Genomic DNA, 57,671 nt, shown 5'->3' with positions numbered 1-57,671 from the left:
GCTGAAATCATGGCGCGCACACAGCGCGCTGCAGGTGGCCGCTCTGAGACAGAAGCCTCACCGGCACCTACCAGTAAAGTGTGACATCCGGGTGACACTGAGCAGTGTCGCCGGGGTGTTTACATGCGTAGAGTTGCTTTTTTCCTTCCCTTTCCAAGGGGAGTGTGGGAGAGGTACGCACATCACCATTCTGGTTTGTTGTCCTCACGCTCCGCCGTGAAGACGCGGCGGCAAAAGAGCATAACGATAAATGAAGTCGCTGCGAAGGGAATTGGTTGGGGTATCAAGTTTTGCACGCTCGCAATTGCACATCCCGTCATCACACGGAGCATGATGACTACACTCAAAACATCAACCAACTATCAACTGAATCACCTTAACGAGGAGGACATCCGCCAGCAGGATCAGCAGCGTGGCCCGCACCACGCCTTGCGTCGCTGCCCGGCCTACTGCCACTGCACCGCCGCTGGCTCGTAGGCCTGCATAACACCCGGCACATGCGATCAGGTAGCCGAACACGCAGGTCTTGAGAACTGAAAGAATACTGTCGAGCAGGTTCAGATACATCAGGCTGGCCCGGGCGAACTCCATCCAGGTCATCGTTCCTGCCAGCGCTTCCGCGGTGAAACTCGATGCCAATGCCAGGTAATCGACAAACACCGTCAGGATAGGCATGGCGAGAATGCAACCGAGCACACGCGGGGCAACCAACCTGGGGATGATGCGAATGCCCAGCACCTGGGCAGCATCGATCTGTTCACTTTCCTTGAGTGCGGCCAACTCTGCAGCCAACCCGGCACCGAGTCGGCCTGCTGCGACAAACGCCACCGCTATCGGTCCAAACTCCCAAACGACGGTCAGCAGCAACACGCGAGGCAACGCTTCCACACTGCCATAGGGCGCCAACAGTCCACGCAGTTGCAACCAGGCAATGACACCCATGGCAAGCCCAGCCGCTGCTGCTAAAGGCAATACTCCCAACAGGGCACTGGCCCAATGAGGCACCCACCAGCCTGGTTTTAGCAACACCCCAGGGATATGCCACGCGGTGCGAAGGAAGAAGACGATAGCGTGACCGAGGTTGGACATGCGGGTATTATAAGTGAGCAACAATATCAACAACAAAGCCTCATTGCACTTGCAATGAGGCTTCATGAACAGTGCCCCCTGTAGGGCTCGAACCTACGACCCGCTGATTAAGAGTCAGCTGCTCTACCAACTGAGCTAAGAGGGCTTCTTTCTCGGACTATTTTTCTAGTCATACCATCACTATCGGCAATGGTATGCTCAGGTTTCTCGTCCTTTCAGGCTACTTCCCGTCACCATACTTGCAGTAACCCGTGCGAATTACGGCATTTTCTGAACGATACAATCCACCCACTCGATGCTTGCGGTCTGTTTTTCTTCACGCTACACTTGGACTATCCCACCCGATGGTAACACGGCCAGAGCCTTCGGCCGATACTTACGGGTAGACATCGACAACTTGACCCACCAGCTGCCTGTATGGTTCGCCTGCCTGGTTTTTTGATCCTGCTATCGCTCAACGTTTTGTTGTGCGCGATTCCATGTTGCGCCGAAGACATTACCTTTGAACAGCACGTTCGGCCCATCCTGAAGGCACATTGCTACCTGTGTCATGGCGAGGAAGAGAAACCCAAAGGGAAGCTTGATCTGCGTTTGCCTTCATACATCAAGAAAGGTGGCAAGTCGGGAGCTGCATTACAACCCGGGAAAGCTGATCAGAGTTTACTTTGGCAACGTATCGAATCGGACGAGATGCCGGAAGGGCTCAAGAAACTGAATGCGGCACAGAAAGCCATTATCAGGAAGTGGATCGAGCAGGGAGGTAAAACCCTTCGCCCTGAACCTGCTGACCCCGCTGCTCTGCAAATCACCGAAGAGGATCGCCAGCACTGGGCATTTCAGCCGATCAAGAAACCTGCAGTACCCATGGTGCCTGCACGGTATCAGGCACGCACGCATATTGATGCATTCATCGCGAACAGACTGAATACACAGTCGATTCCTTTTTCGCCCGAAGCAGATCGCAGAACCTGGCTGAGACGGGTGTCATTCGATCTGATTGGTTTGCCTCCTTCGCTTGAAGAGATCAGAACATTTCTCGATGATGCATCGCCCCAGGCTTATGACAAGGTGGTGCATCGGCTGTTGCAGTCCCCTCATTATGGCGAGCGCTGGGGCAGACATTGGCTTGATGTCGCTGGCTACAGTGAAAGCGAAGGCACGCCAGGCAACGAAGGCGTCAGGCCTTATGCCTGGAAGTATCGAGATTATGTCATCAAAAGTTTCCATGACGACAAACCGTTCGATCTCTTTATTCAGGAACAGCTTGCAGGCGACGAGATGGTGGCACGACCGTTCAAACTCAGCGACGCAAATGTTCAGGAAAAGCTGATTGCAACCGGGTTCCTTCGCATGGGGCCTGATGCCACGCAAATGGACAATTCGCCTGCTGAACGTAACCAGGCTATTGCAGAAACGATCAAGATTGTCAGCAGTTCACTGTTTGGGTTAACGGTAGGTTGTGCTCAGTGTCACGATCATCGGTACGATCCTATTTCGCACAAAGATTATTATCGCTTTCGGGCTGTGTTCGATCCGGCCCTCGATTGGCAGAAATGGCAACAGCCCAATAGCCGGGTGGTCGATGCAACCGATGAACAGGCCAAGAAGAAAGCTGATGAGATAGAGGCTGAGGCCAAAAAGAAAGACAAAGCCATTGATGACGACAAGGTGAAACTGGCTCAGGAGATTTTTGATCGCGAGCTCAAGAAGTTGCCTGAAGCAGATCGGCCTCCTGCCAAGGCAGCTATTGAAACACCGGCAGACAAGCGCTCTGCTGAGCAGATAGCACTGCTCAAGAAATATCCCAACGTGAAAGAGTTGAGTTTTATCAAAGGTTTCTTTGTAGAGTACGATCCGCCTTCGCACAAGAAGTTTGTCGCCAGACAGGAAGAGGTGACGAAGTTCCGAGCGACCAAACCACCGCGTGATGGCATCCATTGCCTGGTGGAGCCTGCGTCTCATCAGCCCAAAAGTGTGCTGTTCCATCGAGGTGATCATGCCCAGCCTCGCGGCGAAGTGACTCCAGGCGATCTGACAATCCTGGCTTTGCATCGAACCAATTCCGACCTGCCCATCAAAGACAAATCCAAACTGACAACAGGTCGCAGGCTGACGCTGGCTAAACAACTGACCGATGGAACACATCCCCTTGTTGCCCGTGTCATTGTCAATCGTGTCTGGCTACATCATTTCGGGACAGGTCTGGTCAACACCCCAGGCGATTTTGGCGTTTTGGGTGAGAAACCCAGCCATCCCGAATTGCTTGATTGGTTAGCCAACGATTTCATGGAACATGGTTGGAAGCTGAAACGGCTGCATGAAATGATTGTGCTTTCTACGACTTATCGACAGCAATCTAAACGGTTGCCTGAACTGGAAAAACTGGATCCCGATAATCGTCTGCTTGCTCGCATGAGTGTACGCAGGCTGGAAGCGGAAGCTGTGCGTGATGCTTTGCTGAGTGCCAGCGGACAATTGAACACGGATATCTATGGCCCATCGGTGCCGGTGACCGAAGATTACAACGGCAAGGCGGTGCTGGGCGAACGCATGGTCGGCTCGGATGGTTTGTTTACGGGTTCATTGAAAGCCGTAGGCCAACAGGATAAACGCCGAAGTATCTATTTGCAGGCACGCAGGCGGCTGCCTTACAGCATGCTCGATACGTTTGATTTCCCCATGATGACACCGAACTGCGATGCACGCCGGTGCTCAACTGTTCCAACGCAAGCCTTGTTCTTCCTGAACGATTCCATGATTCAGCAGCAGGCGGAACAGCTCGCAGACCGACTGCTTAAGGAATTACCAGACGATAAAAGTCGAATTGCACGAGCCTTTGAACTGCTGTTTGCTCAAAGTGCTTCAGCGGGTGAAATAGAACAAGGAGAACGCTGGATAGCTGAACAGTCTGCCTGGTTCGCCAAGCCAGGCAACTCGCAATGGATACAGTTGCTCAAAAAGCAGACAAACGATTCAGCAAAGAAAGCATGGGCAGCATATTGCCAGGTGCTGATGAGCACCAATCGGTTTTTGTATGTCGAATAGGTTTAACGTACCACGCCATGCAGCGGCATCTTCCAGTCTGGAGTTTGTGGGGAGCCACCAAAGCCAAAGCCTTTCGGTACTGCTCCTGTGAATCCACCACCGGTGAATCCAAAACCGCTGGCTGATCCGCTGTTCTGATTACCAGTGCGGAAGCCTGTCCCACCACCTACTCCGCCACCACCACCAAACAAGCCGCCAAGAATGGTGCCGCCGGTATTCTGCCCAATCTGATTTCCAGTATTTCCCTGAAAGCCCATGCTGCCTGCCGCCTGCACGCCGGTGTTGCCATTGTTGCCTGCCACTCCACCAGCAGCGCCACCCGCTCCACCTGCCATGGCTGCACCAAGTTCGATGGCATCACCCAGTTGTTTGGGGTAGCCATTCTTGGGGTAGAAATCGGTCGATTCGAGCCCAACCGAGTTAGGCGCAGGCCGCGTACGACTGTTAGGCTGACCCTGTTGAGGCAGTTGACCTGCCAGGAATGGCCGCACGCCAGGCAATTGCCGCATGGGTTGAGCGGTAGCATCTTCGGGAATTGCCAGCCACAAAGCCATGATGACCAAATACTTACAGTTAACGCGATGCTGAAACATGTTACACCTCGAATGTTGGCTGGCCATCTCCTAATCCCATTAGACGTTACAATCGCTACCTTGTGCGCTGTATCCACCTATTTTGTTGCAACTTTTTGCAATGTGCGTTTTAATAATTGAAGCCTTCTTCAGATAGATGGAGTATTACCGAACCCGACAAACTGGTGGGTAATCTTCTATACTGTAAATGCTCCTTTTGCGCCTGTAGCTCAGCTGGATAGAGCAGCGGATTTCTAATCCGCCGGTCAGGGGTTCGAATCCCTTCAGGCGTATTGTCCTTCTCTCGAGTTGAACTGAGCAGTGCCTCATGCGTGTTCTGCTCGTGAATCCTCCGATCTATGATTTCGCAGCCTACGATTACTGGCTGAAGCCTTACGGCTTGTTGAAGGTTGCCGGGGCGATTCGTCATGCTGCGGAGTTGAAACTGTTCGACTACCTGGATCGTGAACATCCACTTTCCTTGGCTGCAGAACCAAGGCGTGATGCATGGAATCGAGGCACCTTTCTATCAGAAAAGATTGAGAAGCCTGAGCAGTTTGCATCCATTCCCAGGCACTATCACCGTTTTGGTTTGCCTCGCTCGCTGTTTCGGGAATATCTGCAGCGGGAAGGACCGTTTGATGCAGTACTGATTCAAACGGTAATGACCTACTGGTATCCAGGTGTACGTGAAGTTCTAAAGGATCTCAAACAATACTGCCCTTCTGCGAAAACCATACTCGGCGGAGTCTATGCCACGCTCTGTTCTGCACATGCTCAATCTCTGGGTGTTGATTTAGTTGTTAAAGGAAGCGAACTGCAACCTCTTTGGCAGTTTCTTGAAGTGGAGCCGCAGATACAGGCATTGCCTTTCTGGGAAGGGTATCCAACGCAGAAAACCGGCGTGCTCAAACTTTCGCAAGGCTGTCCATTTCGTTGCAGTTATTGTTCTGTTCCTCTCGTCGATCCCCGTTTCTATCGTCATTCGCAGGAAAAGTCCCTGATGGAGTTGGATTGGTTACTGCAGCGAGGTGTTACGGATGTAGCTTTCTATGACGATGCCCTGCTCTATCAACCTGAGCGGATACTGATTCGGTTTCTAAAGGAAGTGCTGCAGCGTGGATATCGGGTGAACTTTCACACCCCCAACGCGCTGAATGCTCGGTTCATCACGGAAGAGCTGGCAGATTTGCTGATCGAAGCCGGGTTCAAGACATTTCATCTCGGCTTTGAAAGCAGTGCATATGAATGGCATAGGCATACGGATCGCAAGGTGTACTCGCATGAACTGGTGCGTGCGGTGGAACGATTGGTTTCTGCTGGAGCGAAACGACAGAATATCACCGCGTATCTGATTTTGGGGCACCCTCAATCGGAACTGCAGGATGTGGAAGCATCGATTCATTTTGCACGTGACACTGGCATCCGGTCCATGTTAGCAGAGTTCTCACCCATTCCCGGAACGCCGGATGGTGAAGCCTGCAGGAAGTGGGTCAACCTCGATGAACCGCTCTGGCATAACAAAACGGTATTCCCGATCATTCGGCTGGGATGGGAAGAAGTGCAACGATTGAAAGGTATTGCCCATTTAGCGAACCGCAACATCATGCAGGAATCTCTGGTTTCCATATAAGGATTCTGATTGAGTACCTTCTTGCAATTCTCAGCAGAGATGCGATGATGATTACTGTTAAGATTTGATATGCCGTTAGCCCGAAATGTGAAAACATCACATCGTGCTAGCCTGGTTGTTACTCATTCATATTCAAGCATTCTGGACGGAACGCCATGCCTGATGATAAAAATCAGCCGATGGGATGGAGAGGTGGTAAGAAGCCTGCACGCCAGCCAAAATATGGCTGGAAACCCGCTTCGCAAGGCCCTTCTACCTCCTGGTGGATGCGACGCACGACACAGTTATCGCTGTTGCTCGGAATCTTCATGTGTGTGGCAGTCATTGTTGTTCTGATACTCAAACTTGGAAGACAGGATGCTGCAACCATCATTCTAGTGGGTGTTAATCCTGCGGAGGTAGCCAGGAATCTGGAAACGCCTCTAGATCTGCATGGCTGGCTGGGTGGTTTGAAACTGGCAAACTGGATTAACTCACAAAATGCCGAACAAGAGCAGAAGTCGAGTTCTTTCCTGGCTAAATGGTGGGGCCGAAAAAATCTGGAAGTAAAACTAGACGGCAAATCCGGCAAACCCTACTCGCTCAACAACAATACATTACGCGATGTTTTCGACCAAATTGAAGTAACCCCGGGAGTGGTAATCGTTTACTTTGGCATGCTGGGGCTGACAGAAAACAGTGAACCCATGCTCTTTGGCGCAGATGACAAAATTCCTGTTAATGAGATTCTAAACCGACTTGAGAAAGTTGCTAACCAAAGAAAAGAGAAAGACCCCATCATTCTGCTGTTTGATGCAGCAAGAATAGATTTTCATCCTGAAACCGGAATGATGCATAATGGTTTCGTACGTGCGTTACAAAATAAAAATATGAAGGAGAGAATCGAAAAGATTCCTCATTGTGCCATCATCTGCAGCAGCAGTCCGGGGGAAACCGCCTGGAACAGTGATGAATTTGGCAGCAGTGTGTTCCTGGCACAAGTTCTGGAAGCACTACAGGGAAATACCAGGAACTCCAATCAAGAACCCAGTCTAACTCTTGCCGGTTTTTTTGAAGACGTGAAAAAGCAGACCTCTGACTGGACCAGTAAACGATTTGTGAATGGGCAAACCCCCATCATGTTGTCCGGTAACGGTGTGGATAGCAGCAAAGTAGTTCTGGTTGAACACGGAGAGAACACCACAAAAGCAGAAGGCAAACCAAACGAGGATTCTTCTCCAATCGACTGGAAAGTGAAAGTGCTGGAGCAGCTGGAGCATTATCACCAGAAAGAACAAGACTTGGTTAAGAAGAGCCCCAGACAGAGCCCCAGGCCAGAGGTTTATACCCCTGTTCATTGGCAGCGATACCGTGCGCTGGTTCAACGGTTGCAGCAATGCCTGCGCCTCAGTAACCAGGATGCCAAAGATGAAAGTTATACCAAAGCGGTACAGATTATCAGTGACGAACTGAATACCCTTATCACTGCGATGGAAAAAGCCCGCGAGCGAATTCCAAAAAATGTGGAAAAAACCAGCTTGGTCTGGAATAATTACTATGAGAAGCCAGAAAGTCGAAAGATCGCAGCCAATACGATTCTGGAGAATGTCGAAAAACTCGGCGCGCCACCTGCCACTGTGGAAGAACATCTGGCCTGGATGCTGAATAAACATGGGGTCAAAAATGAAAACGATAAACAACGATCATTATCTCTCCGGGCACTCGCGGTAGAGACGAGATATCTGGCAGAACGTGCCACCTTCGGCGTTTCTGAATTTCCAGGCTTTTTATATTCGGAACGCATCTGGCCGCTGATCAGCATGAAAGTTCGGAAGGCTGATGAACTGCGAAGACAGGGCGAAGATCTTCTGTTTACCCACGATTATGAAAAAGCCGAACAACAGTTAAAAGATGCCAAGGATTCATATCAAAAGGTTTTGAAAGTACTTCCCAGACTCCAGAAAGCACTCTCTGTCTACCATCGTGCCGTAAGTGAAGCAACCTGTTTAACACAATTTCATATGGCGTGGATGGCAGATTCCACCAACAGTTACAAAGACGAAGTGCAAAATATCAAAGATCTCTGGAAACAGATTCACAATTTGAACAGCGAACTCAACACAATCCTGTACCGACAACCGAACGATATCAAGAGTATCGATGCAACAGAAGAAAAATGGAAATCGCTCGATGCAAACGTCTTAACCATCGAGAAGCAACTCAAAGAACAATATGAGCTTTTTGCCAAGGCTTTCAAGGATCTGGATCTCCAACAAAAAGGAAGGTATCGGCGAGAACTGCTGCTCAGTTTTCCCTGGCCGCTTGATGATGATGCCAAAAAATGGACTCATCTACGAAATACGGAGTTAAAGGAATTATTGAACATCAGCCAGAAATTGCATAAAGCTAATAACGAACCGTATAAAGGAGGAGAAAGCAAAAACTCCATTCAGGAAATCGTGAAACAGCGTTTTTCGATGCAATTTGCAAGATTGGGAGGCGATAAGGATACAGAGCTGAGAAAATTGCAGCAAACTAGCAACTGGGAATCGATAGCCGATGCACTTGCCAGCAGCCTTGCTAGTGAATTCCAGCAACAACGCGATAAAGTTTTCAGCAAGAATGAAAATAAAGATGCTGTCAGCAAGCAGGTAAATTCTGCAGGATCTGTACCGACCTCTGAAAATTTGGAAGACTTCAGCCGCTTTACCTTGAGGCTTCGTCCTCTAGATCAGGACTGGAAGGAACCTGCCTTGGCAAACAGGGAACGGTTGTGGACAGATCTGCTGCACGCCCAGGCTTACCGCATTTGTCTCGATCACTGGTACAACGATAATAAACCGTATTTTCAGACGATTGCTCAGATATGCCTTGATGATGCACCCGTTAAGCGCGATCCTGAAAAAGAAATCCAGGAGATGATGAAGAATTCAGGCAAGTCGCTCAGTTTTACTAATCATGAAGAATCTATCCTCTGGACTAGTGAACTGACACAGGACCGGTCTATCGAAGTAAAAAAAGAGTTGCCAGATAAAATTCAAGGGAAAGCTGCGTTATGGGTGGATGAACCAATAAAAGATGAAAAGAATTCGGCTAAATCATCCATTTCCCTGGAGGGAGGCGTTAAGCGAAGAGCCATTGACTTGAATAAGCTAAAACTTGATTTCAAATTAAAAGGCGATCCAATAAACCTGGATGACAAAACGCAGACGTTGCCGTTGACCTTCAATCCTAGGCTGTTCTTCCGAGGATGGCAAGAGAAGAGTGATCTGACGGTTGTGGTGAATCGTCAACCGAAATTGATTGTGTCGGAGTTGCCAAAGGAACAGAGAGCGTCGTTCAGTGTAATCTCAGATACGGATCTGAAAATAGGCCTCGGGCATTTAGCGATTGTGATGGATTATTCAGGCAGCATGGATCTAAGTCCCGACGACAAGGAAAAGGCTAAAAGGGCAGGTCTTACGGAGAGACAATTTGATTCTCGGAAAAACAAAGCTGTGCATGGATTGGCTGCACTGCTCAATAACCTGCCCGAAGGGGTCAACATTTCGATACGCATTTTTAGTGATAGTAGATCTGCTCCGTGGACAAAAACTGACTTCATAAATAAATATGGAGAGAATTACGAAAAGAAGTATGGTGAGATTACTCAAACTATTCCAAGCTGGCTGTTCTGCAGGGGTAGCATTAAACGTCGAGAAGATGATAAAAGATATTTCTCGGGAGAAGTTAACGAAAAGAAGAGCCAGGATGACAATGAATATAAATCAAAAAGCGATATTCCTATCTCGGATTTAATTGATTACCTGCTTGATCTTCCGCCCCGCAGTTTTACTCCACTCATCAAGTCCATGGAGACGTGTCTCGAAGAGGATATCAGAAAATCAGCGAAAGGTACCGAAGATGTTACTATGCTGGTGCTCACCGACGGTGCGGATAGTTCCAGCGGTCTAATTCCGGATAAAATGAATGCAGAAGAAGAGGAAAAAATTGTAGAGAAAATCAGCGAAAAGATTAAGCGTATTTTTAAAGAACATAATGTCTGTCTACGTATTGTGTATTTCAACGATGCTTCTGCCGTGACCACATCACGTGAATGGAAAGTCGCAGAGAAACAGTTTGAATGCATCAGGAAGTTCAAGAATCCCGGTGATATCGTGCTTGTGTCAGACCCGGCTAATTTAATCAAATCACTCAATGAAACGCTTTGTCCCAAGATCCTGCTTACAAAAAATAACGATGGTGGTAATGGAAAGCCATTTAATCCAAAGTCCTATTCTGCTCCACGACTTGGCAAGTTTGATGACTTGATCCACGAATTATCGCCTGGCAATTATGAGTCGAGCGTTTGGACCGGACATGAGCAGGCTATTACATTCTCTTCTGGCGACCACCTGTTTATCAAACTGCTGAATGATCAGAATAATAAAGTAAAATATTCTCGCGAGTTGTTTGCGCATTACTGGAAAGATCAACCTAGATTCAACAAGGATCAGTACGAGATGAATCCCCTTTGGCATCTGATGTTAACAGATATCAGCCAAACAAACGAAGCAAATTCCTACACTCGCAGACGTATGACTACTACCTTGGAAAAAACTTTCGATCAACCAATTGACGGTTCCAGAGCACTCAGGCAGCATAAGCCGTTTTTTGTCTGGTGGGATGTCAAAGCCATTAATAATGGCAAGGAAGAAGCAGCAGCGGGAACAGTGCATATTTCCAACAAAGGCTATTACCTAGCTCCTGCCTGGGATATTGATCAATGCCCGAAAGAAGACAAAATATTGAAGCTCAATGCATGGGTTTTCGATGACAATCTGAAGAACCGTGAACCGTTAAGTTTCAAGATAAGCGATCTGAATCCACGTTCACCTTATGAACTAAGAAAAGGCAAGCCTGAGCTGCTACTTTCCAGGGAACATCACTACCTCATCGATAAGTGTCAAACTCGCTCCGCATCCAAAGTAGATTGTCTGGTGTTGCGAGTAATGCATGATGAAGGGAAACGGTATTATTTCAAAGTCATATCAGGTATCGATGCAAAGCGTGTCGATCACCATTATTTTGACAAGGCGACGACGGTTTATTTCTCTCCGCTTTTAGAAAGTCTGCTTGAAGAAAAGTCAAGAATAATCCATCTGGAAATGATGGATATCAGTGCCGCGATGCAGGATAAAAAAGAACCGACCATCGGAATCACTGTCCCGAAGGATATTACGTATTGGAGAGGCCCCGAGTTGCCAGCGCCCCAGAATGCGGAAGGTAGCCGCTAAGGTGCTGATTCCTTTGCCAGAACAGGAGCTTGGCTTGCATGTCTGATTCCCCCACATCTGCTGCCGGTTCATCCGGGTTCTCGCGACAATGGCGAACGGCAGATACCGTCAGTTATAAAAAACTGGATAAGCAAAGCCGGCTGATTCTCTTATTACTGGCGGTAGTTCTGACTGGATCATTGATCGGTGGAACATATTTCCTCTTTGGAACTGCGAAAAAACCAAAGTTATTCTGCATTCCGGTCTTTGAATATCAGCAGCCCTGGCCATCGCCTTTCTGGTTTTATTATGACGACAAGGCACTCCAGGAAACAGTCAAGCAGAAATATCAGAACCCTCATCCAATACAGGAAAAGAAACAAATTCTGGGATTTCTCAATGGATTGTCCGATCAGAAGGAAACTACCACGATCATTTATCTGGCAGGACTGGGCGCTAGACGAGGTAACACGGTTTACCTGCTTCCTGCCGACGCCCGTCCGGATGACCCTGGCAGTTGGCTGAGTATGGAAGATATCTTTGATAAAATTAAAGAATTACGCAGTGAACACGTGCTGCTACTGATTGATATCGCATCGCCGATGACCGATCTGTACCGAGGCCCATTAATCAATGATGTTGCCGAGGCTTTGGATAGCTGGCTGAATAAACACGTGACCTTCGAAAAAAACCGGTTGCTGGTCTTGACCTCATGTTCGAAGGGCGAGATCAGCCACACGATGCCATCTCAGGGGAAAAGCGCGTTTGGCTACTACCTGCAAAAAGGCTTATCGGGAGAAGCCAACGGGTTTGGAGCTCAAGAAAAAAATAAATCAACGTATGTCACCGCCAAGGAACTTGCCTCATTTGTCAGAAACAGAGTGAGTCGGTGGTCAATGGAAAATCGAGGGCAACCTCAGAATCCAAGACTGTACGGTACTGGAGACTTCGATCTGGTTTTTGTTGAAACAGATAAGCCAGTCGCATCAAAAAATGATGCGGCATCACCCGCCAGTGCAACAAAACCTGAAAGCAAGGAAGAGAAGGAAAATCTGGTGAAAAAGCAACTGGAAGCGGAGAACCGGTTCATTGATACTGTTTTTGGACCAGTTCTGAAAAACTGGGAACTGCGTGACCAACAGCTGAATATGAAATATCTGTTGTCAACATCACCGGAAATCAAATACAGCAGGTTGGAACATCCCGAACCTGAATTGCAATTCACGAACATGTGGAAACTGGAGAAAACTCTGCACCTTTACGAAAACACTTCGCTCATTTGTACAGCAGAAATGCTGAAAGATGATGCGATCAAAAGATCTATTGATCTATTACTTAACAAGGCAGAGATCGATCCGAAAAAACACATGGATGATAATGCAAAAGAGTTACTCGGATCGCGATCCTTGATTGAAAACAACAGCTTGTCTGCACTCTTCCCTCGGCAAGATCCACAACGATTTGACGATTTGGAAAACGTTTATGAGACACTGTTTGGAGCGTTGAACACTAATTTCAATTCGGGCAGCAAATCTGAAAAGCCCGCTGCATCGTTCCCCCCTGATGTAGTATTGAAAGCAGTTAAGGAAGATACTGAGAACAAGCGTCCAGGTCGGCACCGCGACATGCTGTACCTCTGTTGGAAGAAACTCTGTCAAAGCAATAATCCCACTCTGGAAAAATGTATACTCACACAACAGGTCATGAAAGCAGTTATTAATGATTGGGGCAAACGACCTTTAACTACCAACTATATCGAATTGCAGATTCTTGATTATCTCATCAGACAACAGCAACCGATGGGCAAGTGGAAGTTTGATCATCCACAAATGAATGCCTTGTTCATTGAAACATTGCATGCCTGGCTGCAGCTTGAATTTCTTGTTATGCAATTAAACACAGTATTTCTGCCAAATGGTCTGGGATTTAAAAGAGATGAGTCGAGATTACGAGAGGTTAGGCAAAAACACTCTGAACTATTCGTCAAATTGCTGGAAGCCCATCATCCAAGACATTTTAGAACTTTGAAGACTGATATCGAAAAACTAGTCCAAGAGTATGGGGAGGTTTTGAAGACAGTTGACTTCGAACATCAGGCATATACCGCATGGTGGAAAAGCCTGGCTATCTTACAGTTAACAGCGGAGATGATGATTACACATCCCGATGAAGAGATGTTTAAATACTGGAATAACCTGGTAACGGAATCGATCAAACTGGCTGATATTATTGATCAGGGACAGTTCAATGAGGATAATGGTGTTCAAACTCGCGCAGTAGAAACAGCGAGACAGAAATTGCTGAAGAGTAATCAGCGATTTGAGAGTGAGATTCTCGAAAACCTGGACAATCTTCCAGTCGATGCCACAGCGTGCAATAAGCTGGAATGTGTACTTCAGGGTGGAATGCTCTCCTCGGAAAATCGCAGGAAAGTCTATCCTCGACTGATCAAAAAACATCAACTTCTGCATGAACGAACAACTGGAATCGAAGCCAGCGACACGACTGGTGTTGGAAATCCCCCAACCTCTGCATCCCCGGTTAGTTCGCAATTACAACATGCATCAAGGCGACGTGACATCTCGATCGCGCTTTTAAAACTTGCTGGCGTCAAAGATATTCAAATAAATGATACTCAAATAACAATGGATGATTGGGAAAACTGTGCTAACGCCCTTCGCCATGCCTGGATTCAGAAGGCACCTGAACAGTTGAAACAGCTGCGGGAAAACAAGCAGTGGTTCAAGGCAGCCAGGCTGGAAGCGGTTCTACCTGAACCTAAAACACAGGATGCCATTTTTCAATTACACAAAGAGAACGCTAAGCCCTATTTAGAATGGCTCCAAGATCAGCAGAATAATTCATCGGCACGGTGGAAATAGAATTGACACCAGTACTTTACTGGATCAAAATAATGACTCACAAATATCTTAAATGATTGTCTGGAAGGTTATCTCAAATGAATTATCCAAGAGTTTACGCCACCTTAACTCTGCTCTTGTTTATGTGGATTCCAGCAGCATGGGCTCAGGAGAGAATTACTCTATTGATTGGCACTGAAGCGAACGCGAACAGGGCACAGGATCGTTTTGAGACACTTCCACTCAGACCAAACACAGAATTACCACTATACCTTTTCCTCAGAAATGATGAAATTATCGATGAAAAACTGGCATTGAAGATCTTCTGCCGGAGCAATGATGGTGAAGTGTTGTTGAAACAACTGGATGACATTACTCTTATGAGTAAGAACATTCAGGAAATACTGATCAAACTGGAGAAACCACTTCAGGTACCAAATGGAAACGAATTAATATTCAGCGTTCTGGATAAAAAAGATAAAGATAAAGAGATCCTTCGCAAGTCAGTCAAGCTCAAAATCATGAAACCTGAAGAATATCTCAAGTTTACGCCGGAACTTGACAAAAATGGTAATTTAAAAGTGGACATTAAACGCGAAAACAACTTTCGCGGTCCTGAATGCAGGTTGGAACTCGACTGTTCTGCCTTGCGTAATCTTCTGCCGGGCCAGGAGTTCGCAGGGAGCCTGCTTGATTCCATTAACGCAACTGACAAGGAAAATGCTGTTCTTGCACTCCAGCAACTCAAGTTTAAGAAAAATGCAGTTGATGATGGTTTCATTTCCATCAAAGTAGACGGCGTACCTCGTGCAAAAGTTTATGTGACCAATATGGTGCCTGGCACGGGCTTGAAAAGCCTGCCTGATCGAAATGTGATTCGTTTTAATGGCCCAACCTACTGGAAACCAGATCCGGAAAATAAGTATAAAGCTCGAATCGAGGTGGATAATCTGGAAGTGGAAGATGCCAAAATCAATGTTTATTTCGATCGTGCTAATATTGGAAGCATGAATCTTCTTAGATCTTATCCCAGCACTCGACAAATTGACTTGGCGTTCAGCAGTTCTGATAAAGGAGTTTTCTCCATTAAACCGATCGTCCAGGATTGGCCACTGGAGATAGTATCTGAAGGATTGAATGGAGAACGTAAATTTGAAGCGGAGTTAGTCAAAAAAGATGATTCGCCACTAGGTGAAAGAGCAAAATGGACGGTTGTCTTCAGTAAAGAACGCCCCAAGAATATCAGGATATCCCTGAATGAAAGTAAGCAGAAGTTTCAGCTTGGCGAAAAGGTATTGGCAACTGCCACTGCTGAAAGTCCAACAGGGATCAGCAAAGCATTTTTCTTCTTAGGAGATGTTGCTCCTAAAGAACCTGAGAAACTGATCCCGGCCACGGAATCTGATAAAAGTAATAGCTGGCAGGCAAACGTGACATTGCCTGATCAAAAAGGCCGAGCCAAGCTAGGCGTTGTCATGGAAAATGGAGTTGGCCTGACTTCCACACATATCATGGATGTGTTGATTGAAGACCCTGCGATGAGTTCTTCAAAAGAAAAACTGGCGACCATTAAGGGGAACGTGGTTCAGGGTGATCGTCCGCAACGAGGACTTACAGTAGCGCTGTTCGATGACAAAAAGATGCCGGTGAAGACCACCAAGACAGACGATAGTGGAAACTTTACCTTCACCGATCTCAATGCTGGAAGTTATATCCTCGTTTGCCAACGCGAAGATAATGCTCAAGCCAGGGAAGTGGTAACGGTAGAAAAAGGTGGGGAAAAAACCGTAACTTTATCATTAGAACGATGAGGCCCGCTGAATAATCTCCATTTAACTTGAATAAATCAGCAGATTTATTGTGGTGGTTGTTTATAGGATTTCTCCCATCATAACAAATTTGCAACATCGAGAACAATCTGAAGAATCCCCCTGAAAGTGAAAGCTGTTGAGATAGCCAAAACTATCACCATCATAAAAATTTACCTATTCTTTAAGCCTTACCTGTCATGCAGACGATGTAGATGGCGATGGTACTCATGTGTGCCGAAGGTCAGGTCAATTCACAACTGCTGGTATTGGCAGTTTAGCTGGATGACAAAGGGGCATCAGTCATGCAAATGCGACATGTATGGTGTTGGGCAAGTCTGGTGACAGCTTCTGTGTTATCAACACATGCTCAGGCACAGCAGAGTGCAACGACCGCAGCCATCAACCAGGCGCCTGCGGTAGCATCTGCAGTTGGACCTGTAGCTCCCCAGCGAACGCTCTGGTCATTTCTTGGTTGCAGTTGGGAACAGAAGGAGGCCTGCCGTCGTGAAATCTGCAAAATGCCGATCGGACAGATGCTGAACAACGCCAGCGCTCCGTTAGGCGCCATGACGGGCGGCTTGATTCCATCATTCTGTCCACAAACACCCACGGCAGAGCAACTGGCAGATAAAGGCGCTGTCGGTGCCGCTGCCAAAATCCAGGCCGATGAAGCTGCTGCCAAGGAACGACGGGCTGCTGTTCGTTATCTGGGAACGGTCGATTGCCATTACTGGCCGGAAGCTGGGAAAGCCCTCGTTACGGCCTTGCGATCTGACCGTAATGAATGCGTTCGCTACGAAGCTGCACTCGCGCTGGCCAACGGATGCTGCTGCAACAAAACAACTATCGAAACCCTGATTATCGTTCTCAGTTGCAGTGATCGCGATAATTTCCCCAAAGAGACCTCGGCGAGAGTGCACGCCGCTTCACGCATCGCACTGGAAAAGTGTCTGAGCTGCTTTGAAGATGTTACACCTGTCAAGCAGAACATAGAAAACCCCGAAAAACCAGGCGACAACAAGAAACAGGACAATCCCGAAAAGGCTGGACAACCTGCATCCAAAGCCAGCTCCAATACACCACGCCAGATCAACGACACTCGTTTAAAAGGCGAAGATTATTACGCCTTTATTGAGAAACAGCCGATGGAAGCCATCGTTCGGGAAGGACGCCGCGTCCTGGCTGCTACAGCCTCTCGCGCGATCCCGGTATCGAGTGGAAACTCGCTGGCCCGCCTCTTTGATCGTGCGTCGGGAACCCCGCAGACCCAGGGATATATCGTACATGGCGGTTTACCCGGCCAGGCAGAAGTGGTAGCATCCAAGCCGAAGAATCTGTGGGAAATGATGACAGGGCGTAATCAGCCAGTGGTGGTTTCCAGCTACCCAGCCAGGTCAACCGTGGTTGCCAGCGAAACACCTCGGGTGGTGCCACAACCCGCTGCAACTCCATTGACAACCAGTACTGCAGCACCACTTCCGCTGGCTGTATCAGCTGGGACCTCTACACAACCTGTAGTTACTGTCCCGGAGACCAGAGTTCCTCCAGTTGTTCAAGTTCCAGCCAGCGCACCAGCACTACCGGCTGTACAACCGCCTCCTGTCATGAAATCTACACCGGTTTCAGTACAGACGGTTACACCAATTCCCACACCCAGGCAAGCAGCTCCTCAGCTAATGCAACCAAAAGTCACAGTAGCTGCTCAACCAGTTTCAACCGTAGTTCCCGTCACCCAGTCTGCAACGGTGGCCAAGACACCTGCAGTTAACAAGCCCGCGGTTGAGACAAAGCCGGTTGCCAAGCCTGTTGTTCAGCCAGTACAAGTGGTGACACAATCTGTGGCAGCACCATCAACGACCAGGACTGATCCAATGCAGGCCACGATTCAGAAAATCTCCATGGGCCAGGTTCATGAACGCATCGTGGCGATCGAGAGCCTGACGACATTTGACAAGGCAACGCCTGAACTAGCCAGCCAATTGATCAAGACCGCAGAGCAGGATAGCCAGGATACCGTTCGCTGTGCTGCTATCAGGGCTATGGTTCGCACAGGAGTTCGTGCTGAGCAGGCCATTCCGGTTCTGGCTCAGTTGGGAATTCAGGCGGATACTGCTGTCGGCAAAGAAGCAAACCAGGCCTTGGCGCAAATCAACCTGCGACTGGTCAATGGTAACTAATAGCGGTGAAGAATCGCTGTACGAACCAACAGACAGAAGTTTTGAAACAATGGATATTTGATTGCCGAACCACCTCACTGAATTCAACACTCATGTGAGTACCGGCTGCGAAGCGAAGGAGAACCACGGTATGCGACTGTTCGCCATCATCACCGTTGCCTGCCTCGGCTTGCCTTTATCAAGCAAGGTGTCTGCACAATCAGGAGATAACCTGCCTGATTATGCACGGGCAGCCTTAACGGGCACCGTCGTCTCTGAAGCACCTGTCAGCGACATCCTGCAGGTACAATGCAGTTCCTGCGGAACACTGCGACCATCAGCCATGGTTCATACTGGTTGTTCCAGTTGTGGATCTGCTGGCACACTGTGTGGCGACACCTGCCAGAGTGGCCTGTGTAAGCCTGGCAGTAAATGCCGATACACTGCCAATTGTGGCAGCGGATTCTGCGACACCTTCTTTGGCGGCCTGGCTGAATGCCTGTGCTGCCCTGACCCCTGTTATGAACCAATATGGGTGCACACTGCCAACGCTGCTTTCTTCCAGGATACGGTTCGACCCAAGACTTACACCCGCTATCGCTTCGATACGATTCAAAACATGAGTGCTTCCCGCATTGGCACATACTTCATGTCGCAAAACGGCCCTGCCAGCAATGCACTCGATTCCTTTGAAGTTACCATGTATCAGGAAGTGGCGAGCGACAAAGCAGCGTTCTTTATCGAAATGCCATATCGTTCACTGGACTATACTGAAGGACACAACGCAGGCTTCGTCGATATGAACCTGGGTACCAAATCATTGCTGCTCGATTGCGAATTACTGCAACTGACCTTCCAGTTCAAGACGTTTCTGCCAACGGGAGCCTCTTCGAGCGGACTGGGCACAGGACACGTTTCACTGGAACCCTCCTTTCTGGCTAGCCTGAAACTCTTCGATGCAACCTACCTTCAGCAACAGGTTGCCTACTGGATTCCCATCAGTGGCGATCCAGCATGGAGTGGTGCAGTATTACATTACCACTGGAGTATCAATCATCTGTTCGCAGAACGTGGACCCTGGCAGATCATCGGTACCGCCGAATTCAACGGCTGGAGCTTCACGACCGGATTGGTGGATGGAGTGGCGCCCGCTGGTGGAAAGACCTATTGCAACATCGGACCTGGCTTGCGATTTGTCTACTGCGATAATTACGACTTCGGTCTGGGCTATGCTCACGCCTTGTCAGAACAGTACCTGGGACAGAGTCAGTGGCGAGCGGAATTCCGCATCCGGTTCTAAGAAGTACTGAACTTTCAAGCAGCAAGCCGGGGTTCATCACCCCGGCTTGTTGGCATTTAGAATCTTCCAATTATCCAATCATGACTTGGGGAAAGCCGACCACAATCGAACCACCATGCACCGTGGGGTCACCCAGTCTGGCAGCCATCATATTACCTATTAACACGGTCGGGCTACCCATGGCAATTGCATCGGGTGGCCCAACACACGTCGCCATATCACCCTGACGTGCTGGAGGCATGAAGCCAATCAATACTGTTGGGCAGCCAGGCGGCAGGATAGGGCCACCGACATGCGGAACCACACCGGTAACCATGGGACAAACATGCATATCGCCTACGCGTGCTGCCGGTGGCATGACATTACCCTCTGCTACGTTAGCCTGCACAGGATTTCTGACCCGATTTCGAATCATCTGCCAACTTGGGTGCTACTGGTTCGGCTTTCTTTGCTTCTTCTGCGTCCGGACCTTTCTTGAGAGTGCCAGAAGCAGCCGCCCCGCCGCTGTTGATTAACACCATTGTGCCGTTGATGGCAACTCCGGCGGCGCTGACATCAACAAAATTACCACCTACTTTCAGGCTGATTTGCGTGCCAGCCTCCAGAATGATATTCATGCCCGCTTTGATGTAAATTTCCTGAGCAGCATTGAGCAGAATACCCGATCCTGCATCGGTGAGAATACTGCTGGCAGCATTAATCACTTTGTCCTTACCAATCTTCTCCAAACTCGATTCTTTAACTACGAGGTGATCGTTACCGTCGACCGCCATCTTGTGGTCTTTCTCGATTTTTACATCCATGTTGCCCGAACCAGCTTCATTGTACCCGACCGTCAACAAATAGTTTCCACCAATGTTCTCGTTCTGATGCCTGCCGATCTTGGTGTGTTGATCGCGGTTTATCTCCTCGATCCGATCATACTTTTTGCCATTTTTATTATCACCAACGATCAGATGCTGGTTGCCCAGCACTGTTTCAAAATCATCATTTTTCACTCGCGTGTCACAATTCCGTGCAGCGTGTAAGAAAATCTGTTCTTTGCCCTTCGTGTCATCGAAACGAATTTCGTTGAATCCGTCTCCTCCTGGAGTAGTGTTGCTCTTGAGATAACTTTTATTCTGATCGTCGGGCAGCTTGTAATGAGGCATCTGCTCAGCATTCCAGACACTGCCAACGATAATGGGTTGATCGGGATCGCCTTCGAGGAAATCGACCACAACTTCCTGCCCGATGCGTGGAATATGGAGCATACCCCAGCCTTTACCAGCCCAGGAGGTGGCAACCCGCACCCAGCAGGAACTGTCTGCATCTTTAGTTCCCTGACGATCCCAGTGAAACTGAACCTTCACCCGCCCGTACTTATCAGTGAATATTTCCTGGCCAGGCGGCCCGACCACCACCGCTGTTTGTGAACCCGGAATAACGGGTTTGGGTGTTGCCCTCTGGGGACGAAACGGTAAGGCAAGCGGAATGCAGTGGAACGAATTCCGATACAGGGAATCTCCTTGATTACTGCGATAGTTATCCGAACGGCAATGGTGTGAAATTTGCGTTATCACATATTGGCCATCAGCCTGCATGATCTTCCCAATTTTTGCATCAGGAATGGACTCGAAAGTTGCTTTGTGTCCGGGTACCAGACGACGACAGGTACTGGCGCCCGTCAGACTGATGCCCCTGGCCATTTCCTGCTGGGAACGAATTCCGACAGTTCGTGTATTATCTGTAAATATTTTCTGCAGTTCGCTGGCTTGCTCGCCACCACCTTTGTTTATTCCATCGAAACGTTGAGCGTAGGCACCGGGATAATCATATTGTTCGAGATTCGTGCTTTTTGCCTGCACCAGTTTCATTGATTTTGCGCCGACAGTAATAGTTGCCTGATTCGCTTTGGTAGCCTCCAGATTTCTATGAGGCAACTCGAAACAATGATCCCAGAGCGTTATTTTTCCCGAAATTACCTCCTGAGTTTTGGCTAATTCAAGAATGTGTTCACGATTCTGGTCGATGCCGAACCCGCTATCTACCAGAGTGACTTTTTCATTATGGGGGATTGGATCATGCGCGGATGGTGAATTTCCCAACACCATCTTGGCGCCACTCTCATCATGCTTGAAATAATAAAAGATGCCTTCTTCCTCCATGAGCCGACTGGCAAAAGCAAAATCTGTTTCGCGATATTGGACACAGTAATCGCGAGGCTCAAACGTACCCTGGAGGCTCAGTTGAAAAGAAAATCCCTGCAAGACTTCCTTGAGAATGTCGGGTACACTCTTATGCTGGAAAATGCGGGACTGTCGTTTTTTGGTCAGGAACCATAAAGCTGGTACAACCTCGAGGGAATAGTGTGTAAATTCACTGTCACTCGATCCCTGGCTGATACGCGAGCAGATGCCACTGAAGAAGCGATACTTCTTACCGGGCACTTCGAGCCTGACACTGATGCTCTCGCCCAGCAACTTGTCAAAATCAATGGCATCTTCCAGATGCGCGTAGCATTCAAGACGAAAATGATAGAGTTGTGAAATGGCTTCGGATCCACTGAGATCAAATGCCAGTAGCTTGTCTGTGCCCAGGGGTGTGGTGACCTGCAAAGGGTGATTCTGCTGTGAGAAACGAGGCATATGTCCTCCCTGATTTCCTGGGAGATATCAACAAATAATAAATGGCCGCTCCAACAGGAATCTTTCTATTTTAGAGAGAAATCTAGAGCGAACGCAAGCATCGAATTTCAGGGATGACAAGATTATCACCCCGAGGCGTTATTACTGATATCGTGTGAATCATGTCAGCAGAGCGGATACTATCGAAGCACCATCGCGATAACGAGTGAATAATCGATCGCTAAGTACCTGCTCAGTGCTATTGAGGCCGGGATCTGTATCGTTAAAGAATTCAAAATAATTGGTAGGAGCTGTATTACTATTTGTATACCTGAGGAGTTGTGTGCGTAATCCTCGAGGAGAACCCACTACGATTGTATTCTCTTCGGAGGGTAATCTGGAGAACGCCACACTGGATACGCCTTGAGTCAGGTGCCAGGTTCTAGGACGAAGACCGCTGCTTTCCGGAGTAAAGAATACGGTCTGATTGAACAAGTACATAGGATTGTTGACTCCGGGAGCAGGGGGAGTCTCTGGTGCGGAGTCCTTAATGAGTGCGCCGGAGAAGACAAAAACCCGAGGACCAGAAGTGCTGAGAATGGACCGTCCAATACCAGGCCCCGTCAGGATGTCATCATACACATCGTTGTCGTATTTACCCACGGCCACCTGGATGCCACCGCGGAAGGACGGAGTGTACGGACTGAACGTGCGGCGCAGCGCGAAGGTATCGCCGCCAGTAATGATCGCGACGCGGTTAGTAACACCAGGCCCGCTGCCAACCACAATATCTGCATTTTCACTGCCTGTCACCTTACCTACCGCTACGCGTGCCCCTTTGGTTCCAAACGAGGCAGGCAGAAGGGTGCTGATATCAGTACCTGGTAGATTCATTTTCTTGGAAAACGTATCGAATGAGAAAACTTTGACAGTAGCTCGCGGGCCAATGTCAGAGCCGATGATGATTTCATCCTTTCCATCCAGTCCATCCCCCTGAACATCGCCTGCAGCTACAAAAAGCCCGCCTGCGTATCGGGATCGAGGATCGAATGCAAAAAACTGAGCAAGAATGTCGTTCTTGGTGAGCCGTGTTACTTTTGTAGGATCAGGATCAGAAATAATTCCAAACAGTTTCTCACCTTTAACCACTGTTACAACTGGGCTCGCATTTGATCCATTCGCAATAATCAAATCAGGCTGGTTATTTCCATCTATATCACCCACTGTGACTCGTGGCGCTCCAAATGGTGCACGTGGATTTACAATCCGAGGGGATACTACAAACAGATTTTCAGGTGCAAGGAACTCAACATTATTTACCAGCTTTGCAAAAGGTTGTGTGACGTTTAACGTAATACTAAACTGATTGTAAGTAGTTTGGAAAACAACAGCCTGAATCTTAAGCTGGTCCAACCCTTCCATACTGAAGAAATTGACATCGCGGAAAATAGAACCATCACCAAATTTATAGGTGCCGTCAAAACTGTTGGTTCCAATGATAGGTGTAGTTGTCACGCTTACTGGAATTTCGGGGTGATCCCCAAACAGAGGCTGAATCTTGTCTCCAGGCGTTGTTAACGGAAGAGTTTCAGGCTGGTTGCCTTCCACCTGGATGGCTACAAACGTGCTAGGCCTGATTCGGAAGATATCATCAAGAATATTATCCGAATTGAATGTTGATGAACCAAGAATAGCAGAACTTGCACGGATGTTGGTATTGAATACAGTGAGAGAAGGGGATGCCAATCCTGGAATCGCCTGGAAAGCACCAGCACCCACATCAATCAGAGTAACTGCAATATTGTCTGCAGTAAAGTTTCTTCCTGCACGCAACAGCACTGCGTCGTCACTGGTAAACAATCCTGCTGGAATACTGTCAGTTGCTGGGCGAATCACCAGGTCGTTGGCATCAGCTAAATTCAATGGACCATTGATATTGGCAGACAGAAAGAATGCAACATCATTGCCAGGCTGTAAAAGGTTGAAAGCGCCAGTGCCTTCAAGCCTAAGGTTTCCAACTAACAAGTTGCCTGCCGTTTGATTGACGCCAACCCCCAGGGGAATGAACCGGGCATCCAGACTATCGGCCGTTACATTTGCATTGAGAACCACATTGGCGTTCGAAACATCCAGTTCATAGACTCCTGCAAAGGGACAACTGGCTGTTACCGTGGTGTCTCCATTAAACTGTGTAGTTCCTGTTCCGGTCAACTGAACCAGTGCAGAAACTGTCATAGAAGCATTGATTGTCACATTCTCTGCATTGTTGATAGTCAATGTCCCCAATCCACTGACTATGTCATCAAAAACAATATCTCCACCACTGCCAAGATCGTCAAAGGTAACATTCGTGCAGGGTGGGCTGCTCAAGGTGCTGAAGAAGCGAATGGTGCCACCAGTTGTAGTGATGAAACTGGCTACCGAACCGACTGTGACTGGATCTTGATAAGACTGATTCCCCGTGGTACGCACCAAGCCGCCATTGATTGCAGTGGTGCCACCGGGATTTGTCGTCAAAAAAGCAAGTGCTGTTCCATTGCCAATACTATCAACCAAGATGAAATCACCAAAGATGGTATCACCCGTGGTATCGACTGTTAATCCACCAGGGCCATCTATTGTGTTATTGAACCGAATAGTTTGATTATTTGTCGAGGTGAGAGTAGAAGTAACCAACAACAAAACAGCATCATCGTAGGTCTGAGCATTGGCCGTGGTGACGGTTGCTGTGTTGATGCGTGTATTGCCTCCGCCATTGGTCAGTAATGAACCAACACTTACAGGCTGGTTGAAAATGGTGTCACCAGAGGTGGTGACTGTTAATCCAAATAAGCCATTTACCGTGTTATTAAACTGAATCGTTTGATTATTGGTCGAAGTGAGAGTAGTGGTGACCAGCAGCACAACTGCGTCATCGTAGGTCTGTCCGTTGACCGTGGTGACAGTGGCAGTGTTGATGCGCGTGTTGCCACCACCATTGGTCACCAGGGAACCGACACTGACTGCCTGGATGAAATTGGTGTTACCTGAGGTGGTGACTATGACTGCTGAAGATGTACCGGTTAATGTCCCATTGAATGTGATGGGACCATTGTGTGGTGTACCATCAAATGTTACAGTTCCGGCTGAGACAGTTGTTTCACCATTGAAAATTTGAGTACCTGCTCGATAGGCTTTTTCAGGAGGATCGTCTATTCCCGAAAGAATATTTGTCCCGGTTACCGTTGTCAAAGTCAACGTATTAAGGCTGACAGTGTTGCCAACACTGTTCAATGCAATATTGCCTGAATTGGAGTTGGCCAGCAGAGTCTGAGCATTGGCGGCGGTACCTTGCACAGGAGCAGCCAGACTGATGTTACCGATGGTTGTATTCAGAGTGGTAGTAATTCCGTTCAGCACGTTGTTGCCATCACCCAACTGAGCAATACCCGTCGGAGCATTAATGGTGATACCCTGGAAAGTAACCGTATTGTCGCCTGTTCCGACATCGATCGTGAGGCTTCCTGCCAGATTTACCGTACCAGTCACATTTACGGTATCAACGAGCGTACCCGTGATAATTTGCAGGTTGGCTACATTGTGAGCCGCTGCTGCGCCTGTTGCTGCAAGAGTAATCGTGTCTGTACCTGCCACGGTTGTGGTATCAATGATGAGATTAGTAACATTCCAAACTGCTAATGGTTCAAAAGGAGTGGCGAAGGAACTTCCAGAAATAACAAGTGCATTCTGCAGTGGATTGGTAAAAGCGGTGCCTGCAGCAATGTCGATGACATCATGGCTGTCGGGCATCAGTACGGTGAAGGTTGCGAAACCAGTAATGTCTACTGGTGCGAGATTGGCAAATCGAATGTTTCCACCGCTAACTGAAATTGTTCCATCACCAAAATTGGCACCGGGCAAGTAACTGCCGGTTCGAGCATCCGCTAGAGGTGAAGTAACAGCCAGGATATCATTGTTTCCGCCACCATCGTAATCGATGCCACCCGAACGAACCGGGTTGCCGAAAACATAATCTACCGTCATCAGATCATTGCCGGCCAAACCATTAAAGTCGAATGATTCCACGTTGATAAGTCCGTGGAACGGACCGCCGTTCAGACTGAACTCGGAAGTATCAGGCGAGCCACTACGAGTTCGAAAGAGCAAAGAATCATCAACATTGGTACCTTGCACAGTCAAGGAATCTGAACCACCAAGTCCATCATAAATGAATGAATTGCTATTAATTATGTAATTCGTGGTATCCACCTGCAGTGTCCCTGCAACTGGATCGTAAACAGCAGTATTATCGCCATCATCACCTTCGATCAAAAATATGGCGTTGATCACGAAAACATTCTCAACACTGGTCAGCGTGATATTCTGTCGTGTATTAACTCTGATTAATCCGTTTGATGCGGTAACTACTTGACCTTCCCCATCGACCTGGATCGTATCGACGCCTCCTGTACCCGCAACCCGGATAACTGTGTTTGCAGAAGCCGTCGTCACGAAGGTATCACCCTGTGACCCTCCAGCGTAATCAGTTATCGTTGCAGTATTGTAGATTACTCCGATTGCTGTGAGCGTATTGCCTTGCGGATCTGCGCTACCGAAATCAACCGTCAAATTGATCTCACCTGTCCCCGATGTCGTAAGCGAAGCACCAGTGGCAATAGTCAGATTATCACCAGCTCTCAGAATGAGATCGCCAGTGCCTGACTGTATCGTTACGGTACCGTTCACTTGAATATTCTGACCAACTGCTGCAGCGTCGACGGTCGTTAATGTGATGTCGTTATTGCTTGTCGTTGTAACATTAGCAGCAACCAATAACGAACCACTCACCACAACATCAATGTTACCCCCAGAACTAATACCGCTGGCTGTATCCACATTGCCTACAGTGAGATTCGCGTTATTTGTAATGCTAACCGATCCACTGGTTGAACCCGCAACCGTGCTGAAACCACCATCCAGGGCAACATTTCCTGTTGCGCTAAATCGCAAATTGGTGACAGTCAGAGAACCAGAATCAACAATGGCGGCACCGGTGATGAGCGTGACTGTTGAAACATTAGCGGGGGTAAGTGCTGCCGAGACAGTTATCACACCAGCATTGGCATTTCCGATCTGGAGAACTCCTGCAGTAATGAAATCGAGTTCAGTGGCATTCAGACCCAGACGAGTGGCATTGTCAGCAGCACCTAGATTAATGTCATGATCATTGGTTCGTGTATGTACTGTGACACGATTAGCGCCGGCAGAGATGGGCTGAGAGATGATCATGGCATCCGCGCCCAGGGTGATATTTCCGGCTGCAGTCAACGACTGGCCGATAGTCATATCGTCGAATCCAATCAGCGTGACAGTGCCGGTTGAGGTCAACCCGGTACCAGTAAGTGTTACATCGGAGTTAGGATTGCTGCCACCATTGATGTTCAGTGCAGCGATAGGAGCATCAAAGCCACCCAGAAAGACATCGTTGGCGCTGCCTGAATCAAAGCTGAAATTGAGTTGAGAGATTCCAATGGCGGAGAAAGTGGCGGTGCGATTCCCGTTGCTGTAAGTTACTCCCGGTACACCGGTGACAATCGTATGATTGTTGTTTGAAATAACGTATTCGTCAGCCAGGCGAGTGAATGAGAAGTCGTTGGCTCCCGTATCGCCGGTGTAAGTTACGACACCACCAAGAATACTGAGAGCAGCATCAGGAACGAGTCGATCTTCCAGAACATCCATGACCGGACGATAGCACTTCACCGTTCGTTTTCGTGTATTGCTATTCTCAAAAAAACGAGACTGAAACCAGCGTGTTCTTCGAGACAGAGTCATATTACCACCATGAAAGGTAAACGAGCGACAACCAGGAGTAAAGGTGGCCTGGGCAAACCACTACCAACCAAACGTACATTCCATTAGAGCAACTTGGACTTCAGTCGCAAGCATGATTTCTTTTTGTAACCCGAATAGTCTTCCCGTTTTCTTAGCATAGCCCATATTATCCGTTTTTCATGTCATGCATAATCGTTGTAACAGCTATAAACATCAGGGTTTACAACGTAATTAATCGAAGCATGGCATTTCGGGGAGTTCAATTGGTTTGTTTCAATCAAGTAAGTTAGGCAAAGTCTCCGATAACGAAGGTATCTACTTGTCGTTATGATTGAGCGGAATGTGTGTTTGATTCCAGGTTAGATGACGAGGACTTTGTCATGTTGCGAAAATCCGTGTTTGCGACGTTATCTTGCCTGGGCTTGACTTCTGCGACCTATGCGCAACAGGAAGTCATTCCCACAACACCCGTTCCCAGTACCACCCCATCGGCAGCCAGCGTGCATCCTACGGATTGGAATCCCTGCGAACCGATTTGTGAGAAACGTGGTCCTTGGCAACAGGTCTGGTTGAGTGCAGGCTATGCACGCTGGTGGATGAGCGACGCACCTTTTGCCACGCCGTTAGCCACAACCGGTGCAGGCGATTTTGCCGGTGCACTGGGTGATCCTGATACTCGTATACTTTTTGGCGATCAATCGCTTGATTTTGGCGACTTCAATGGGCTTCGAATAGATGCAGGCATCTGGCTGAATCAGCAGCACACCTGGGGGCTGGGCTTCGGGTTTACCGGCTTCAATAAGCGGACATTCACTACCATATTCGATTCACAGACTACTGGGCCGGCCCTGATTACCCGCCCGATCTTTGATGCTCAGGCATTCCAGCAAGTAGGTAATATTGTCAGTGATCCTGCTTCCGGCGTCAGTGGCAGTCTGCTCATTGAAAATAGTGCTCGGTTTGGTGGTTTTGATGTCCATGTTCGCAATAACTTCTGGAACAGCGAAACTCTGACGATTGATGGAACGATTGGTTATCGCTACTTCAAAATCAGTGAGAAGCTCTATCTGACACAAAACAGCGCGTTCAATGGTGGACAAACCCCAAACCCTCTGGGGATCGCTCAACCTAATACGAATCCTGATATCCCGGATGAATTCGTATTCGTGCCAGTCAATTCACTGTTGATCAGGGATTCCTTCGAGACACGCAACCAGATTAATGGTTTGCAGTTGGGTACTCGCGCCGAAGCCCGCTTGGGTGCATTTTTTGTTAATGCTGCAGGTAAAGTGACGCTGGGAGTTAATCAGCAGCGTTTGAATATCCAGGGATCTACATCTGGAATAATTGATGGTAATGGCACTACTCTCAACGCTACCGGTGGTCTTCTGGCAGTGGGAGGACAATCACCTCCAGTAGATGGCAACACGACATTTGTCGGGAACCTGGGTGAACAGAGCTACAACCAGTTCATCGTCATGCCTGAGCTAGGCGTGCAGTTTGGTGTTCAGGTTACCAGCCATGCTCGCGTTTATCTCGGCTACGAATGGCTATATATCAATGATGTGATTCGTCCTGGGGCTCAAATCGACCAGACTATCAATCCCCGTTATGTGCCTAGCAATCCTGCGTTTGGCACACTGGCCGGGCCTAACGCACCTAACTTGCCTCGCGTACGCAATGATTTTGTTGCTCAGGGGATCAGTGCGGGTCTGGAAATTCAGTATTAATTCACAATAGACGCAGCGAGCAAGGTACGATCATCCGCCTGGAACACGGCATCTTCCACCACTTCAGGCATTTCCGTCGATGGTAGCCAGGTGTTCCAACCAAGCCTGGCTCCCAGTGTACTGCCACCGGGATTACTCAACTCACAGGCAGGCACTTCATCTCCTTTTAGTCGCAACTGCACTTCAAAATCAAATTCCGGTCCGACGTAGAATCGCGTCATCTGACAAAGAAGATAAAAAGTTTTTCGTACTTTGACATGGCTCTCGTCCGGCAAGAGTTCTACGAACCTATCATAGGATAAAGGCCCCAGTGAAATCCGAAACATGCTGTTGAAATCCCAGATACGTTCACCGGCAATCACATCTTCTCCCAGTGAACAATGCCCATCTTCGCTCATTTGTGACTGGCTTGATGCATCGAGTTGCAGCCATTGTCCTTTCAACACCTGAACCTTGACCCGCAGGTTAAAGTAATCGCTGAGGAGAGCCTGGAGACCGCTGGCATGACGAGGACGATGAGCGAGGTTACCAGCGTAATGCAAAAGTGCTTCATCGGGAACGATCGCCAATAACTGGGTGGAAGAGGAAGTATTGTCAACAGATTCCACGCGCAATCTGTTGCGCAAACCGGGGACACCCAGACCAATGAGTGAAAACAGCGCCTGCGTGAAGTCGTCTGTCTGGCTTAGAATCTTTCCAGCCGTTTTTTCCTGATGAATGCCAAGGCGGTTGGAATGGAAGTAGGCGACGGGAAAACGGTACTTCTCCCATGCTCGATAAAAAAGTGTCAGGAATCGATGATTGAAGAGATCCAGCCACTCCTGCAGTGGCGATGTAGACAGACCATCTTCCTTTACCAGTTTGCTGGCAGCAAGCACTTTCAGGGTATAGTGCAAGGGCAATGCACCCTGAGGCCCGATCAGCCCTAGAAAATTGACATAGATGTGAGGCTTATTGACCAGGTGCAGTTTCTTCCGCAGAAATTTCACCGAACTGGATGGAAATACCAGAGAGGGAAACGTTTTCAGCCGGAACTGCTCTTCGATTTCAATACGTGAACTGTGCTGGCCCCGATGCAATACTTCGAGGATGAAAACCGTTTGGAAAAAATCAAACGAAGTTGGCTGTTCAAAAAGTTTCTGTTCCAGAGTCATACTAGTGTTCATTAAAGGAGTTCACGTGTTCCGCTGCGGATCGGCCAGCGTTTGACTACCGCGCCACTTTGTCTGGTGCCATGGATCAGTCGTGTAAAAGAGTTAATGGAAGCATACAGGGCGAAGAACTGATCCAGGATGCTGGCAAACAGGTAAGAACCCAGGCCAACCAGTCTTTCTTCGTCGAGTTCGATAGTGATCTCCATGCCTCGTGCAAATCCGACCATGCCGTCTGCACGGATCAATTCGACGCTACGCCGCGTTCGGAGATCAAGAACACTTTCAATCACCTGTTGATTAATCTTGGCAATCTGGCTGTTGGTTTCCGGGTCAGCAAAATCGTAGAGAGTCAGATATTCCAGAAACACCTGCTTGCCCAACTGTGAATCCGACAGGGATAAATGATTGAGATTCAGATGCGAAATCAACCGCCAGTATGATCCCCGTCCAGGCAAGGGTCGAAGTGTGGGCGTCACCGGCCTCAGGCAGGTGATCGAGACTGGTAAAGCAGTCATCGGCTCAAAAGCCAGGGCTTCACCAGCTTCCCTGAGTACCGAAGGAAGATCACGATTGCAGCATAACGTGGTTACCACCACGGTGGGATCAGAGGGAATCTGCGGATCGAAATCAAGGTTGACGAAATGCAGATCGACTTCGGTGCCCGAATAAGTTGAAGGTTCATCCCGCGTGGATCGGCGACGCGCCTGCCAATACGCACGATGTCGCTCCCGGTCGTTATGCCGGTAAGAATAAAACGGTGCGTAATTCGTTTCGTTCCCTTGAATAGGATCGACATGCCGAACGTCCGTTATGGATATCACTTCATGAGCAGAAGGATAATGTACATCCGGTATGACGGGATAGTCATATTTCTCAAACGTAAGCGGTATCGCTTCGGTCTTTTTCTCAAACAGGTTAATGACTGGAGTTGCACCAAGTCGGAAATTTAACGAAGTTACTTCACGTTCTAAGGCAGTTGGCAGGGATCGATCAAGATAGATCAGCAACTCGATCTTGTTCCCCTGAATAGCTTTCTGTTCTTTGGCACGCGTCCATCCACCGAAGTCAAGAAACAGAAACTTTTCCCGATAGACAAAAAATTCAGTGAGCAGGCGATATCCCTGAAAGGACTGTGCCGGATAGGGGAGAATGCCTTCCTCCAAGCTGAATCCCACCGGTTTAATTGATTCCTCTGCAGAGAATGCGACCGGTCGCGACTGGGGCAAGGTCTCATCACGGAATGAAACCGCCATCACATGATTGAGCAGCAGTTCATGGAGCAAAGCAGTTAATACGTTGTCACCCCACAGGTACAAGCGTAACTGCTCGAGCGAAAGGCTGTCAAAGACAGCTGTTCCGGTTGTTTGAAAGGCTAACCGCAATACTGACTTGGGTCGCAACGATTCCTGAGTTGCAGTGTGCTGGGCCAGTTTCCAGGTTGAAGGATAGGGTGGCGATTGCAGTCTGGCTTCCAACAACTTGACAGGCCAGAGAGTTACCGGATAGGAGGTTCGGTATTGACACGCACAGGGAAGCCCTGGCACATCCCTGGTAGCCAGCATGGAATTCGCAGGTATCGTCAACCCTTTTTCCAGACCTGACACACCCGGAATCGGATCGAACTGCACGATGCTCATCGAGGGAATGGGGGACAGCAGATGAGGATAGAGGACCCCCAACATCCCATCAATGAGTTCAGGAAAATCATCATCGAGTTTGGTGCGAACTCTGGCGGTAAGCAGAGCAAAAGCTTCGATCATCCGCTCAACATGTGGATCAGTCGAACGATCAACTCCCAGTCCGAGTGCGGTTGCTTCCAGCTTGTAGCGCGATGAAAACTCCTGGGCATGTTTCCAGAAACGTCTCAGTTCCTGGTCATAGTGGACCCAGGTAATATCTTTCTTCACGCTCATGACAATTCCTTCTTGACGGTGTGTGACCCCTTTGACAGTTCAAGGATGGTTTCAAATGACACTTCAGGTCCTGGGTTGCCAGCCAGCCTGGCCTTGATTTGAAAAAATAAAGCACCTTTGCGAAAATCGCCTTTGGCCATTTTTTCTACATCATCCTGCTTACGTTCAACAACTTCCACATCGTGCAATCGAGGTTCGTAGGTTTCGATGAGTGTTTTGATATGATCCAGAATCTGCATTCTGTCATCACGCGACTGAATTTCCAAATGGGAAAAATCCATCAGGCCATAGTTGGCCACCGTTTTAGCAGCATCAGGCAAATTGGCAAATTGATCTCGTGGAGGGCTTCGAGTATTGAGCAGATCCTGCAGATCGCTCAGTATGGATTCTTCCAGTTGCAGGAGTGTTTGGCCATAACGCACTTCGTTTGCATCGAGCAGACGATCGAGTAAAGAGGGTTTGAACACGTTGGTATTTGGTTCGTACGACACGGGTACCCTGTGAAAATTTCAGACCGTCCAACGGTAATGGAACGATAAAGGCTTCCGCAAGCCTGCGGAAGCCTTACGATGACTCAAGAGAATCACGGTTACTTCTTGGTTTGCGTCTTTAAATTGTAACCGGCTTTCCCTGTTGGTCCGACAGTACCATCAGCCTTTTGTCCAAATGTCTCCATCAGCATTTCGGTATAATTGAACGAAATGGAATCAAAAGGTACTTCACCACCAGCACTTCCACCAGTTTGATAACTACTGATCAACAGATTGTTGAAAGTAATTTTCAAATAGGTTTCTTGCTTTCCACCTGCTTTACGGCAAGTCAAAATGGCTGTAGGAATATGTTTTCCTGTTGCACAATGTTGCATAAGGACCGGCGAGGCCTTGCTGTTTTTCATGGTGAAATGAAAATCCTGCATCTGTACCTTTCCAGCACCCAGTCCTTCACCTTCAGTAAAACCTGAAGTTGGATTCGATGCGCCCCAACTCCATGATTCCACTTGAATCTCCCCTTTATGACCTTCAGTCTGCGAATCAGCTGGTGCACCATCGATTTTCAAGAAATAGTCAGCTGCCATGGTTATGCTCCCTGTAACGACGGATGATGATTGAGCAGAATGAAAAGCATCTGGTCCGTCGAACCCAAACACTTTTCATGCAAAAAGATGTTACTTCTTGGCTTGCGGCAGTTCCGCCACCAAGCGCATCGAAGCATCGATGCCTTCCAGTTGATAGTGGGGCCGCAAGTGTGCGGTAGCTTGATACCAACCCGGCTTGCCCTTTACTTCCGTTACGGCTATGCGAGCTTCCCGTAATGGATGTTTGGCCTTCATTTCCTGACCGGAAATCTCGGGATTTGGATCAATAAAGTTATTGATCCAACCCTGTAACCAGTTTTGAACATCGTGGGACTCCATCATGGCACCAACTTTATCACGTGCCATCACCTTCAGGTAATGGGCAAATCGGGAGACGCACATCAGGTAATTAAACTTGGTGGACATCTCGGCGTTGGCATTGGCACCAGTATCAAAATACGTCTTGGGTTTCTGGCAACTCTGTGCTCCCAGGAAGGCTGCAAAATCAGTGTTTTTGCAATGCAGTAAGGGCAGAAAACCCAGTTCAGACAATTCGTTTTCCCGGCGATCAGGGATAAGCACTTCGGTGGGACATTTCATGGTTCTGCCACCATCTTCGGAGAAGGTGTGTACTGGCAAACCTTCGACTTTGCCACCACCTTCCACGCCGCGAGTACGCATGAACCAGCCATCATTAGAAAACGCAGTAGTTGCCCTTACAGCATAAGCCCAGGCTGCGTTCATCCATAAGTACTTGTTGTGATCCTTGTCAACCACTTCTTCGAAGTTGAACTCCTCGATAGGTTTGGTCTCGGCTCCATAGGGCAGTCGCGACAGTACTCGGGGCAAAGCAAGTGCAACATACCGGGAATCTTCTGATTCGCGAAAACTCTTCCAAGATGCATAATCCACACTGGAAAAGATTTTAGCCAGATCGCGAGGCTGATTTAATTCGGTGTAATCATCCAGCCCGAACATACTGGCAGAGGCCGCCGAGACAAAGGGAGCATGTGCGGATGCAGCCACTCCCGAAATCTTCTTCAGCATTTCTACATCTTCGGGATGTTTGCCGAATTCATAGTCTCCGACAATCAGTCCATATGGATGTCCACCCAGAACACCGTATTCCGATTCATAAATTTTCTTGAAGAATGCACTTTGGTCAAACTCGACAGCATTTTCGAGATCTTTGGCCAGTGTCTTCTTGGAAACATTCAATACACGAATCTTGAGCGTATCACCCGTTTCAGATTGCTTGACAAGATAATCAAGGCCGCGCCAGGTTCCTTCGACCTTCTGAAAGTCAGGATGATGCATGACTTCGTTCAACTGGGCTGAGAGTTTACGATCGATCTCAGCTTGCCAGAGCTTTATCGTGCGTTCCAGGTCTCCTGAGACCACCGAGCCAGGCTTGGCGTTCAATGCCTGTTTCACCAGCTCGCCGATGAAGCCCTGATTGCGCTCACGTTCGGTTTTTGATGCAGGTTTGGTATTGTCGAGAATGGTATCGAGCAGGCTTTTCTCTTCCTGTACTGCCTCTGCTCCACCTGCTGCTGCACTTTGCGACTTAGCCATGGCTTATTTTTCCTCCGTGGGTGCTGCAGGGGCATCCGCTGCAATTCCCATTTGCTTTGCGAGTTCTTCCACCTTGGCGGTATTCTGCAATACCTCCTGCAGCAGGCCTTCCAGTTTGGCATTTACGCCAATTTTGCTGAGCACCTCATCGAGGCGCTGTCGCATGTCGAGTAATTCTTTCAAGGCAGGAATCTGTTCTGCTACCCTGGCAGGATGAAAGTCTTCCATGCTGCGGAATTTCAAGGGCACGGATAGCTGTGAGCCATCTTCAGAAAGTTTGTTGTCTACCCGTATATTGATTTCCGGAGCTGCATCGGCCATAACACTGTTGAGATTATCACGATCAACCTCGACAAATTTCCGATCTTTCAGTGGTGGCAGGGGTTCGGTTCGCTGAGCTGACAAATCTGCTACGACACCCACCACAAAAGGAAGTTCCTTCTTCTGTAAAGCACCGTTGGTTTCCACATCATAGGTGATTTGGACACGAGGCGGTCGGACTCGGCCAATCTTCTTTTGATTACTTGCAGACATACTTAAAACTCCACTCAAGACGTGGAATAAACCACGCTTACTACCTGTTTTCTGTTTCGAGTCTCGTCCCGCATCTTACTTTGCCAAAAACAGTCGATCAAGCAGATACTTATGAAATTCAGCGAATTTACTTCCCTGAACAAAATCTAGATGGAGCGCAACTGGCTAATCTTTCACGCTTTTCCGATTATTTTTGGGTTCATCAACGAACCCGCGGTGGGAAGATTGCACCCGCTGGGGAGAGCTTCACTTCTTCTGTTTTCAAGCGAGGCTTTTTACCATAGGGCCTGTAGAGTGGATCTCCAATAATCATCATCTGCCAACTGGTGAAATGGTTACTGAGCCAGTAGCTTTCCACAACCGTATGCCCGGCAAGAAGAAACCCGAAGAACGTTGCAGGCTTCGGGAAGGCAATCAAATAAGGTTCCCATACGGGGCCAATGGAAACACAGGCTCCATCCTGAAGCAGGTTGGGGACCCAGCGTTTATTGTTAGCTTCTCGCAATGACACCGCTTCAAAGCTGGCAATGTGGTAAGCAATGGAACCCTTCATCAATTCAAATGCCGGTGTGTAATTCTGTAATGCATACCAGCCACAATAGAGAGCAGTGCGCGGACAGGTTCCAACACGAAATACATCTTCCGTATTGTTGAGAGTAGTTCGAAAAAGCGATTTTTTGAAGAGTTCAGCGAGTTCACGCAGCGACTCATCGTAACCGCCATAGGTGCCTCCAGCAGCATCACCCTCTTTTTTCCAGTTGATGCCTCGTGCATCGACGTAAGCGAACCCCGCAGGGCCGCCCGCTTCCTCCGTCTGGATGGCATCCTCGATGATGCGTTTGGCTACTGCTGGTGTTGGACCGTCCACCCTGCAGGTCATCACGATCCGGGGCATTTTGGATCGTGCAGATTCTGTGATAGTGAAGAATCGTGTATTCAACTGCCAGCGAGACAAGGGATACGGAGGATACCACATGAGAGCGAGTTCATTATCCACTGCAGCGTTGCTCTCCCGCTGATCGTGCATCATCGACTGCTGTTCCAATGTCACAATCGCTTGTTTCAGCCTGGCAACGTCACCTTCGTATAACTTTGCTTTTGCTTTCTCATTTGCTTCGTTCAATTTGCGTACTTGATCGTTCGCTTCACTCAGTTCATCATAGTTCTTCTTGAGTTCTTTCTTGATTAACTCGATCCGGGTAGTATCTTCCGCCTTAGGTGTTGCGTTGCCTACTCGAATGGGTACACCGTAAGTAGTCAGCAGAATAATATCCTGATGCTGAAAAGACCTGAGCTTGTCTCTAATAGGAGCCAGCAGCCTGGTTTCATAATCTTCACGAGACATTTCTTCGGTATCGGGCAGATCGAGTCGCAGAAGATGATCCATCGGCACCTTTCGCTGCTGGCAGTAGAACTCTCCGAGAGCGACGGAAGTTATCATGTTTCGGTTAACCACCACCCAGACACTGTCAGGACTAAAAAGTGTCGGGCTGTTGATTTGTCCAAAACTGATAGTGCTGCTGCACAACACAAAAAGAAAAGAAATGTACCGCATGGTGTATCTCGTCTGGAGCCGTTCTTTCACCTTTTCTATTATGGGATTGCCCATCTGGAAGTATAAGACACATGTATCGAAGTTTTCTGGCAACCTTCACTTAATTCGATTAGACTAAAGTGATGCACTCCCTCCAGCAATTGCTTCAATCTTCCTCACGACGATCTTTCCTCAGTACCACCGGGATGGGTCTGGGTGCAACGGCATTGTTTAAGTTAATGGGTGCGAAGGTACTGGCTGATGACAAATCCCCGGGGCCACTCAAAGGCATACTGGATAAACCTCATCATCCACCCAAAGCGAAACGCATCATTTATCTGTTCATGAGTGGTGGCCCTTCGCAACTTGATCTGTTCGACTATAAGCCTCTGCTCAACAAAAAGAATGGGGAAGACCTGCCTGACAGTGTGCGGCAGGGGCAGCGCTTGACGGGTATGTCGGCACATCAGGCAAGATTGCCACTAGCTGGTTCCATATTTGAATTCAAACAGCACGGCCAATCGGGGGCCTGGTTCAGCAACCTGTTGCCTCACACAGCCAGGCTGGCTGATGATCTGTGTCTGGTGAAATCGCTCCACACGGAGGCAATCAACCACGATCCCGCAATTACTTTTTTTCAAACAGGTTCTCAATTAGCCGGTCGCCCCTCGATAGGTTCCTGGCTCAGCTATGGTCTCGGTAGTCTGAATGAAAATCTCCCTGCGTTTGTAGTATTAATTTCCAAGGATCGCATTGATCAGCCTCTCTATGCCCGGCTCTGGGGCAACGGTTTCCTGGCGAGTACGCATCAGGGAGTTCAGTTCCGAGGTGGCAAAGACCCAGTTCTGTATTTAGCCAATCCAGATGGCATCAGTCCAGCTGCGCGAAGGAATATGTTGGATCGATTGAAGGAACTGCATGAACTGCAACAGGAACAAACGGGGGATACTGAAATAGCCAGTCGCGTTGCTCAGTATGAAATGGCGTATCGCATGCAGACCAGCGTGCCCGAAGTGATGAATCTTGCGAGCGAGCCGGAAAGTGTCTGGAAACTCTATGGGCCAGAAGCCAGGAAACCTGGGACCTTTGCTGCCAATTGTCTTTTAGCCAGACGTTTAGCTCAACAGAACGTCCGTTTCATTCAGTTGTACCATCCGGGCTGGGATCATCATGGCGGATTGCCTGGCGGCATCCGTCGCCAATGTGCAGACATCGATCAGGCAACTTATGCTCTGCTAACTGATCTCAAACAACAAGGAATGATGAACGATACGCTGGTGGTCTGGGGTGGTGAGTTCGGTCGAACGAATTACAGCCAGGGGAAATTGACCGCAACTGATTATGGCCGCGATCATCATCCACGTTGCTTTACCATGTGGCTTGCTGGTGCAGGCATCAAAACGGGAACCAGTTTTGGATCAACCGATGAGTTTGGCTACAGTGTGGCAGAAAACGGAGTGCATGTTCACGACATGCAGGCTACTATCCTGCATTTACTGGGCATTGATCATGAACGGCTCACCTACCAGCATCAGGGGCGGTATTATCGCCTGACAGATGTGCATGGCCATGTCGTGCATGATATACTCTCGTAACATGCTGCCCTGAATGCATGGTTATTTCAGGAATTGCAATATCCCGGAATTGCAGATTTCGATTACAATACTTCCGTTTTCTTCCCCCTCAGAGGGTTGTGCCATGTTTTCATCGTTTAGCCGCAGTTGGGAAATCATTTCACAAAGCTACGCGGTACTCAAAAAACAGAAGACGCTAGTGGTCTTCCCTATTCTCAGTGGAATAGCCTGCCTGATTGTTGCGATATCATTTATTGCACCTGTTATTGCAATGCCTGACCTGTTTGTGAAAGTGGCACGCAAGGGTGGTGACCCTGAAGCCAGGAATTGGATTATTGCTATCGGTGGCTTCCTGTTTTATTTCATCAACTACTTCATCATCATTTTCTTCAATGCAGCACTGGCAGCCTGTGCGGTGATGCATTTCAAGGGAATTGATCCCACTCTGGGTGATGGATTATCCGCAGCAGGTCGTCGCTTCCCTCAAATCCTCGGCTGGGCCTTTGTCGCAGCCACCGTCGGCATGATTCTGAAAGCCATACAAGACCGTTCCGAATGGGTAGGCAAACTGATTGTGGGGTTCCTTGGTTTGATGTGGACTGCGGTGACCTATCTGGTGGTGCCGGTGCTGGCCGTGGAAGGCAAAGGGCCGATTGACGCACTGAAACGCTCCAGTGAATTATTACGTCGTACCTGGGGTGAAGGGTTGGCAGGTGGCCTGACGATGGGACTGGTTGGTTTTCTGCTAACCTTACCTGGCTTGTTATTGATCTTTGCAGGAGCAATGGGTGGAGCCGCCATGCAAAATATGATGCTGGGCGGCATCGCCATCGGTCTGGGTGTGATTTATCTGGTGGTCATCAGCATTATTCTTTCAACGCTGAAACAGATTTATATTGCCGGGCTGTATCTGTATGCTGCTGAAGGCGTGATGCCGAACGGCTTCTCGCCTGATCTGGTGCAGGAAGCCTTCCACAAAAAGTAAACTTGGGCCCCATCAAGATCCCTGGTGACAGAATGATGTCATCAGGGCAACAAGTTGCGTACCTGCCTTAGCCGATATAGTGGTCATGAACCAGTTTTGTTCAACACGTCGACATTTCGTGCAATCCAGCGGCTTCGGATTATCGTCGCTGGCATTAAGCTGGTTGTTCCAGAATGAGCAAGTCCACGCACAACCTCCCAAGAAACCTGATTTAACCAAAACCACCTACAACCTGCTGCCTAAGCCTACACACCACGAACCTAAAGCGAAGGCGATGATCTCCCTGTTCATGGTGGGTGGCCCGAGTCAGATGGATTTGTTCGATCCCAAGCCGAAGTTGAATGAACTCGATGGCCAACAGTTTCCCGGTGATGTGAAGTACGATAATCCGGCACAAGCGAGCAGCAAAGTGCTGGGGTCACCATGGAAGTTCAGCAAGCACGGCCAGTGTGGCATGGAACTTTCCGAACTGTTGCCTCACCTGGGCAAGATTGCGGACGACATCACATTGATTCGTTCGATGCAGACCAATGTGAACAATCACGGCCAATCGGTTTATGCTCTGAACAGTGGACGCCCGCTGGCAGGTCGTCCCACACTAGGCAGTTGGCTTACCTATGGATTGGGCAGCGTATCACAGGAGTTACCAGCGTATGTGGCTCTTACTGATCCGCGAGGCTTCCCACTGCTTGGCGGAGAAAACTGGTCGAACGGCTGGCTACCTTCCCTGTATCAGGGTACGGTGGTTCGACCCAAGGAACCTCGCATTCTGAACCTGGATGCTCCCACTCACTTGCAAGGTACGGTGCAGACGAAACAACTCGATTTGTTACGTCAACTCAACGAAGAACATCTGCAACAACATCCTGGTGAACAGGAACTGGCAGCGCGTATTGCTAATTACGAATTAGCTGCAAAGATGCAGCTCGCTGCACGGGATGCGTTTGACCTTGCCAAAGAAACCGAAGCAACCAAGAAACTTTACGGCATCGATAATCCGGTAACCCGAGACTACGGCGAACGCTGCCTGATTGCCCGAAGACTGGTGGAACGAGGCGTGCGGTTTGTTCAGATCTGGAACCATGGGCAGTCATGGGATCATCATGGAAGCATCCTTGGCGAACTTCCCAAGCGCTGTAGGGAAGTGGATCAGCCCGCAGCAGCATTGGTGACGGATTTGAAATCCCGTGGATTACTGAACAGCACCCTTGTGCACTTTGGCGGCGAAATGGGCCGCCTGCCTGTGCGACAAAATGATCTTGGCAAAGAGAAAGTTGGACGCGACCACAACACCTATGGGTTTTCCCACTGGATGGCTGGTGGTGGCATTAAAGCTGGTTATGTTCATGGCGAAACAGATGAATTTGGTCACAAAGCCATCAAGGATATTGTTCACCATTACGACTGGCATGCCACGTTATTACATCTGTTTGGCATGGATCACGAAAAACTGACTTATTTGCGTAACGGTTCTGAAATGAAATTGACCGACAACCAGGGTGGCAAAATTATTCAATCACTCTTCAGTTGAGGCAATTCGCCTCTTGCTGACCAATAGTTGCCATTAAGAGTTCGGCTTGAGGCATTTATCGCTTCCGTGTATAAAACGGTCGTATTTTCGTGCACGGAGGCACTTTCATGACTTTGAAGATGACTGCATTTTCGTTGGTGACTTATACTGCCTTATGCTGTCCACTCCATGCACAGACAGCAACCCCTGCTGATAAAGACGTTGTTGCAACAGTAAAAGGGGTGAATATCACGCGTCAGCAACTGGCTGATGAACTGATTGCCCGCAAAGGCCGTGCTCAGTTGGAAGCGATGGTCTACCGGACTTTGATCGAACTGAATTGCAAGGAGAAAGGCATCACTGTCACTGACCGTGAAGTGCAGGAAGAACTGATTGGCGAAATGAAGGCTGCTGCCTCAGCCAACCTGGCAGATTTCGAGAAATCGATGCTCAGCCCGCGAAAGACCAGCTTGTTTGAATATCGGGAAGATGTGATTCGCCCACGCATCATGCTTCAGAAGTTAGCGACGGCACGTCTGTCGCTGACTGAAGAAGACCTGCGCCGGGAATTTGCCAGCAAGTATGGCGTGCAGGCACAGATACGCATGATCCAGGTCAGGGACGAACGCATGGCCAGAAAAATCTGGACTGAAATAGGCAACAATCCTGATCAGTTTATCCGCTATGCCACCATTCAGGAAAATGGAGACCTTGCGGCTGTCGCTGGTTTGTTGAACCCCTTTGGGCGACACACCACGCACGATGCCATTGAAGAACGTGCATTCAAACTCAAAGATAGCGAAATCAGCGAAGTACTTCAGACTCCTGAAAAGGGGTTCGTCATCATCATGAAGGTTAAGGAAATCCCTGCCCGGACGGATGTTACCTTCGAACAGAAGGCAGAAGAGCTCAAGCAGACTGCGCTGGAAAAGAAACGTCAGGTGGAAGTGCCCAGAATTATCAAAGAGATGCGCGATCAAGCCTCGGCAAACATCAAACTGTTCCTGGGCAATGAACAGAATACCAAAAAGCTGATCGAGCAGTACGAACAGAAACTGGGGACGAGTCGATAGAGCAGAACTTGATCACGGCTTGGGCACCACTTCCAGTGGTGCCTTTTCTGCTATGAAGGTCTTCTCGCCGCTGCCAAACCGTATTTTGACGCGCTTGCCTGCGCCCAGTCCGCTGACTTCCTGGATTTTCCCCAGGCCATAAACACCATGTTTGACTGTCGCTCCCACGACAAATGCATTCAGGTCTTTCGGGCCTGCAGGTGGGGCAGTCAGACCAGCCAACTCAGCCCCTGTCTTCAAGCTGGCAAAGGTGGGCTTGGGTACGGAACGCGTCATCACCGGTGCCTGTCTGAAACTCGGACGATCGTAGCGGTAGTTTTCTTCATGACGGGGATCAAACCGATCCAGATCAGATGCAACCCGCTGCTTCTCCAGAACATCTTCAGGAAGTTCATCCAGAAAGGGACTGGGAATGGCGCACATTTGCGACCCACGGAATTCGCGATAATCTGCATGACTGATGAAGAGATGCCGCTCAGCACGGGTGATGCCGACGAATGCCAGCCTGCGTTCTTCTTCGAGTTCATCCTGATTGTTGGCTGACCGTTCGTGAGGCAGTATGCCCATCTCAAATGCTGGCATGAAGACGACAGGGAATTCCAATCCCTTGGCGGCATGCATCGTCATGATGGAAACCTGGTCAGCAGATGCATCATGGGCATCCTGATCGCTTCGCAGGGTGATGTGTTCCAGAAATGCCGCCAGGTTGCTGCTGGCGCCGGCCTGCTTGCCAATTTCTCCTTCAGTTCGCTGGGCCAACTCAGCATCAAACTCATCAGCTGCTGTAATAAGTTCTTCGATGTTCTCCAGCCGTTCCAGATCTTCACCGGTGCCTGCAGCCAGCATGGCCCGGTATCCGCTACGATTGATCACTTCGCGAATTGCTTCTCCCGCAGAGGTTTCGAGCATAGGCTGAAGCCCCTGCATCAAGGCAGCAAAATCTCGCAGCCCCTTTGCTGCTTTGCCTTTGATCTCTGGAATCTGTTCCATCTTCTGAGCCGCTGACAACAGACTGATCTCGCGAGGCAGGGCGAAATCTTCCAGCTTTTGCATCGAAGTATCGCCAACGCCCCGTGCAGGTACATTCACTGCACGCCGAAAACTGATCGTGTCCATGGGATTCACCAGCAAACGCAGGTAGGCCAGCACATCCTTGTTTTCCTTGCGATCAAAGAACGCCAGGCCACGCACTATCTGATACGGAATACGCTGCTTGATGAAAGCTGTTTCGAGTACCCGGCTTAAAGCATTCATCCGCAGGAAGATGGCGCAATGTTTGAATTTGATATCCTGGGTATCCACCAGCTCGCGAATGATTTTGGCGATGCCATACGCTTCATCCAGGCCTGAAGCAAAGTTCAGCAGTTTGATCCGATCACCTGCAGCATTTTGCGTGACCAGTTTTTTGGGTTTTCGCGAACGGTTATGGGCGATGAGACTGTCCGCAGCAGCCAGGATGGATTTGGTGCTACGATAGTTCTGATCGAGCGTGATGGTGCGTGCCTGGGGGTAATCGCGCTCGAAATCCAGAATGTTGCGGATATCGGAGCCACGAAACCGGTAGATCGATTGATCAGGATCGCCCACCACGCACAGATTGGGAAAGTCCATGGAGAGTTGCTTGGCGATGACATACTGTGCGTAATTGGTGTCCTGATATTCATCGATCATGACATACTTGAAACGGGCATCGAGCTCCGTGCGTACTTCAGGATATTTTCGCAGCAGATATGCGAGCCAGAACAGCAGATCGTCAAAGTCCATGCCATTGGCCGCACGGAGTTTTTTTTCGTAAATAGGGTACACTCGTGAGACTTTCTCATCGAAGAAATCACGGGCATTGCTGGCAAACGCTTCCGGCCCTTTCAGTTCATTCTTAGCTCTGCTGATGGCAGCCTGCACACGATCCGGCGTAGTATGTGAGCCATCGGGATCGACCTGGGCCTGCTTCATCGATTCCTTGATGAGAGCATTCCGATCACCCATATCGTAGATGGTGAAGTTGGGTTCCATGCCCAGCGTGGAAGCATATTGCCTGAGCAATCGGACGCCCAGGCTGTGGAAGGTGCTGATGATGACTCTGTTTTTCGGAACCACTTCATCAACCCGCTTCCGCATTTCACCAGCTGCCTTGTTGGTGAAGGTGATGGCAAGGATGTTCCAGGGCTTGATGCCACTGCGCAGCATATGGGCAATCCGGCGGGTGATGACGCGTGTTTTTCCACTGCCGGGACCGGCTAGAACCAGAAGCGGTCCTTCATGATGAGTGACCGCATCGCGCTGAGCAGGTGTTAAATCTTGGAGCAAATCCATTGCAGCTTTCTGAGGGAATCAGGATAAGGCCTGTTATTTTAGTAGCTTCATCCGAAGAGGGCATTACCATGTACCGGAGTATCCTGACGGAAGGCTATTATGCTGCTTTCGATTGTCCTGGTCATTCTGGGTCTGTTTCTGCTGGTGGTGGGCGGAGAAGTGCTATTGCGCGGGGCGGTGGGGCTGGCTACGTTGCTCAAGCTGACCCCAGCAGTAATCGGTCTGACCGTGGTGGCAGCGGGAACTTCGGTACCGGAACTCGCAGTGAGTGCCATTGCCGCCTGGCAGGATAAGGTTGATATTGCAGTTGCCAATGTCGTTGGTTCCAACATTTTCAACATTACCGTGATCATTGGCATGTGTGCGGTGATTTATCCGCTCACCATCGTTGGCAATACAATTCAACTGGAATACCCGGTGCTGGTGATCGTCACACTGCTGTGCCTGGTGATAGCTCAGGATGGTTCGATCAACTTTCTTGATGCGATTCTATGCATCGTGATTTACGTGAGTTTCACGGCGTACCTGGTAAACCTGGTGCGTCAACAACTGACGGTATCACAGAAGGAAGTGCTGCAATCGGAAGTGAAGGAACTGACAGTAGACCCTGCCAAACCCCGCTTTTGGAAATGTGCATTGTTCATCATCACCGGTACAGCCTTGCTGGGGGGTGGAGCGCATTCGACGGTCACTGGGGCTTCGGAACTGGCCCGCATGATGGGCTGGACGGAACGCATCATCGGCCTGACTATTGTATCGATTGGTACCGGGTTGCCTGAAGTGGTGGCATCGCTGGTATCCAGCATCCGGGGCCGAAGCGATATGGCGATCGGAAATGTGATTGGTTCCAACCTCTTCAACATCCTGATGATTCTGGGCTTGAGCGGGCTGATGCGACCGCTGCCGGTGCAGGAATCCATTCTTCAGATGGATTGCCGATGGATGATGGGAGTAACGCTGGTCCTGTTTCCACTGATGTTTACCGGCAAGAAAATCAATCGCTGGGAAGGGGTTTTACTGCTGCTGGTCTACGCCGTGTATCTGTTCCTGCTGATTACTGTTCCCGAATGAAGTCAGATAAGAAGTTTGTCAGCGTGGTGGTTGCAACGTAGAATGATGAAGTCTTGGTGAAAGTGCAGCTTTTCTCAAAGCTGTGTATGCTCATAGCCGATAGTATTTCTTTGGTGTGTATCGGCTTTGTTTTTGTCACACTTTCCTCGATCTATTCCGAATCCTGTTTGCTGACTGACAGACTTCTGCCCTTCACTGACCTCAACCGAACACCATTTTTATATCGTGCCTGCCCCCAGGAGAAACTGATGATAACAGTCATCATCCCAGTTTTGAATGAATGTCCCACGGTAGCCTCGGTGGTGGCCTATGCAAAGAAAGCCCCCGGTGTCACGGAAGTGATTGTGATTGACGATGGTTCGATTGACGGTACACCCGAACTGGCGGAGCAGGCAGGCGCCCGCGTGGTGATGAGCACCTTGATGGGCAAAGGCGCTTCGATGGAAGATGGCATCTGGGCCGCCACCAACGAGATTGTGATGTTCCTCGATGGCGATCTATCCGGGCTGGAAGAGGATGTCATTGCTCGGATGACCAGGCCGATCATCGATGGTAAGGCTGATTTCGTCAAAGCCCGGTTCTCCCGCAGTGCTGGGCGTGTCACGATGCTGACAGCCCGGCCGCTGCTGTTGACGTTTTTCCCGGAACTGGCCCATTTCGAACAGCCACTGGGTGGTCTCATTGCTGCCCGACGATCCATCTTCCGCAAAATCCGGTTTGAAACAGATTATGGGGTAGATGTGGCGCTATTGCTGGACATAGCAGCCACTGGTGCAACCATCGAACAGGTAGACATTGGTCATCTGCAGCACGACAGTCAGCCGCTTGAAGTGCTGGGCGACATGGCCAAGCAGGTGGTGCGTGTGATTCTCGACCGGGCAGCACGATACAACCGGCTCGATCTGCAGCAGGTACGCGAAGTGCAGGAAGTGGAAAGACGTTCGCAGGCTGAGATGTCGATGATCTTCCAGCGGTTGGGGCAGCCTGAAAAGCTGGCGCTTTTCGATATGGATGGGACACTGCTCAAAGGCCGGGTGGTCGTCAACCTCGCCCAGCGCACCAACAAGACCCATGAACTGAATCAACTGCTGGATAGCGCTTCCATGGAGCCTGATGAACGTACTCGGCGTATCGCGGCATTGTTTGCAGGAACACCGCGCAAAGTATTTGAAGAAGCAGCACTGAGCATGCCCTTGATGTCAGGCGCCGCCGAACTGGTGGTTTCCTTGCGTAAGGCAGGATACCGGGTGGGTATCGTCAGCGACAGTTTCCGGGTGGCGACAGAGATTGTTCGACGTCGGGTATTTGCTGATTTCAGCTTGGCCCACGTCATGCGGTTTCAGAATAACGTTGCTACGGGCGAGATTACCCTGTCGCCCGCGATGCAGCATGATAAGGGTTGTCCCGATCACAAGATCTGCAAGCTGAATGTGTTGTTGCACATGAGCGAGCATCTGGGTGTGGATGTTAGCCGGATACTGGCAGTGGGTGACAGTGACCCTGATTCCTGCATGCTGCAAGGTGCAGGCATTGGTGTAGCGTTTCAGCCCAAATCAGCAGTGGTGGAAAGTGCTGCCGATCATGTGTATCACGACAATCTGCTGCAGATACTGGATTGTCTGGGTGAGCGTGTGGTACAGTGGAAAGTCACTTCTGAAAATCTTGATGAGATCAGTCTTTTTGCATCCCCGATGTAACCGTCAACAACAACACCTCGCAGATTTATCCGCGAGGTGTTATGATTCAGGAATAACATCGATCAGTTACTGATGTACCAGTACTTGTCGATTTTCTTGAAGACAACTGTTTTGCGCGGAGCATCTTCGATCTTGACATCGAAAGTGGCAGTAGTGCCATCGTCGTCCAATTTTGGTTTTTCATTCTTGACACTTTTGAGTGCTGCCAGCAGTTGACCGGCTTTCTTTTCACTGAACTTCTTGGCGAACTCGTCGAATTTGTCGTCACCCAGTTGTTTGAGCATATCTGGTGGAACAAAATGCCTGAGGAAGGTGGCATATTCCTTAGCTTCGAGCAGACGGATACCTTCGACGATGGCGGTATCGAGTTTTTCACGCAGGGCATCTTTGTCATCGGCCTGCACCATTCCACCGTTGAGGCAAAATACGCTCAACAGTAACAGGAGTAAACGGGAGATTTTCATACCTGGTTAATCCTTGCAATAGAGGATGTTTCGTGCTTGTAGTGTATGAAATGAATGCCGATACTCAAACACATGGAACCGTCTGGAAAAAGGAAAATGCCAGGCTGTTCACTTCATTCCGGCATCCTGTTGAGAGAGGCAAACTGGTGGCTATCAATTATCGTGTTTTAATGCGGAAATCTCACCGGTGGGGTGCTTTTGTTATTGCAGTTCCCTTTCTGGTCGTCATTGTCACGGGCCTGTTGCTGCAACTGAAAAAAGACTGGCACTGGGTGCAACCACCCACGATGAAAGGGAAAGGGCTTTCGCCCGAAATGACGCTGGCAGCCATTCTCGAGGCGGCACGGGCTGTTCCAGAAGCGGGGATTCGTGACTGGTCAGATGTTGAAAGGCTCGACATTCAGCCCAAGCGAGGCCTGGTCAAGGTACAATCGAAAAACCGATGGGAGGTACAACTTGATCTGGATACTCGACAAGTGCTGCACAGTGCTGAACGACGCTCCGACTGGATTGAAGCATTGCACGATGGTTCATGGTTTCATGACAATGCGAAATACTGGGTCTTTCTGCCCACGGCAGTTATTGTGCTGGGTTTGTGGATCACCGGCATCTATCTGTTCTTTCTGCCCTGGGAAGTGAAGTGGGCCAGACGCCAGCGGGAAAAGCAAGCTGCTGGCTAATCGTGTTTCATGCGTCGAGCCGCTTTGCGTTCACTGTGCTGTTTTTTGGATTGCAGTCGTCGCTCCCTGGAGCCACGGGTTGGTCTGGTAGCTCGTCTGATTTTCGGCGGCGGAACCGCCAGCAGAATAAGCTCGTGCAGTTTCTTCAGACAATCCTGCATGTTCTGAAGCTGTGTGCGATAACGCTGTGATACGATCAGCATTTCGCCATCGCTGGTGAAATAGCTTCTGCTGTTTTTGACCAGTCGCAACTGCACATCCAGAGGCAATGCAGATTGACGAGGATTCCAGCGAAGCTGAGCCTTGGTGGCCAGCTTGTTGACATTCTGCCCACCGGGGCCACCACTGCGGGAAAACTGCCAGTGAAATTCATCCACTCCAATCTGCACCTCGCCATCAGGGTGCAGCGGAACAACCAGATCCTGCAGAGATTCTTTTCGTGTTGGCAACATGTTTATTCCATCTGGAAAACGATTTCACATAGCCTGCCCAAATCTTTACCTGCCTGTTCTGTTCCAGTTTCACCAATCATGGCATGGTTGACAAAAAAGGCAAAAATGATCTGTCTGCCTTTCGCTGTTTCGCCATAACCCGATAGAGCTTTACTGGTCATGATACTGTTGTTCTGCATGCCGTTTGACCAGGACAACGTACCTGTTTTGGCTTGAAACTTGCCTCGTGCCGGGCTGTCTTTGTTTACTGAAACAGCCGTGGTTCCATCTACGCCCACAATAGGAAGAGCCTGCCTGAAGGGTTTGCCATCCTCGCGCTGTGCCATCTGTTTCAACAGAGTTACTGCAGCACGTGGCGTGACATGATCCGCCCTCGCTCCCCCTGCTCCACCACCAAATATGACACTATCCAGTGGCACGCCAATTCGTTTCAATGCCTGCCCCTGCAGCCGCATACCCTGGTTCAATGTCTGCTGCTGTTTCTGTGCCGCCATCAACAAAGGAAGTGTGCTGGCATGAAGATTATGACTGACCTTGAGAATCAGCTTGGCGTTTTCGGAAAATGGTGACGATTCCAGTTCAACCAGTCTGGGTAGGTTCTTCACAGCATCACTGGCAGGTAGTTTTTCATGTGGATTGACTGCCAGCGACGAAGTTTTCACCTGCACACCAGCTTTTCGCAAAGCATCAATCAACAGGCTTCGGGCGTGCGATGCAGGGTCATCCACTTCCTTTACCCGAACCAGCGGTTTATGCTTTTCAGGAATGGTACCCCTTACGACATATCGCCCATACTGCTGTGCAACCATGGTGATAACTGGTTTGACTGCTTTTCCATTCTCCTCTGCAGCTACCGTGTTCACCTGGGCATCGACATGTATAGCACTTCCCTTTGGACGGTATTCGATTTTGGCGGGTTCGCCAACCTTCTCGGCTGGCGTGATGGTGAAATCAATCAAATTGTCGTTGATGAGAATAGGAGTCAATCTGCCTGGTCCACTGCCAGTACTTTCAGCACGTTCAAAGAGTCGATCATCCACGATAATCTCTCCTTCGATGCTTTTTACTTTCTCTGCCAGTTGCCTGGCGAGTTGGTTCAGCCCCTGCAAGGGATCAACTGAAGTGAGTTGCCCACGAGTGCTGCCATTGGCATAGGTATGATCGTTGTTGGCAAACTCGATGGTGCCATCAGGCAAAGTCCTACCGCCCATGGTCAAGTCACCGCTGGCAACCAGAATCAGGTCGCCTTGCAGTGTCTTATTGGCTTCATCCAGTTTGCCGGTGTGCACCAGCGGTGTGCGGAACCGAAAGTCTGGGCCTAGCGATTCCAAGGCAGCAGCAACACTGAACAGCTTGGTACACGATGCAGGTGCAAAAAACTTGTCACTCTGATGATCGAGCAAAACTTCACCGTTAACTGCATCGACCACCAGCATGCCCCAGTGCGAGGTTTTATAGCGGGGCAGTTCCGTTACTTCCTTGACTGCTTCCGATAACGAATGACGTGTTGCGCTTTGTGCCTGCAATGTAAAAGGAACGAACCATACCATTGCAGTCAGGATGAGGAATTGAGACATTGATTTACCAGCTTGGAAATAAACCGTCATCTGATACGGTAGTGCTTATCTGACCATTCACCAGCAGGCTACCATGCTAAACCAAATTGCGATTGCAATCCAACAACTTCCGGGCAATCAGGACCTTCCACTTCCCGCCTATCAGACAGAACATGCTGCTGCGATGGATCTGCCTGCTGCGGTTACTGCGCCGCTGTTGATTCAACCTGGTCAACTGGTGCTGATCCCCTGTGGTTTCAGTTTGGCTATTCCACCTGGATATGAAGGACAGGTTCGGCCTCGTTCCGGACTGGCCATCAAGCATGGATTAACCTTGGCAAATGCTCCGGGAACCATCGATGCTGACTATCGAGGAGAAGTGAAAGTTGGTTTGATTAACCTGGGCAGGGAACCAGTGCAGATCGAACGGGGCATGCGCATTGCACAGTTGCTGATTGCCCCGGTCATGCGAGTCAACTGGCAGGTTGTGGATACGTTGCCCGTCACCGAACGTGGGGCAGGCGGCTTTGGCCACACTGGAAAATAATCTCACTTAGCCAGCATCGCTTTGACATATGGCGTAAGACCACTGAAAAATAGTTCGACAGCAATAGCCATCACGATCAGGCCCATCAGCCTCAGCAGTACCTTGTTGCCTGATTCACCCAGGAAGCGAAGAATAGATTTGGCAGCAACCAGCATCAGGAAGGAAATGGCCAGAGCTACCACAATGGTGAGTAGCAGCATTCCCTTCTTGAGTGAAGAATCTGCTTCCGTCATGCGAAGAATGACTGTGGTGATAGCACCTGGGCCGCAGATCATGGGGATACCCAGCGGGGTGATGGCAATATCGTTGGCATAATTCGTTTCGCTGGGGCCATTATCATGCAGAGAACGAGTCAGCCTGGCCTGGAGCATTTCGTAGCCTGTCACAAAGAAGATAACACCACCGACAATCTGCAGGCTGTTGGATGAAATATGAAAAAGATCAAAAATAGCCTGACCTGCAAACTGAAACAGTACAAGGATGACCAGTGCAGTGAGAATTGCACGGGCAGCTACCCTGCGAACGTGCGCCGGGCTGAGACCTTCCGTTAATGCAATAAAAACGGGGATATTGCCCAGTGGATCAATCATGGTGAAGATCGATACCAACGACACCACCATGAACGGCCATAATTCATCCACGCCTCTTACTCCTGCATTCCGCCATCTGATTACAATCGATACAGATTATCCTGGAACCAGCCTGGCCGTGCCATCAGCTACAGGCAGATTTATTGACAATGGGGTACATTTACTTTGTAAGGATGCACCTTTCGTACGTCTCACACCTCTTTTTGTCAGGACGACCAACATGATGAAAACCAGCTTCGTTCTGTCGTTTGCAGCGTTACTGTTATTACCACTGGCTGGTTATGCTCAAGGCAGCGGCTCGGATGAAGTAACCCGGCAAGTTTTGCCTGGCAATATCGGACCGTATTATGGCGCCAGCTATTTCGAACGCTATCATTATGGCAATATTCAGCCGCTGTACATGAACTGGAACTCCCGCAATTTTTATGACATGGAGTATCTGGACAGGCTTGATCGACAGGAAAAATTCGGGCATCGCTGGCCTTCTGCCAAGTATGGCAACGAATTTCAGGTGAACCGCATCAACCAGGAATATCTGCAGCGTTCCGAACGACTGGATAATCCCCGTGTGCGCTCCTCTGTTGGTGGCGGAATTTTCTTCGGCCGCTGGCGATAAATCTATTTCACACCCTGCAGCACGTAATCCAGCACTGCTTGCGTGGAAGCATCCAGGCTTTCCATCCGTCTCAAGGCGATGGATTCGCGTGCAACATATTCCCCTAACTGGGCAAAGAAATGCCTGCTGTGCTGCACTCGCACCAGCACGGAATGTACATCCGCCAACTCCACTCCTAATACATCAGGCAGGTTTAACAGATCCGCTGCCAACTTCCGGGGCTGATCGCAATCTAATCTGACAGATAATGGCAAATCCGCCAGGGTGTTCCGAATTTCACTCAAGGTACCTGAAGCCACCAGCATTCCTCGAGCGATAATCACCAGCCGATTGGTAAGTTTCTCCAGCTCATCGAGTTGATGACTCGAAACCAGCAAGGCCTTGCCGGAATCAGCTAATTGATGGAACAAGGCATAGAGTTCCATTCTGCCGACCGGATCGACTCCATTCATCGGCTCATCCAGGATCAGCAGCGTCGGGTCGTGCACCAGGGCCTGGGCTAGCTTGACTCTCTGCCGCATTCCTTTGGAGTAACCTCGCAGTTTTTTATCTGCTCGATCTGCCATGCCGACCTGTTCAATGGCAGCATCAGCCCGGCGGTTGGCTTCGCGCTTATTGTAACCGCACATCCGAGTCATGCCCCGAACAAACTGGCGGCCTGTCATTTCTTCGTAGAAAACATCATTTTCCGGGCAGAATCCAAAGTGATTCTTTGCAGCCGACGACCAGGCAGAATGACCACACACCTGTACGCTGCCCAGATCAGGTCGAAGTTGACCGGTCGCCAGCTTCATCAAGGTGCTTTTGCCTGCACCGTTGGGGCCCACCAACCCGGTAATGCCCGGCGTCACTTTCAAAGTGACATCACTTAAACCTAAAACCGGGCCATACCATTTGCTGACATGGCTCAGCGACAGAATTTCGCTCATGTCACCACCTCCACCGCACGAATCTTTCGATGAAGATAAATCACACACACGATCATCAACGACGATAGGACAATGACCACGGGCAGTAATTCAGGCTGACGACGCACCATACCCCGAGGCCCTGCAGGAGGAACCGGTGTGATGTTCAGACACCACGAACCAAAGACATACAGATCGTTCCATAAATCGATCAATCGCCAGTTGGGGGAGTAACCCAGACGATCCACAAAAAGATTGCCCATGACCGGGCAGATCGCCAGCAGCGCAATCCAGATCATCACTAAAGGAGCAGTACGCCGCACCGCACTGGCCAGTGTTACCACCAGAATGCCCAACACCAGCGCAATGGCCAAGCCATACCAGGTAATGCCTCTCAGGATATTCAGGTTATTCTCGAAGTACCCTTCCTCCATCAGCATGCTGCATTCGAGGTACAGAACGAGGGCCGGCACTAGTGTCATTAACATGGAGAAGATGGCAACAGCGAGAATCTTCCCCATGAGATAATGCCAATGGCCCATGGGCTTACTGAGATAAAACGCGAGGCTTCCGTAGCGATAATCGTTGCCGATGATAAGGCTACCAGCCAGCGCCAGCACGACCATGACGTAGTAACCCTGTAGCACATAGAAGTTTCGATACGTCTCGATGTCACCCGATAGTTTCAAATCTTTTTGAATGGTGTTCTTGATATCGACAAAGAAACGTGACATCGTCTGGCCAGGCACGCCGGTACGTTGAGGCGTCATGGTTTCGGGATCTATCTGCGAAAAGAGATAGATGCCGAAAAAGAAGACAAAAAATGTCATCAGTGCCAGGACGTAGAGCACCCAGTAGAGTTTCTGCCTGAACACGAGCATCAGGGAAACCCGGCTGATGGGCCAGATGGCACGCCAGGAACCTCCCAGCTTGCCCTTCCAGGAGCGGTATCCCAGCAAACTAAGAGGCATGTGCCGTCTCCGTAGGGAAAGGCAACAGCCGCAATTCGTCGGAACCAGATCGCCTGCCCTGATTCAGCAAGCGATGGAAGACCCGCTCCAGGTCTTCATCATCAGGCTGCAACTGGGTGATGATAACATCACACTGTGCAGCCAGCCTGAATAACTGATCGGTGTGTACTCCGTCAGCCAGTGTCACCTTCCAGCCATCCCGTTCTGAAGTCTTCACTGAAATGTTTTGCTCGGTAAGCAAAGTGCGATAGGCTTCCACATCTCCTTCGGCTCTCAGGCGAAATCGGTCATCTCGCTGTGCACGAAGGGCATCAGTACGTTCCTGGCACAGTACTTTACCTTTGTGCAGGATGACCGTCGTTTCGCAAGTGCGTTCCACATCACCCAGCACATGGGTGCATAGCAGAAATGATTTGCCATGCTGTTTGGCCAGGGTGCTAAGCAGGCCCAGCATGGCTTCGCGACCAGCGGGATCAAGCCCGCTGGTTGGTTCGTCCAGAAGCAGAAGTGGTGGATCGTGTACCAACGCCTGGGCCAACTTGACTCGTTGCTTCATACCCGTGGAGTATTCTTCCAGCTTGCGATAGCGAGCATCATCCAGACCAAGATAGGTCAGCAGCTCATGGGCCCGTCGGCTGGCGTCCTTTTTCGGCATGCCACAGAGTTCACCAGCCAGGGCAACATATTCCGCACCACGTAGCCCAGGCACTAAGGCATCCGCTTCGGACATGTAGCCCAACAGCCGACGTCTTGGAAACGATGGGCCACGCAGATTGCGTTCCAGCAGTGTTCCTTCGCCGCTAGTCGGTTTGACCAAGCCCATCAATATCTTCAGTAGCGTGCTCTTGCCTGCACCATTAGGCCCCAACAACCCAATCGCCCCCGGCTCCAATTGCAACGACACACCATCCAGCACAGTATGCTTGCCGTAACGATGGGTGATGTTATGAAGGGACAGTAAGGGCATAACGAGACACTAACTGAGTTGAGTTACTCAGTCAGGATATGGAAGAACCGGCGTGGTTTCTCTTCCATCAGCAGGCAAATGCCAACATCAACCGATCAATATATCTTCCCGGCTTTGTCTCAGTTTCCTGTGCCGTCGATAGTAGGCAAGCGATCCAACGCCTATTGCTCCGATGAGCAGTAGCGTGGAAGGTTCGGGTACGGCATTGGCAATGTACGTGAATCCATCTGGGGAGGAATAGATCTGATAGTCGTAGTTGCCTGGGTTATTCAGCTCAATGCGGCCCACTGCAATCAGGTTGGTCAGGTCAGCAATATGGTCGCCACCATTGGGGTTGGCCCAGCGGAGGATCCAGTCAGTTGCGAGACCATTGATGTCGAGGATGAGTTTGCTCGTGGAATCGATGTTCAAGCTGCTAGCGCTTAGACCAAGGAGCGTAAGCCCGGTGGTTTGCCCCAGTGTATCGGCGATAATGAGTTGAGAACCAGTAGTCAGATTGAGTGTAGTGAAGGTATCGTTGCCACCGTAAAGAGTTAGAAGTGTATTATTGCCTTGATTCCAATTGATGACAGTGATAGCACCATCATTTAAAATCGTAGCACCTAAGCCGTTCCAGCCGATCTGGAGAGTGTATCCAGTGATATCATGCCCTTGGGCATTCAGAACTGACCCAGGATCTCGCAAATCGATGTAGCCAGTGCCGCCATAGCCACCGCCGGTGGCAGTTAAATGGCCGCCGAGCGTCAGGCTTCCCCCTGAACTAACCAGAAAAGCAGGTTCCCAAAAGGCACCTGCTGCACTGATATTGCCGCCCGTGATCAGAGTACTTCCTGAACTGACGAAAACATAACCGGACAGTGCTTGCGACTCCGGCAGCGACAAGCTGCTGTTGTTCGACAGGTTTATTGTGCCTGAGATACTGTTGCCATTCGTGACTGTTGCCGATGAGTTGTCCAGATACATTCCCGTCACAGAAACGCCCGTTCCCAGATTGGTCGAACCATTGCGTAAGTGAAAATGCCCTACATGGTCTGATGCACTCAACTGAAACGCCTGGTCAGGAACATACAAATGCTCGAGCGTTAGGTTGCCTCGATTGAGCAAGGTAGCACCTGGGCTGTTCCAGCCGATCTGGAGAGCGTATCCAGTGATATCATGACCTTGGGCATTCAGAACTGAGCCGGCATCGCGCAAATCAATTACGCCAGTGCCGCCATACCCACCGCCGGTGGCAGTTAAATCGCCGCCGAGCGTCAGGTTTCCCCCTGAACCAACCAAGAAGGCAGGCTCCCAGAAGCCGCCTGCTGCAGTGATATTGCCGCTTGTGGTCAGAGAACTTCCTGAATTGACATAAATGTACCAAGACAGCGTCTGCGATACCGGCAACGACAAACTGCTGTTGTTCGAAAGGTCTATTGTGCCTGTGATACTGTTTCCATTCGTTACTGTTGCCGTTGAGTTGTTCAGGTACAATCCCGTCACAGAAACGCCCGTTCCCAGATTGGTCGAACCGTTGCGTAAGAAAAAATGCCCTACATGGTCTGATGCACTCAACTGAAACGCTTGGTCAGGAACATACAACTGTTCGAGTGTTAAATTGCCACGATTGAGCAAAGTAGCGCCTGGGCTGTTCCAGCCGATCCGGAGAGCATATCCGGTGATATCATGCCCTTGGGCATTCAGAACTGACCCAGGATCTCGCAAATCAATTACGCCAGTCTGGCCATACCCACCGCCGGTGGCAGTTAAATCGCCGCCGAGCGTCAGGTTTCCCCCAGAACCAACCAAGAAGGCAGGCTCCCAGAAGCCGCCTGCTGCAGTGATGTTGCCGCCTGTGGTCAGAGAACTTCCTGAATTGACGAAAACATAACCGGACAGTGTCTGCGATACTGGCAGCGATAAGTTGCTATTGTTCGACAAGTTTATTGAGCCTGTGATATTGCTTCCATTCGTGACCGTTGCCGATGAGTTGTCCAGGTACAATCCCGTCACGGAAGCGCCCGTTCCCAGGTTAGTGGAACCGTTGCGTAAGTGAAAATGTGCTACATGGTCTGATGCACT

39 protein-coding genes and 2 tRNA genes (1 of these 41 running past the window's edge) are annotated in these 57,671 nt (G+C 49.5%); 19 read left to right on the top strand and 22 right to left on the bottom strand.

Annotated features, from left to right (window positions below; translation table 11 throughout):
• Positions 1-84 carry the 3' end of an AAA family ATPase gene (locus JNJ77_21210; GenBank protein MBL8825120.1) on the top strand. It extends 1,140 nt beyond the left edge of the window, so 84 of the gene's 1,224 nt are visible here — the last part of the coding sequence; its start codon lies beyond the left edge, outside the window; it ends in the stop codon at positions 82-84.
• Between the two features lie 267 nt (positions 85-351).
• Here JNJ77_21210 and JNJ77_21205 read toward each other — a convergent pair whose 3' ends face one another.
• Both JNJ77_21205 and JNJ77_21200 read right to left on the bottom strand, forming a co-directional pair.
• Complete coding sequence (locus JNJ77_21205; GenBank protein ID MBL8825119.1) at positions 352-1,089, bottom strand: ABC transporter permease; 738 nt, start codon at positions 1,087-1,089, stop codon at positions 352-354.
• A 72-nt stretch (positions 1,090-1,161) separates the two neighbouring features.
• Positions 1,162-1,234 (bottom strand) — tRNA-Lys (locus tag JNJ77_21200).
• A 272-nt stretch (positions 1,235-1,506) separates the two neighbouring features.
• Here JNJ77_21200 and JNJ77_21195 point away from each other — a divergent pair.
• Entirely contained in the window at positions 1,507-4,134 is a 2,628-nt protein-coding gene (locus JNJ77_21195; GenBank protein ID MBL8825118.1) for a PSD1 domain-containing protein, read from the top strand.
• Between the two features lie 2 nt (positions 4,135-4,136).
• On the opposite strand, the gene JNJ77_21190 is transcribed toward JNJ77_21195, so the two are convergent.
• The gene (locus JNJ77_21190) at positions 4,137-4,727 is read right to left on the bottom strand and encodes a hypothetical protein (protein MBL8825117.1); all 591 of its coding nucleotides are present in this window, start codon (positions 4,725-4,727) and stop codon (positions 4,137-4,139) included.
• 198 nt (positions 4,728-4,925) lie between these two features.
• Between JNJ77_21190 and JNJ77_21185 the strand changes: the two genes are divergently transcribed.
• From JNJ77_21185 to JNJ77_21155, 7 genes are all read left to right on the top strand, one after another.
• Positions 4,926-4,999, top strand: a tRNA-Arg gene (locus tag JNJ77_21185).
• 35 nt (positions 5,000-5,034) lie between these two features.
• Positions 5,035-6,339 carry a radical SAM protein gene (locus JNJ77_21180; protein MBL8825116.1) on the top strand — a complete coding sequence of 435 codons (1,305 nt, stop codon included), beginning with the start codon at positions 5,035-5,037 and terminating at the stop codon, positions 6,337-6,339.
• A gap of 155 nt (positions 6,340-6,494) precedes the next feature.
• Positions 6,495-11,594 (top strand): hypothetical protein, encoded by a 5,100-nt coding sequence (locus JNJ77_21175; GenBank protein ID MBL8825115.1) that lies wholly within the window; start codon positions 6,495-6,497, stop codon positions 11,592-11,594.
• A gap of 38 nt (positions 11,595-11,632) precedes the next feature.
• Positions 11,633-14,455 carry a hypothetical protein gene (locus JNJ77_21170; protein MBL8825114.1) on the top strand — a complete coding sequence of 941 codons (2,823 nt, stop codon included), beginning with the start codon at positions 11,633-11,635 and terminating at the stop codon, positions 14,453-14,455.
• 77 nt (positions 14,456-14,532) lie between these two features.
• Complete coding sequence (locus tag JNJ77_21165; protein MBL8825113.1) at positions 14,533-16,245, top strand: carboxypeptidase regulatory-like domain-containing protein; 1,713 nt, start codon at positions 14,533-14,535, stop codon at positions 16,243-16,245.
• Between the two features lie 302 nt (positions 16,246-16,547).
• A complete protein-coding gene (locus tag JNJ77_21160) occupies positions 16,548-18,422 on the top strand; it encodes a hypothetical protein (protein ID MBL8825112.1) in 1,875 nt (624 codons plus the stop codon).
• Positions 18,423-18,552: 130 nt separating this feature from the next.
• A complete protein-coding gene (locus JNJ77_21155; protein MBL8825111.1) occupies positions 18,553-19,701 on the top strand; it encodes a hypothetical protein in 1,149 nt (382 codons plus the stop codon).
• A gap of 70 nt (positions 19,702-19,771) precedes the next feature.
• On the opposite strand, the gene JNJ77_21150 is transcribed toward JNJ77_21155, so the two are convergent.
• The 3 genes from JNJ77_21150 to JNJ77_21140 form a co-directional block, all read right to left on the bottom strand.
• Positions 19,772-20,059, bottom strand: coding sequence for a PAAR domain-containing protein (locus JNJ77_21150; GenBank protein ID MBL8825110.1), 288 nt, complete (start codon positions 20,057-20,059; stop codon positions 19,772-19,774).
• Between the two features lie 19 nt (positions 20,060-20,078).
• Entirely contained in the window at positions 20,079-22,328 is a 2,250-nt protein-coding gene (gene tssI, locus JNJ77_21145; protein MBL8825109.1) for a type VI secretion system tip protein VgrG, read from the bottom strand.
• 159 nt (positions 22,329-22,487) lie between these two features.
• Positions 22,488-28,049 carry a hypothetical protein gene (locus JNJ77_21140; GenBank protein MBL8825108.1) on the bottom strand — a complete coding sequence of 1,854 codons (5,562 nt, stop codon included), beginning with the start codon at positions 28,047-28,049 and terminating at the stop codon, positions 22,488-22,490.
• Positions 28,050-28,501: 452 nt separating this feature from the next.
• Between JNJ77_21140 and JNJ77_21135 the strand changes: the two genes are divergently transcribed.
• Positions 28,502-29,851 carry a BBP7 family outer membrane beta-barrel protein gene (locus JNJ77_21135; protein MBL8825107.1) on the top strand — a complete coding sequence of 450 codons (1,350 nt, stop codon included), beginning with the start codon at positions 28,502-28,504 and terminating at the stop codon, positions 29,849-29,851.
• On the opposite strand, the gene tssG is transcribed toward JNJ77_21135, so the two are convergent.
• The 7 genes from tssG to JNJ77_21100 form a co-directional block, all read right to left on the bottom strand.
• On the bottom strand, positions 29,848-31,005 hold the full coding sequence (gene tssG, locus JNJ77_21130; protein ID MBL8825106.1) for a type VI secretion system baseplate subunit TssG: 1,158 nt from the start codon (positions 31,003-31,005) through the stop codon (positions 29,848-29,850). The two genes, JNJ77_21135 and tssG, sit on opposite strands and share 4 nt — an antisense overlap.
• A gap of 11 nt (positions 31,006-31,016) precedes the next feature.
• Positions 31,017-32,918 carry a type VI secretion system baseplate subunit TssF gene (gene tssF, locus JNJ77_21125; GenBank protein MBL8825105.1) on the bottom strand — a complete coding sequence of 634 codons (1,902 nt, stop codon included), beginning with the start codon at positions 32,916-32,918 and terminating at the stop codon, positions 31,017-31,019.
• On the bottom strand, positions 32,915-33,409 hold the full coding sequence (tssE, locus tag JNJ77_21120; GenBank protein MBL8825104.1) for a type VI secretion system baseplate subunit TssE: 495 nt from the start codon (positions 33,407-33,409) through the stop codon (positions 32,915-32,917). The genes tssF and tssE overlap by 4 nt, the downstream gene beginning before the upstream one ends.
• 98 nt (positions 33,410-33,507) lie before the next feature.
• Positions 33,508-33,993, bottom strand: a complete 486-nt coding sequence (locus tag JNJ77_21115; protein ID MBL8825103.1) for a type VI secretion system tube protein Hcp — start codon at positions 33,991-33,993, stop codon at positions 33,508-33,510.
• A gap of 90 nt (positions 33,994-34,083) precedes the next feature.
• Positions 34,084-35,568, bottom strand: a complete 1,485-nt coding sequence (tssC, locus tag JNJ77_21110; protein MBL8825102.1) for a type VI secretion system contractile sheath large subunit — start codon at positions 35,566-35,568, stop codon at positions 34,084-34,086.
• Positions 35,569-35,571: 3 nt separating this feature from the next.
• The gene (gene tssB, locus JNJ77_21105) at positions 35,572-36,102 is read right to left on the bottom strand and encodes a type VI secretion system contractile sheath small subunit (GenBank protein MBL8825101.1); all 531 of its coding nucleotides are present in this window, start codon (positions 36,100-36,102) and stop codon (positions 35,572-35,574) included.
• 202 nt (positions 36,103-36,304) lie between these two features.
• A complete protein-coding gene (locus JNJ77_21100) occupies positions 36,305-37,657 on the bottom strand; it encodes a TIGR03790 family protein (protein ID MBL8825100.1) in 1,353 nt (450 codons plus the stop codon).
• Between the two features lie 122 nt (positions 37,658-37,779).
• Here JNJ77_21100 and JNJ77_21095 point away from each other — a divergent pair, with 122 nt between their 5' ends.
• The 4 genes from JNJ77_21095 to JNJ77_21080 all read left to right on the top strand — a co-directional run bounded on the left by JNJ77_21095 (position 37,780) and on the right by JNJ77_21080 (position 42,778).
• The gene (locus JNJ77_21095) at positions 37,780-39,231 is read left to right on the top strand and encodes a DUF1501 domain-containing protein (GenBank protein MBL8825099.1); all 1,452 of its coding nucleotides are present in this window, start codon (positions 37,780-37,782) and stop codon (positions 39,229-39,231) included.
• 103 nt (positions 39,232-39,334) lie between these two features.
• Positions 39,335-40,195: a hypothetical protein gene (locus tag JNJ77_21090; GenBank protein ID MBL8825098.1), complete on the top strand. Its 861-nt coding sequence runs from the start codon at positions 39,335-39,337 to the stop codon at positions 40,193-40,195.
• Positions 40,196-40,280: 85 nt separating this feature from the next.
• Positions 40,281-41,726: a DUF1501 domain-containing protein gene (locus JNJ77_21085; GenBank protein ID MBL8825097.1), complete on the top strand. Its 1,446-nt coding sequence runs from the start codon at positions 40,281-40,283 to the stop codon at positions 41,724-41,726.
• A 107-nt stretch (positions 41,727-41,833) separates the two neighbouring features.
• Positions 41,834-42,778, top strand: coding sequence for a hypothetical protein (locus JNJ77_21080; GenBank protein ID MBL8825096.1), 945 nt, complete (start codon positions 41,834-41,836; stop codon positions 42,776-42,778).
• 12 nt (positions 42,779-42,790) lie between these two features.
• Here JNJ77_21080 and JNJ77_21075 read toward each other — a convergent pair whose 3' ends face one another.
• Complete coding sequence (locus tag JNJ77_21075; GenBank protein ID MBL8825095.1) at positions 42,791-45,091, bottom strand: UvrD-helicase domain-containing protein; 2,301 nt, start codon at positions 45,089-45,091, stop codon at positions 42,791-42,793.
• Between the two features lie 99 nt (positions 45,092-45,190).
• On the opposite strand from JNJ77_21075, the gene JNJ77_21070 reads away from it, so the two are divergent.
• Both JNJ77_21070 and JNJ77_21065 read left to right on the top strand, forming a co-directional pair.
• Entirely contained in the window at positions 45,191-46,162 is a 972-nt protein-coding gene (locus JNJ77_21070; protein ID MBL8825094.1) for a calcium/sodium antiporter, read from the top strand.
• A gap of 248 nt (positions 46,163-46,410) precedes the next feature.
• Positions 46,411-47,859, top strand: a complete 1,449-nt coding sequence (locus tag JNJ77_21065) for an HAD-IB family phosphatase (protein MBL8825093.1) — start codon at positions 46,411-46,413, stop codon at positions 47,857-47,859.
• 62 nt (positions 47,860-47,921) lie between these two features.
• Here the strand turns inward: JNJ77_21065 and JNJ77_21060 are convergent, their stop codons facing one another.
• On the bottom strand, positions 47,922-48,323 hold the full coding sequence (locus JNJ77_21060) for a hypothetical protein (GenBank protein MBL8825092.1): 402 nt from the start codon (positions 48,321-48,323) through the stop codon (positions 47,922-47,924).
• 50 nt (positions 48,324-48,373) lie between these two features.
• Between JNJ77_21060 and JNJ77_21055 the strand changes: the two genes are divergently transcribed.
• A complete protein-coding gene (locus JNJ77_21055) occupies positions 48,374-49,003 on the top strand; it encodes a PepSY domain-containing protein (GenBank protein MBL8825091.1) in 630 nt (209 codons plus the stop codon).
• Here the strand turns inward: JNJ77_21055 and arfB are convergent.
• Both arfB and dacB read right to left on the bottom strand, forming a co-directional pair.
• Positions 49,000-49,455 (bottom strand): aminoacyl-tRNA hydrolase, encoded by a 456-nt coding sequence (arfB, locus tag JNJ77_21050; GenBank protein MBL8825090.1) that lies wholly within the window; start codon positions 49,453-49,455, stop codon positions 49,000-49,002. The two genes, JNJ77_21055 and arfB, sit on opposite strands and share 4 nt — an antisense overlap.
• Before the next feature lie 2 nt (positions 49,456-49,457).
• Positions 49,458-51,032, bottom strand: coding sequence for a D-alanyl-D-alanine carboxypeptidase/D-alanyl-D-alanine-endopeptidase (gene dacB / locus JNJ77_21045; protein ID MBL8825089.1), 1,575 nt, complete (start codon positions 51,030-51,032; stop codon positions 49,458-49,460).
• 73 nt (positions 51,033-51,105) lie between these two features.
• Here dacB and dut point away from each other — a divergent pair, with 73 nt between their 5' ends.
• Positions 51,106-51,558, top strand: a complete 453-nt coding sequence (dut, locus tag JNJ77_21040; GenBank protein ID MBL8825088.1) for a dUTP diphosphatase — start codon at positions 51,106-51,108, stop codon at positions 51,556-51,558.
• A gap of 2 nt (positions 51,559-51,560) precedes the next feature.
• On the opposite strand, the gene JNJ77_21035 is transcribed toward dut, so the two are convergent.
• Positions 51,561-52,178, bottom strand: a complete 618-nt coding sequence (locus JNJ77_21035; protein ID MBL8825087.1) for a MarC family protein — start codon at positions 52,176-52,178, stop codon at positions 51,561-51,563.
• Here JNJ77_21035 and JNJ77_21030 point away from each other — a divergent pair.
• Positions 52,147-52,764, top strand: a complete 618-nt coding sequence (locus JNJ77_21030; GenBank protein ID MBL8825086.1) for a hypothetical protein — start codon at positions 52,147-52,149, stop codon at positions 52,762-52,764. The two genes, JNJ77_21035 and JNJ77_21030, sit on opposite strands and share 32 nt — an antisense overlap.
• A 2-nt stretch (positions 52,765-52,766) precedes the next feature.
• On the opposite strand, the gene JNJ77_21025 is transcribed toward JNJ77_21030, so the two are convergent.
• The 4 genes from JNJ77_21025 to JNJ77_21010 all read right to left on the bottom strand — a co-directional run.
• On the bottom strand, positions 52,767-53,693 hold the full coding sequence (locus JNJ77_21025; GenBank protein ID MBL8825085.1) for an ABC transporter ATP-binding protein: 927 nt from the start codon (positions 53,691-53,693) through the stop codon (positions 52,767-52,769).
• Positions 53,690-54,643, bottom strand: a complete 954-nt coding sequence (locus JNJ77_21020) for an ABC transporter permease subunit (GenBank protein ID MBL8825084.1) — start codon at positions 54,641-54,643, stop codon at positions 53,690-53,692. The genes JNJ77_21025 and JNJ77_21020 overlap by 4 nt, the downstream gene beginning before the upstream one ends.
• Positions 54,633-55,610 (bottom strand): ABC transporter ATP-binding protein, encoded by a 978-nt coding sequence (locus tag JNJ77_21015; GenBank protein ID MBL8825083.1) that lies wholly within the window; start codon positions 55,608-55,610, stop codon positions 54,633-54,635. Before JNJ77_21015 ends, JNJ77_21020 begins: the two co-directional genes overlap by 11 nt.
• Before the next feature lie 87 nt (positions 55,611-55,697).
• A partial coding sequence (locus JNJ77_21010; protein MBL8825082.1) for a PEP-CTERM sorting domain-containing protein occupies positions 55,698-57,671 on the bottom strand: 1,974 nt, incomplete at its 5' end.

It is taken from the genome of Planctomycetia bacterium, assembly GCA_016795155.1.
Classification (GTDB): Bacteria; Planctomycetota; Planctomycetia; order Gemmatales; family HRBIN36; genus JAEUIE01.
Note: the sequence above shows the minus strand (reverse complement) of the source record. Positions and strands in the feature narration are given on the sequence as shown.

Coding starts and splice junctions, on each gene's coding strand:
- JNJ77_21205 (MBL8825119.1), bottom strand. CDS start 1,089: ATGTCCAACCTCGGTCACGCTATCGTCTTCTTCCTTCGCACCGCGTGG.
- JNJ77_21195 (MBL8825118.1), top strand. CDS start 1,507: ATGGTTCGCCTGCCTGGTTTTTTGATCCTGCTATCGCTCAACGTTTTG.
- JNJ77_21190 (MBL8825117.1), bottom strand. CDS start 4,727: ATGTTTCAGCATCGCGTTAACTGTAAGTATTTGGTCATCATGGCTTTG.
- JNJ77_21180 (MBL8825116.1), top strand. CDS start 5,035: ATGCGTGTTCTGCTCGTGAATCCTCCGATCTATGATTTCGCAGCCTAC.
- JNJ77_21175 (MBL8825115.1), top strand. CDS start 6,495: ATGCCTGATGATAAAAATCAGCCGATGGGATGGAGAGGTGGTAAGAAG.
- JNJ77_21170 (MBL8825114.1), top strand. CDS start 11,633: ATGTCTGATTCCCCCACATCTGCTGCCGGTTCATCCGGGTTCTCGCGA.
- JNJ77_21165 (MBL8825113.1), top strand. CDS start 14,533: ATGAATTATCCAAGAGTTTACGCCACCTTAACTCTGCTCTTGTTTATG.
- JNJ77_21160 (MBL8825112.1), top strand. CDS start 16,548: ATGCAAATGCGACATGTATGGTGTTGGGCAAGTCTGGTGACAGCTTCT.
- JNJ77_21155 (MBL8825111.1), top strand. CDS start 18,553: ATGCGACTGTTCGCCATCATCACCGTTGCCTGCCTCGGCTTGCCTTTA.
- JNJ77_21150 (MBL8825110.1), bottom strand. CDS start 20,059: ATGCCACCGGCAGCACGCGTAGGCGATATGCATGTTTGTCCCATGGTT.
- tssI (MBL8825109.1), bottom strand. CDS start 22,328: ATGCCTCGTTTCTCACAGCAGAATCACCCTTTGCAGGTCACCACACCC.
- JNJ77_21135 (MBL8825107.1), top strand. CDS start 28,502: ATGTTGCGAAAATCCGTGTTTGCGACGTTATCTTGCCTGGGCTTGACT.
- tssG (MBL8825106.1), bottom strand. CDS start 31,005: ATGACTCTGGAACAGAAACTTTTTGAACAGCCAACTTCGTTTGATTTT.
- tssF (MBL8825105.1), bottom strand. CDS start 32,918: ATGAGCGTGAAGAAAGATATTACCTGGGTCCACTATGACCAGGAACTG.
- JNJ77_21115 (MBL8825103.1), bottom strand. CDS start 33,993: ATGGCAGCTGACTATTTCTTGAAAATCGATGGTGCACCAGCTGATTCG.
- tssC (MBL8825102.1), bottom strand. CDS start 35,568: ATGGCTAAGTCGCAAAGTGCAGCAGCAGGTGGAGCAGAGGCAGTACAG.
- tssB (MBL8825101.1), bottom strand. CDS start 36,102: ATGTCTGCAAGTAATCAAAAGAAGATTGGCCGAGTCCGACCGCCTCGT.
- JNJ77_21100 (MBL8825100.1), bottom strand. CDS start 37,657: ATGCGGTACATTTCTTTTCTTTTTGTGTTGTGCAGCAGCACTATCAGT.
- JNJ77_21095 (MBL8825099.1), top strand. CDS start 37,780: ATGCACTCCCTCCAGCAATTGCTTCAATCTTCCTCACGACGATCTTTC.
- JNJ77_21090 (MBL8825098.1), top strand. CDS start 39,335: ATGTTTTCATCGTTTAGCCGCAGTTGGGAAATCATTTCACAAAGCTAC.
- JNJ77_21085 (MBL8825097.1), top strand. CDS start 40,281: ATGAACCAGTTTTGTTCAACACGTCGACATTTCGTGCAATCCAGCGGC.
- JNJ77_21080 (MBL8825096.1), top strand. CDS start 41,834: ATGACTTTGAAGATGACTGCATTTTCGTTGGTGACTTATACTGCCTTA.
- JNJ77_21075 (MBL8825095.1), bottom strand. CDS start 45,091: ATGGATTTGCTCCAAGATTTAACACCTGCTCAGCGCGATGCGGTCACT.
- JNJ77_21070 (MBL8825094.1), top strand. CDS start 45,191: ATGCTGCTTTCGATTGTCCTGGTCATTCTGGGTCTGTTTCTGCTGGTG.
- JNJ77_21065 (MBL8825093.1), top strand. CDS start 46,411: ATGATAACAGTCATCATCCCAGTTTTGAATGAATGTCCCACGGTAGCC.
- JNJ77_21060 (MBL8825092.1), bottom strand. CDS start 48,323: ATGAAAATCTCCCGTTTACTCCTGTTACTGTTGAGCGTATTTTGCCTC.
- JNJ77_21055 (MBL8825091.1), top strand. CDS start 48,374: ATGAATGCCGATACTCAAACACATGGAACCGTCTGGAAAAAGGAAAAT.
- arfB (MBL8825090.1), bottom strand. CDS start 49,455: ATGTTGCCAACACGAAAAGAATCTCTGCAGGATCTGGTTGTTCCGCTG.
- dacB (MBL8825089.1), bottom strand. CDS start 51,032: ATGTCTCAATTCCTCATCCTGACTGCAATGGTATGGTTCGTTCCTTTT.
- dut (MBL8825088.1), top strand. CDS start 51,106: ATGCTAAACCAAATTGCGATTGCAATCCAACAACTTCCGGGCAATCAG.
- JNJ77_21030 (MBL8825086.1), top strand. CDS start 52,147: ATGGTGAAGATCGATACCAACGACACCACCATGAACGGCCATAATTCA.
- JNJ77_21035 (MBL8825087.1), bottom strand. CDS start 52,178: ATGGTGGTGTCGTTGGTATCGATCTTCACCATGATTGATCCACTGGGC.
- JNJ77_21025 (MBL8825085.1), bottom strand. CDS start 53,693: ATGAGCGAAATTCTGTCGCTGAGCCATGTCAGCAAATGGTATGGCCCG.
- JNJ77_21020 (MBL8825084.1), bottom strand. CDS start 54,643: ATGCCTCTTAGTTTGCTGGGATACCGCTCCTGGAAGGGCAAGCTGGGA.
- JNJ77_21015 (MBL8825083.1), bottom strand. CDS start 55,610: ATGCCCTTACTGTCCCTTCATAACATCACCCATCGTTACGGCAAGCAT.